Source organism: Nonomuraea sp. NPDC049655 (assembly GCF_044465465.1).
GTDB lineage: Bacteria > Actinomycetota > Actinomycetes > Streptosporangiales > Streptosporangiaceae > Nonomuraea.
Genome location: NZ_JBITLS010000006.1, coordinates 110507 through 165665 on the forward strand (window position 1 = coordinate 110507; position 55159 = coordinate 165665).

Annotated in this window: 53 protein-coding genes and 1 pseudogene (2 of these 54 cut by a window edge); 27 read left to right on the top strand and 27 right to left on the bottom strand. The window is 70.9% G+C overall.

The window, feature by feature from the left end; all coding sequences use genetic code 11:
* From ACIBQ6_RS20350 to ACIBQ6_RS20375, 6 genes are all read left to right on the top strand, one after another.
* Positions 1-997 carry the 3' portion of a TadA family conjugal transfer-associated ATPase gene (locus ACIBQ6_RS20350; RefSeq protein WP_397213590.1) on the top strand. 167 nt of this gene lie to the left of the window's left edge, so only the last 997 of its 1164 coding nucleotides appear in the window; its start codon lies beyond the left edge, outside the window; it ends in the stop codon at positions 995-997.
* 13 nt (positions 998-1010) lie between these two features.
* Positions 1011-1724: a type II secretion system F family protein gene (locus ACIBQ6_RS20355; RefSeq protein ID WP_397213592.1), complete on the top strand. Its 714-nt coding sequence runs from the start codon at positions 1011-1013 to the stop codon at positions 1722-1724.
* Between the two features lie 245 nt (positions 1725-1969).
* Positions 1970-2758, top strand: a complete 789-nt coding sequence (locus ACIBQ6_RS20360) for a type II secretion system F family protein (protein WP_397213594.1) — start codon at positions 1970-1972, stop codon at positions 2756-2758.
* 409 nt (positions 2759-3167) lie between these two features.
* Positions 3168-3305 (top strand): DUF4244 domain-containing protein, encoded by a 138-nt coding sequence (locus tag ACIBQ6_RS20365; protein ID WP_387651699.1) that lies wholly within the window; start codon positions 3168-3170, stop codon positions 3303-3305.
* On the top strand, positions 3302-3682 hold the full coding sequence (locus tag ACIBQ6_RS20370) for a TadE family type IV pilus minor pilin (protein WP_397213596.1): 381 nt from the start codon (positions 3302-3304) through the stop codon (positions 3680-3682). The genes ACIBQ6_RS20365 and ACIBQ6_RS20370 overlap by 4 nt, the downstream gene beginning before the upstream one ends.
* Positions 3683-3910: 228 nt before the next feature.
* Positions 3911-4273 carry an Rv3654c family TadE-like protein gene (locus tag ACIBQ6_RS20375; protein ID WP_358290439.1) on the top strand — a complete coding sequence of 121 codons (363 nt, stop codon included), beginning with the start codon at positions 3911-3913 and terminating at the stop codon, positions 4271-4273.
* A gap of 277 nt (positions 4274-4550) precedes the next feature.
* Here ACIBQ6_RS20375 and ACIBQ6_RS20380 read toward each other — a convergent pair whose 3' ends face one another.
* Together ACIBQ6_RS20380 and ACIBQ6_RS20385 are read right to left on the bottom strand one after the other, a co-directional pair.
* Positions 4551-5414, bottom strand: a complete 864-nt coding sequence (locus ACIBQ6_RS20380; RefSeq protein ID WP_397213599.1) for an NAD(P)H-binding protein — start codon at positions 5412-5414, stop codon at positions 4551-4553.
* The gene (locus tag ACIBQ6_RS20385) at positions 5401-5769 is read right to left on the bottom strand and encodes a VOC family protein (RefSeq protein ID WP_397213601.1); all 369 of its coding nucleotides are present in this window, start codon (positions 5767-5769) and stop codon (positions 5401-5403) included. Before ACIBQ6_RS20385 ends, ACIBQ6_RS20380 begins: the two co-directional genes overlap by 14 nt.
* Positions 5770-5832: 63 nt before the next feature.
* Between ACIBQ6_RS20385 and ACIBQ6_RS20390 the strand changes: the two genes are divergently transcribed.
* Entirely contained in the window at positions 5833-6291 is a 459-nt protein-coding gene (locus ACIBQ6_RS20390) for a MarR family transcriptional regulator (protein WP_358290429.1), read from the top strand.
* A 605-nt stretch (positions 6292-6896) separates the two neighbouring features.
* On the opposite strand, the gene ACIBQ6_RS20395 is transcribed toward ACIBQ6_RS20390, so the two are convergent.
* Positions 6897-9251, bottom strand: a complete 2355-nt coding sequence (locus ACIBQ6_RS20395; RefSeq protein ID WP_397213603.1) for a DEAD/DEAH box helicase — start codon at positions 9249-9251, stop codon at positions 6897-6899.
* A 409-nt stretch (positions 9252-9660) separates the two neighbouring features.
* Here ACIBQ6_RS20395 and ACIBQ6_RS20400 point away from each other — a divergent pair, with 409 nt between their 5' ends.
* The 5 genes from ACIBQ6_RS20400 (at position 9661) to ACIBQ6_RS20420 (ending at position 17539) form a co-directional block, all read left to right on the top strand.
* Positions 9661-10011, top strand: coding sequence for an STAS domain-containing protein (locus ACIBQ6_RS20400; RefSeq protein ID WP_043629845.1), 351 nt, complete (start codon positions 9661-9663; stop codon positions 10009-10011).
* A gap of 1 nt (position 10012) precedes the next feature.
* A complete protein-coding gene (locus tag ACIBQ6_RS20405; RefSeq protein WP_358290423.1) occupies positions 10013-10438 on the top strand; it encodes an ATP-binding protein in 426 nt (141 codons plus the stop codon).
* Between the two features lie 1887 nt (positions 10439-12325).
* Complete coding sequence (locus ACIBQ6_RS20410) at positions 12326-14638, top strand: sodium-translocating pyrophosphatase (RefSeq protein ID WP_397154688.1); 2313 nt, start codon at positions 12326-12328, stop codon at positions 14636-14638.
* Positions 14639-14902: 264 nt separating this feature from the next.
* Positions 14903-15370 carry a histidine phosphatase family protein gene (locus ACIBQ6_RS20415; RefSeq protein WP_358290417.1) on the top strand — a complete coding sequence of 156 codons (468 nt, stop codon included), beginning with the start codon at positions 14903-14905 and terminating at the stop codon, positions 15368-15370.
* Between the two features lie 15 nt (positions 15371-15385).
* Positions 15386-17539: an FUSC family protein gene (locus ACIBQ6_RS20420; protein WP_397213605.1), complete on the top strand. Its 2154-nt coding sequence runs from the start codon at positions 15386-15388 to the stop codon at positions 17537-17539.
* On the opposite strand, the gene serB is transcribed toward ACIBQ6_RS20420, so the two are convergent.
* From serB to ACIBQ6_RS20440, 4 genes are all read right to left on the bottom strand, one after another.
* Positions 17529-18746: a phosphoserine phosphatase SerB gene (gene serB, locus ACIBQ6_RS20425; protein ID WP_352357394.1), complete on the bottom strand. Its 1218-nt coding sequence runs from the start codon at positions 18744-18746 to the stop codon at positions 17529-17531. The genes ACIBQ6_RS20420 and serB overlap by 11 nt on opposite strands.
* 79 nt (positions 18747-18825) lie before the next feature.
* Positions 18826-19410 carry a hypothetical protein gene (locus ACIBQ6_RS20430; protein WP_358290411.1) on the bottom strand — a complete coding sequence of 195 codons (585 nt, stop codon included), beginning with the start codon at positions 19408-19410 and terminating at the stop codon, positions 18826-18828.
* A 96-nt stretch (positions 19411-19506) separates the two neighbouring features.
* Positions 19507-20517 (bottom strand): S-adenosylmethionine:tRNA ribosyltransferase-isomerase, encoded by a 1011-nt coding sequence (locus tag ACIBQ6_RS20435; protein WP_397213607.1) that lies wholly within the window; start codon positions 20515-20517, stop codon positions 19507-19509.
* Complete coding sequence (locus ACIBQ6_RS20440) at positions 20514-21170, bottom strand: SDR family NAD(P)-dependent oxidoreductase (RefSeq protein WP_387677940.1); 657 nt, start codon at positions 21168-21170, stop codon at positions 20514-20516. Before ACIBQ6_RS20440 ends, ACIBQ6_RS20435 begins: the two co-directional genes overlap by 4 nt.
* Before the next feature lie 112 nt (positions 21171-21282).
* On the opposite strand from ACIBQ6_RS20440, the gene ACIBQ6_RS20445 reads away from it, so the two are divergent.
* Together ACIBQ6_RS20445 and ACIBQ6_RS20450 are read left to right on the top strand one after the other, a co-directional pair.
* The gene (locus tag ACIBQ6_RS20445; protein WP_397213609.1) at positions 21283-22401 is read left to right on the top strand and encodes a GAF domain-containing protein; all 1119 of its coding nucleotides are present in this window, start codon (positions 21283-21285) and stop codon (positions 22399-22401) included.
* The gene (locus ACIBQ6_RS20450) at positions 22398-23021 is read left to right on the top strand and encodes a response regulator (protein ID WP_397213611.1); all 624 of its coding nucleotides are present in this window, start codon (positions 22398-22400) and stop codon (positions 23019-23021) included. The genes ACIBQ6_RS20445 and ACIBQ6_RS20450 overlap by 4 nt, the downstream gene beginning before the upstream one ends.
* Before the next feature lie 8 nt (positions 23022-23029).
* Here ACIBQ6_RS20450 and ACIBQ6_RS20455 read toward each other — a convergent pair whose 3' ends face one another.
* Positions 23030-23686 carry a hypothetical protein gene (locus tag ACIBQ6_RS20455; protein ID WP_397213613.1) on the bottom strand — a complete coding sequence of 219 codons (657 nt, stop codon included), beginning with the start codon at positions 23684-23686 and terminating at the stop codon, positions 23030-23032.
* 169 nt (positions 23687-23855) lie between these two features.
* On the opposite strand from ACIBQ6_RS20455, the gene ACIBQ6_RS20460 reads away from it, so the two are divergent.
* On the top strand, positions 23856-26558 hold the full coding sequence (locus ACIBQ6_RS20460) for a protein kinase (protein ID WP_397213615.1): 2703 nt from the start codon (positions 23856-23858) through the stop codon (positions 26556-26558).
* A gap of 5 nt (positions 26559-26563) precedes the next feature.
* Here ACIBQ6_RS20460 and ACIBQ6_RS20465 read toward each other — a convergent pair whose 3' ends face one another.
* Complete coding sequence (locus tag ACIBQ6_RS20465; RefSeq protein WP_397213617.1) at positions 26564-27280, bottom strand: hypothetical protein; 717 nt, start codon at positions 27278-27280, stop codon at positions 26564-26566.
* Between the two features lie 89 nt (positions 27281-27369).
* Between ACIBQ6_RS20465 and ACIBQ6_RS20470 the strand changes: the two genes are divergently transcribed.
* The 3 genes from ACIBQ6_RS20470 (at position 27370) to ACIBQ6_RS20480 (ending at position 29462) form a co-directional block, all read left to right on the top strand.
* Complete coding sequence (locus ACIBQ6_RS20470; protein ID WP_397213619.1) at positions 27370-28158, top strand: ABC transporter ATP-binding protein; 789 nt, start codon at positions 27370-27372, stop codon at positions 28156-28158.
* Positions 28159-28253: 95 nt separating this feature from the next.
* Positions 28254-29180, top strand: coding sequence for an SPFH domain-containing protein (locus ACIBQ6_RS20475; protein ID WP_397213621.1), 927 nt, complete (start codon positions 28254-28256; stop codon positions 29178-29180).
* Between the two features lie 51 nt (positions 29181-29231).
* The gene (locus tag ACIBQ6_RS20480) at positions 29232-29462 is read left to right on the top strand and encodes a hypothetical protein (protein ID WP_352319104.1); all 231 of its coding nucleotides are present in this window, start codon (positions 29232-29234) and stop codon (positions 29460-29462) included.
* On the opposite strand, the gene ACIBQ6_RS20485 is transcribed toward ACIBQ6_RS20480, so the two are convergent.
* From ACIBQ6_RS20485 to ACIBQ6_RS20510, 6 genes are all read right to left on the bottom strand, one after another.
* The gene (locus ACIBQ6_RS20485) at positions 29459-30298 is read right to left on the bottom strand and encodes an NmrA family NAD(P)-binding protein (protein WP_397213623.1); all 840 of its coding nucleotides are present in this window, start codon (positions 30296-30298) and stop codon (positions 29459-29461) included. The genes ACIBQ6_RS20480 and ACIBQ6_RS20485 overlap by 4 nt on opposite strands.
* Before the next feature lie 29 nt (positions 30299-30327).
* Positions 30328-31149, bottom strand: coding sequence for a Rieske 2Fe-2S domain-containing protein (locus ACIBQ6_RS20490; RefSeq protein WP_358290383.1), 822 nt, complete (start codon positions 31147-31149; stop codon positions 30328-30330).
* 120 nt (positions 31150-31269) lie between these two features.
* Complete coding sequence (locus tag ACIBQ6_RS20495; protein WP_358290380.1) at positions 31270-31881, bottom strand: HD domain-containing protein; 612 nt, start codon at positions 31879-31881, stop codon at positions 31270-31272.
* A gap of 1 nt (position 31882) precedes the next feature.
* On the bottom strand, positions 31883-34099 hold the full coding sequence (locus tag ACIBQ6_RS20500; protein WP_397213625.1) for a molybdopterin-dependent oxidoreductase: 2217 nt from the start codon (positions 34097-34099) through the stop codon (positions 31883-31885).
* Between the two features lie 119 nt (positions 34100-34218).
* On the bottom strand, positions 34219-34869 hold the full coding sequence (locus ACIBQ6_RS20505) for a hypothetical protein (RefSeq protein WP_397213627.1): 651 nt from the start codon (positions 34867-34869) through the stop codon (positions 34219-34221).
* 1 nt (position 34870) lies between these two features.
* Entirely contained in the window at positions 34871-35086 is a 216-nt protein-coding gene (locus ACIBQ6_RS20510) for a hypothetical protein (protein ID WP_358290371.1), read from the bottom strand.
* A gap of 667 nt (positions 35087-35753) precedes the next feature.
* Here ACIBQ6_RS20510 and ACIBQ6_RS20515 point away from each other — a divergent pair.
* Both ACIBQ6_RS20515 and ACIBQ6_RS20520 read left to right on the top strand, forming a co-directional pair.
* On the top strand, positions 35754-36617 hold the full coding sequence (locus tag ACIBQ6_RS20515; protein ID WP_352319091.1) for a helix-turn-helix transcriptional regulator: 864 nt from the start codon (positions 35754-35756) through the stop codon (positions 36615-36617).
* Between the two features lie 55 nt (positions 36618-36672).
* Positions 36673-36894 (top strand): DUF397 domain-containing protein, encoded by a 222-nt coding sequence (locus tag ACIBQ6_RS20520; protein WP_358290369.1) that lies wholly within the window; start codon positions 36673-36675, stop codon positions 36892-36894.
* Between the two features lie 254 nt (positions 36895-37148).
* Here ACIBQ6_RS20520 and ACIBQ6_RS20525 read toward each other — a convergent pair whose 3' ends face one another.
* A complete protein-coding gene (locus ACIBQ6_RS20525) occupies positions 37149-38558 on the bottom strand; it encodes an MFS transporter (protein ID WP_397213630.1) in 1410 nt (469 codons plus the stop codon).
* Between the two features lie 109 nt (positions 38559-38667).
* Here ACIBQ6_RS20525 and ACIBQ6_RS20530 point away from each other — a divergent pair, with 109 nt between their 5' ends.
* The 4 genes from ACIBQ6_RS20530 to ACIBQ6_RS20545 all read left to right on the top strand — a co-directional run bounded on the left by ACIBQ6_RS20530 (position 38668) and on the right by ACIBQ6_RS20545 (position 41832).
* Positions 38668-39495: a helix-turn-helix transcriptional regulator gene (locus ACIBQ6_RS20530; protein ID WP_358290363.1), complete on the top strand. Its 828-nt coding sequence runs from the start codon at positions 38668-38670 to the stop codon at positions 39493-39495.
* Positions 39496-39554: 59 nt separating this feature from the next.
* Complete coding sequence (locus ACIBQ6_RS20535; protein ID WP_397213632.1) at positions 39555-40628, top strand: CapA family protein; 1074 nt, start codon at positions 39555-39557, stop codon at positions 40626-40628.
* A gap of 41 nt (positions 40629-40669) precedes the next feature.
* On the top strand, positions 40670-40825 hold the full coding sequence (locus ACIBQ6_RS20540) for a hypothetical protein (protein WP_397213634.1): 156 nt from the start codon (positions 40670-40672) through the stop codon (positions 40823-40825).
* Positions 40826-41241: 416 nt separating this feature from the next.
* Complete coding sequence (locus ACIBQ6_RS20545) at positions 41242-41832, top strand: TetR/AcrR family transcriptional regulator (RefSeq protein WP_387678343.1); 591 nt, start codon at positions 41242-41244, stop codon at positions 41830-41832.
* A gap of 190 nt (positions 41833-42022) precedes the next feature.
* Here the strand turns inward: ACIBQ6_RS20545 and ACIBQ6_RS20550 are convergent, their stop codons facing one another.
* Positions 42023-42316 carry a hypothetical protein gene (locus ACIBQ6_RS20550; protein ID WP_358290353.1) on the bottom strand — a complete coding sequence of 98 codons (294 nt, stop codon included), beginning with the start codon at positions 42314-42316 and terminating at the stop codon, positions 42023-42025.
* 173 nt (positions 42317-42489) lie between these two features.
* On the opposite strand from ACIBQ6_RS20550, the gene ACIBQ6_RS20555 reads away from it, so the two are divergent.
* Complete coding sequence (locus ACIBQ6_RS20555; protein WP_352357346.1) at positions 42490-43020, top strand: tetratricopeptide repeat protein; 531 nt, start codon at positions 42490-42492, stop codon at positions 43018-43020.
* A gap of 153 nt (positions 43021-43173) precedes the next feature.
* Here ACIBQ6_RS20555 and ACIBQ6_RS20560 read toward each other — a convergent pair whose 3' ends face one another.
* The 7 genes and pseudogenes from ACIBQ6_RS20560 to ACIBQ6_RS20590 all read right to left on the bottom strand — a co-directional run bounded on the left by ACIBQ6_RS20560 (position 43174) and on the right by ACIBQ6_RS20590 (position 51450).
* Positions 43174-43827, bottom strand: a complete 654-nt coding sequence (locus tag ACIBQ6_RS20560) for a hypothetical protein (RefSeq protein WP_358290350.1) — start codon at positions 43825-43827, stop codon at positions 43174-43176.
* A 218-nt stretch (positions 43828-44045) separates the two neighbouring features.
* The gene (clpB, locus tag ACIBQ6_RS20565) at positions 44046-46616 is read right to left on the bottom strand and encodes an ATP-dependent chaperone ClpB (protein WP_358290347.1); all 2571 of its coding nucleotides are present in this window, start codon (positions 46614-46616) and stop codon (positions 44046-44048) included.
* A gap of 30 nt (positions 46617-46646) precedes the next feature.
* Positions 46647-46970 (bottom strand): annotated as a pseudogene (locus ACIBQ6_RS20570) (heat shock protein transcriptional repressor HspR); the annotation flags it as partial.
* Between the two features lie 3 nt (positions 46971-46973).
* On the bottom strand, positions 46974-48155 hold the full coding sequence (gene dnaJ / locus ACIBQ6_RS20575) for a molecular chaperone DnaJ (RefSeq protein WP_358290344.1): 1182 nt from the start codon (positions 48153-48155) through the stop codon (positions 46974-46976).
* 21 nt (positions 48156-48176) lie between these two features.
* On the bottom strand, positions 48177-48776 hold the full coding sequence (grpE, locus tag ACIBQ6_RS20580; protein ID WP_357966251.1) for a nucleotide exchange factor GrpE: 600 nt from the start codon (positions 48774-48776) through the stop codon (positions 48177-48179).
* Positions 48776-50647, bottom strand: coding sequence for a molecular chaperone DnaK (dnaK, locus tag ACIBQ6_RS20585; protein WP_358290341.1), 1872 nt, complete (start codon positions 50645-50647; stop codon positions 48776-48778). Before dnaK ends, grpE begins: the two co-directional genes overlap by 1 nt.
* A gap of 359 nt (positions 50648-51006) precedes the next feature.
* Positions 51007-51450 carry a hypothetical protein gene (locus ACIBQ6_RS20590; RefSeq protein ID WP_358290338.1) on the bottom strand — a complete coding sequence of 148 codons (444 nt, stop codon included), beginning with the start codon at positions 51448-51450 and terminating at the stop codon, positions 51007-51009.
* An 81-nt stretch (positions 51451-51531) separates the two neighbouring features.
* On the opposite strand from ACIBQ6_RS20590, the gene ACIBQ6_RS20595 reads away from it, so the two are divergent.
* Positions 51532-52413: a proline dehydrogenase family protein gene (locus tag ACIBQ6_RS20595; protein WP_358290335.1), complete on the top strand. Its 882-nt coding sequence runs from the start codon at positions 51532-51534 to the stop codon at positions 52411-52413.
* A gap of 39 nt (positions 52414-52452) precedes the next feature.
* Entirely contained in the window at positions 52453-53247 is a 795-nt protein-coding gene (gene proC, locus ACIBQ6_RS20600) for a pyrroline-5-carboxylate reductase (RefSeq protein WP_397213638.1), read from the top strand.
* A gap of 34 nt (positions 53248-53281) precedes the next feature.
* On the opposite strand, the gene ACIBQ6_RS20605 is transcribed toward proC, so the two are convergent.
* The 3 genes from ACIBQ6_RS20605 to ACIBQ6_RS20615 form a co-directional block, all read right to left on the bottom strand.
* Entirely contained in the window at positions 53282-54025 is a 744-nt protein-coding gene (locus ACIBQ6_RS20605) for an ABC transporter permease (protein WP_358290332.1), read from the bottom strand.
* On the bottom strand, positions 54022-54912 hold the full coding sequence (locus ACIBQ6_RS20610) for an ABC transporter ATP-binding protein (RefSeq protein ID WP_364327378.1): 891 nt from the start codon (positions 54910-54912) through the stop codon (positions 54022-54024). The genes ACIBQ6_RS20605 and ACIBQ6_RS20610 overlap by 4 nt, the downstream gene beginning before the upstream one ends.
* An 82-nt stretch (positions 54913-54994) precedes the next feature.
* Positions 54995-55159 carry the final stretch of a response regulator gene (locus ACIBQ6_RS20615; protein WP_397213641.1) on the bottom strand. It continues 495 nt past the right edge of the window, so only the last 165 of its 660 coding nucleotides appear in the window; its start codon lies beyond the right edge, outside the window; the stop codon is at positions 54995-54997.

Consider the following 55159-nt stretch of genomic DNA (forward strand, 5'->3'; position numbering starts at 1 on the left):
CGACCTGATCGGCGCCGGCCCGCTGGAGCCGCTCCTGGCCCGTCCCGACGTCACGGACGTCCTGGTCAACGGCCCACGCGAGGTGTGGATCGACGACGGCGGCGGCCTGCGCCGCACCTCCGTCACCTTCACCGACGACGGAGCGGTCCGCAGGCTGGCCCAGCGCCTCGCGGCCGCCGCCGGTCGCCGGCTCGACGACGCATCGCCTTATGTGGACGCGCGGCTGGCCGGCGGCGTCCGGCTGCACGCCGTCCTGCCGCCGATCGCGTCCGGTGGCACCTGCGTGTCGCTGCGCCTGCCGCCGCGCCGCACCTTCACCCTGTCCGACCTGGTGTCGGCCGGCACGATCGCCCCGGCGGCCGTCACGGTGCTGACGGCGATGGTCGACGCCCGGCTGGCCTTCCTCGTCACGGGCGGCACCGGCACGGGCAAGACCACGCTCCTGTCGGCCCTCCTGTCCCAGGCCGACCCGGCCGAACGCCTCCTGCTGGTGGAGGACTCCGCCGAGCTACGCCCTCTGCACCCCCACGTGGTCCGCCTGGAGACCCGCCCGGCCAACCTCGAAGGAGCGGGCGGGGTGGGGCTGCGCGATTTGGTGCGCCAGGCGCTGCGCATGCGTCCCGACCGGCTCGTGGTGGGCGAGGTCAGGGGAGCGGAGGTCGTCGACCTGCTCGCCGCCCTGAACACCGGCCACGAGGGCGGCTGCGGCACGCTGCACGCCAACGCCGCCGCCGACGTGCCACCCCGCCTGGAAGCCCTCGGCTGCGCGGCGGGCCTGACCAGGGAGGCCGTGCACAGCCAGCTGGCCGCGGCCCTCGACGTGGTCGTCCACCTGACCCGCACCCGCAGCGACGGCCGAAGGCGCGTCGCCGAGATCTGCCTGCTCTCCAGAACCCCGGCCGGCCTCGTCGAGTCGCTCCCCGCCCTCACCTTCGCCCCGAACGGCTCCGTCCACACCGGCCCCGGCTACGAATCCCTGTTGCGCAGGACATCATGAAGGCCCTCGGACGATGACCGCCGCGATCGTCTCAGCGCTGTCCACAGCCTGTGCCATCTGGCTGTGGACCGGCCCCGCCACGCCCGCCCTCCGCCTGCACGCGCTCCTGACCGCTCGCCATGGCCGTCTCCCATGGCAGCACCTGCTGCGGGCCACCCTCACCCGCCCCGGCCCTGCCCGCCGCGCCGACTCCTGGCGCCGGGCCTCCATAGAGCTGTGCCAGTCGCTCTCGGCCGAGCTCGCCGCGGGCCGCACCCCCGGCGAAGCCCTGACCCGAGCCATCGCGGCAGTCGACTTCCCCGACCCGGAAGCCCTGCGCCCCGCCCTGGCCGCCGCACGAGACGGCGGCGACGTCTCCGCGGCCCTCACGGCGGCGGCGCCGGCTCAGGGCGGCGAGGGCCTCCGCCGGCTCGCTGCCTGCTGGGACGTCAGCCTCACCGTGGGCGCCGGCATGTCCGCACTGGTCGAACGAGTCGGCGGCACGCTCCGCGCCGCCCAGGCCCACCGCCAGGACGTCGCCGCCCAACTGGCCGGCCCCCGCACCACAGCCCGGATGCTCGCGGCCCTGCCGGTCCTCGGCCTGGTCATGGCGGGAGCGCTCAACATGCACCCGCTGAGCTTCCTGTTCGGCACCTTGCCGGGCCTGCTCTGCCTCCTGTCCGGCGTCGCCCTCGACGTCTGCGGGCTGTGGTGGACCCACCGCATGGCCACCAAGGCCCAACCTTGACCCGCCACGTCCCCGAACACCTGCAGGCCAGGGCTCCGGCGAGTCCTGTGGCTCCGCGCTCATGCGAGTCCTGTAGGCCAGCACTCCAGGGAAGCCTGTAGGCCCTTTTCCGGCGAGTCGTCCTCCCTGAGTCGTGCTCATCCTCGCCCGTCCGAGTCGTCCTCGTCCCCGCCCGTCGGAGTCGTCCTCGTCCCCGCCGCCGAGTCGTCTTCATCCACGTCCGCCCGAACCACTGGATCCGCCCGATGCTCCCTTTGCTGTCCGCCTTCTGCGCAGCCCTCGCCACCTTCTTGTGGTCGGCCCCACGCACCCCGGTAGACCGCCTCACCCGCCTCCTGCCCTCACCCGATCCGCCGTCGAGCCCCGCCATCTCTTCGACGGACACCCCCGCCCAGCCCGACTGGCTCGACAAGAAGGACCCCCACCACCGCCGCCCGACCCGCAGAACCGTCACCACCGCCGCCATCACCGGCGTGATCACCGCCCTCCTGGTCGGCGGCCTCCCAGGAATCGCGGTGGCCCTGCTGCTGACCCCGGTGACCGCCCTGATCCTGCACAGGAAGGAACCTCCGCGGTCCCGCCAGGAACGCGAGCAGATCACCGCCGATCTCCCCTTCGCCGCCGACCTGATGACCGCCTGCCTTCTCGCCGGACAGCCGGTGACCGCCGCCACCGACCTGGCCGCGACCACGATCGGCGGCCCTCTCGGTCAGCGTCTGGCATGGGTGGGCAGCCAACTCCGCCTGGGCGCCGACCCCGAGCCGACCTGGGCAACCCTGGCGAAGGACCCGGCCCTGAGCCAGCTGTCGAGAGCGATGAGCCGGGCCGCGCAGACCGGCGCCCCGCTGGCAGACGTCCTGACCCGCCTGGCCGACGACGCGAGAGACACAGCCAGAGCCGCCTCACTCGCCGCCGCCCGGACCGTGGGCGTGAAAGCGGTCGCCCCGCTGGGCCTGTGCTTCCTGCCGGCCTTCGTCCTGCTGGGCATCATCCCGGTGATCGCCGGCCTCGCCTCCACGATCGTCCTGCCGTGACGTCCCGACGGCGGCGTTGTCCACAGCCTGAGGGCCGACCCCGCTGGACAATCCCCAGAACGCCATTCGGCCTGACGGCAGCTGTGCCTTCTCGGCGAATCTTGGACTCCCGCCGGACAAGACCCGGCTCCGACCATCTGGAGGCACGATGCAAGGTCCCGCCACCATGCCAGGCACCCTCAGCCCCACTCCAGCTCACGCGTACGCCACTTCACCCCGGCCCGCCGCCTGCACCGAGCCGGCCACCGCCGCGCCGCCCCTCGAAGCCGACGACTCCTCCAACGTCGAGACGGAAGCCGCCCGCGCTTCCTCGACCACCTCCGGTCCTCCCGGTGGGCCCACTGGGCAGAGCTCACGCTGGTACCCGGGCAAGTGGATCACCTGCGCTGTCGCGAACAGAGAGCGCGGCATGTCCACAGCCGAATACGCAGTCGGCACCATCGCGGCCTGCGCCTTCGCCGCGCTCCTGTTCAAGGTGGTCAGCAGCCCAGAGGTTCAGGAGATGCTGAAGTCCCTCATAGACCGAGCGCTCAAGATGACCGGATGACCCTCCACCAGACGCGGAACGCCGCCACCAGGCAACGGTCGGCATCACGCGGCTCGGTGACGGCCGAGACCGCCGCCATGCTGCCCGCGCTCATGATCGTCCTGGCAGCCGCGCTCTGGGCCATACAAGCGGTGAACGTCCAACTGGAATGTGTAGACGCAGCCCGAGCGGCAGTGCGCGCCGCAGCCCGAGGTGAGCCGCTGGACCAGGTCCGCGAGCTCGCCCGCTCGGCCACTCGCCCAGACGCACACGTAGAGATCACCCGCGACGCAGAGTTCACCCACGTAGAGATCGCAGTAGATGTACGACCAGCTTGGGGCGTTTCGCTACCGGCCGTCCCCGTGTCGGCCTCGGCGACAGCCGCCACAGAACCATGACGTCACACACGTACTCGCCGAAATGAGATCTGCCAGGAGGACATGAGCCCTCGTGTCCTCCTGGCAGTCGGGGGGCGAAATCTCCAACCCCTACGGCGTCTTCTACCCACAAGAAGAGACAACAACTCCGCGACGCGGCACGGAGATCGTCCGCGCGGGAGGCGCAGAAGCGTCTCAAGGGCGGGCGAATCGACGACCTTTCACCGACCAATCACTCCGAGGACAAGGATGATCAAGCACAAGGAACGAGGGTCGGCGACCTTATGGGGAGTGGCCCTCATGGGGCTCCTGATGGCGGTTGCCGGAGGGTTGGCCTCCGTGGGGGCGGTTCGTGTGGCTCGCCATCGGGTCGACAGCGCGGCCGATCTGAGCGCTCTGGCCGCGGCCAGAGCGGCGATCATCGATCCGGAGGGCGCTTGCGGCAGGGCGGCCGCGTTGGCCAGAAGGAACGGCGTCCGGCTGGCGGCTTGTGAGATCACGGGAGAGATCGCGGATGTCCGGACCTCTCTGTCGATCACCTTGCCGATCGCCGGAGCACACACTCTTATGGGCAGGTCTCGCGCGGGGCCGGTCACGATGTCACCTGGGTAGCAACTGTTTGCAGCAGCCGGCCGTCAGGCCACCGTCCTGGGCCTTGGGGGCGCGTGACCGACCGCGACACGTGCAAGCCTGGGGGCGTGTCGCGCGAGTCCGGCGACCGGCTCCTCAGGCTGAGAAACGCGTGCCGGCGCCGTGGCCCACATGCGTGCAGCCTCCGTGGCGGCCCGCTTCGACGTGATCCAAACTGACGGCGTTGCTCCAGACGAGCTGATCGGGAGAAGGGGCGGCGCGAGCCGAGATGTCGACTCGCCTGCGCCAGCCCCGGTGTTCACTGTGCTGTCAGTCCCTCGACCAGGCCGGTAGTCGGCCTGCCGAGGAGTCGAGGAAGATCGTCACCGACCCGAGCGAAGACCCCGGCGGCGATGGTTTCATCGAGACGTGCCAAGAAGCCGGCCAGCTTGCTGTCCATCCCCGAGTTGATGAGCGCTGCCTGCAATTCTTCGGGAGTGACAGGCCGGTAGGTGACCTCGCGCTTCAGGACGACCGACATTGCGTCGGCTATGTCGGCGTAGGTGAAGTTCGTGTCGCCGGAGAGGCTGTAAGTCACCTTGTCGTGCCCGTCTGTGGTGACGACGGTGGCCAACGCCTCAGCCAGGTCCTTCCGGCTGGCCGGTGCAACGACGGCGTTGCCGGTCGCGGCGGCCAGGACGCCGGAGAAGCGGGGGCCTGCCAGCGCCTGGATGTAGTTCTCGATGTACCAGGTGTTCCGCAGGATCGTGTACGTCACGCCGGAAGCGGTGAGAGCGTCCTCTGTCGCTCTGTGGTCCGCGTTGATCTCGAACCGGTCGTCGTCGGCCCGGACTCCGCTGGTGTAGTAGACGTGTCGGACCTTGGCGTTCTTCGCCGCCTTGACGATCGACTCGTGCTGAGCAAGGCGGTTCGGGTCTCTGCCCGAGATCAACACGATCTCGGAGTGCCTGGCAACCAGCGCTGCGACGCTGGCCGAATCCGACAGGTCGACGGCGGCGGTGTTGAATCCGGTGGAAGCAAGTTCCCCGAGGCGCGCTTGGTTCCGACCGGCCGCGGTGATCGTTCCTGGGCTGGTTCCCCGAGCGACCAGCGCGTTCAGGACGTGGCGACCGAGTGCCCCGGTGGCCCCGAAGACGAGGGTGCTCGCCTCAGGCGCGGTCATGGAGGGTGATCTGGTAGCCGTCGGGGTCGGCGAAGGTGAAGGTGCGGCCGAAGGGGCCGTCGATCGGTGCGGAGACGATGGTGTGACCGTCGGCGACGAGGGCGTCGTGGATGGCCTGGACGTCGGTGGCGTGGAGCCAGATCGCGGTACCGATGCCGGGCTGGGCAGCGGAGGCGAGATCGGTGCCGGGAACGACCTCGCGGAGTGCGAACGCGATCGGCTTCGTCTCGAAGACGACGGCGTGCGGAGGCCCGGCCTGCGAGCGGACGAGGCCGAGGTACTGCTCGTAGAACGCCTGCGAAGCGTCGAGGTCGCGCGCTTGCAGCGAGATGAAGTCGGGGCCGGTGACGGGCATGGTGATGCTCCTTGTCCTCATGTCAGTTAGCTGACACGTCGCAATGTATGTCAGAATACTGACATGAGTCAAAACGGTGCCGGCGTCGACCTGGACAAATCGCTGGGCTACCTGCTGAAAGAGGCTTCGAGCGCCTTGCGCGCAGCCATGGAGGAGGTGCTGCGGCCACTCGGGATGACCGTGACGCACTACTCCTGCCTGGAGTTGCTGGCTCAACGGCCGGGCTTGTCGAACTCCGAGCTGGCGCGTGGCGCGTTCGTGACCAGGCAGTCGATGAACGTGCTGCTCCAGACCCTGGAACGAGACGGCTACGTGACCAGGCCAGCGGAGGCGCCCGTCGGAAAGGCTCTTCCGGCGCGGCTCACGCCTCGCGGACGACGGAGTCTGGAGAAGGCGAGCGCGGCGGTCCGGTCCGTCGAGGTCAGAATGCTGGCCGGCATGACCGACGCCGAGCAGTCGGACGCGTTCCGGATTTTGCAGAGCATGATTCATTCGCTGCGCGATGGTGACGGCGGTGCCTAGTCGTTTCTCGGTGCACGATTCGCCGCGTCGGGTCAGGGGCGCGGGCGGGTGTGGAAATCTGTGCGAGTGACCTCGAAAACCGGCACCTTGTTCTGCGATTGAGCCGATAGATCGTCAGGCGAGCGAATCAGTGTAGGCCCGTGTGGCGCAAGCTGTAGGGGCGAGGCGAAGCCCAGGGGGGCGAAGGTGCCGGGTGGGGCGTCGGGGCAGGCGCCGGTTGTTCTGCCGATCCATCTGAGCGTGCAGGACTTACGAGCGGCCCAGGAAGTGCAGGAGTCAGCCCGTCATGGGGCTCGGCCGGAAGCGGGCCGGGAAACGGCGGGGGAGACAGGGCGCGATGCGCGGCAGGAGCAGCCGCGCATCGCATCGCCGAGCCCGGCTGTCACGGACGTTCCCGAGCCCGGCCCGCTGTCCCACCCGCCACCCCTGGAGCAGCGATGGGACGACTACCTGCCCCCGTCGCCCAGGTGCATGGAGGGCAGCGGCTTCTGGGAGCGTCCGCTGCCCGGCGCCGGCGACTTCTGGGCCGCCGACGATGACGATGACGCCTACGACGACGAAGCAGAGCGGGCGTGTGCGGGACGCCGGCCGGAGAAGGGTGACAGTCAGGACAGAGGGCCGGGGGTGAGGAGGATGTCCAGGAGCTGGAGCGCGCCGCGTTTGTGCAGGGGCTCGTTGCCGTTGCCGCACTTCGGGGACTGGATGCAGGACGGGCACCCGCGCTCGCACTCGCAGGACGCGATCGCCTCACGCGTGGCCGTCAGCCAGTCGGTGGCCCGCGCGTAGCCGCGTTCGGCGAAGCCCGCGCCGCCTTCGTGACCGTCGTACACGAAGACGGTGAGCAGGCCGGTGTCGGCGTGCAGTTCGGTGGAGACGCCGCCGATGTCCCATCGGTCGCAGGTGGCGAACAGGGGGAGCAGGCCGATCGAGGCGTGCTCGGCGGCGTGTGCGGCGCCGCCGAGGTCGATGTCCGCCGCCGCGAGCGGCGCGACCGCCGTGGCGGGCAGGGTCCACCAGACCGCGCGGGTGCGGAGGGTGCGGGGCGGCAGGTCGAGGGGTTCGTCGCCGAGCATCTCGCCTGACTGCAGGCGTCTTTTCAGGTACGAGACCACCTGCCTGGTCACCTCGACCTCGCCGAAGTGCAGCGTTCCCGGGCCGAGGGAGCGGGAGCGCTGGGTGGCCAGGATGGAGATGTCGGTGATGTCGCGGGCGAACGTGGAGTAGTCGGGATTGGCGGCCTCGACCAGGGCGACTCCGGAGTCCAGGTCGAGGCTCTCCACAAGGAAGGTCTCGCCCTGGTGGATGTAGACCGCGCCGGTGTGGACCGTGGTGTGGGCGGACGGCTCGTCCACGCTGCCGAGCAGGCGGCCGGTCGAGGACTCGACCACCTGGATCGGGGCGCCTCCGCCGCCTCTGATGTCGGCGAGGTCGGTGGCGCGTTCGCGACGGGTCCAGAACCAGCCCGCGGGACGGCGTCTCAGGAGGTTCCGGGCGACCAGGTCTTCCAGGACGTCGGGGGTGGTGGTCCCGAAGACGGGCAGGTCGTCGTCCGTCAGCGGGATCTCGGCGGCGGCGGCGCACAGGTGGGGGCCCAGGACGTACGGGTTGTCCGGGTCCAGGACGATCGCCTCCACCGGCCGTCCGAACAGGGCCTGCGGGTGGTGGACGAGGTAGGTGTCCAGGGGATCGTCCCTGGCGATGAGCACGGCGAGGGCGTCCTGGCCGTCGCGTCCCGCCCGGCCGGCCTGCTGCCAGAGGGAGGCGCGGGTGCCCGGCCAGCCGGCGATCAGTACGGCGTCCAGGCCCGAGACGTCCACGCCGAGTTCGAGGGCGTTCGTGGTGGCCAGGCCCATGAGGGTGCCGGCGCGCAGGGCCTTCTCCAGGAGACGGCGGTCCTCGGCGAGGTAGCCGGCGCGGTAGGCGGCGACCTTGTCGGGGAGGGCGGCCAGGTCCTGGACGTCGTCGGGGATGGCCCAGGTGAGCGGGCTCGCGGGGGCGGGGTGGCGCGGGTCCTGGACGTCTGAGGTGGCGCTTCCAAGGGGTGAAGCGGAGTCCTCAGGGGTGGAGGGGGAGGCGAGCGGCGGGGGCTCGGCGCTGGGGGAGAAATCCGCGGGCGCGGCTTCGGGGGTGGTATGCGAAGGCCAGGGAGCGGTTTCGGGGGTGGTGTGCGCAGGCCAGGCCGCGGTTTCGGGGGTGGCTTGGGGAGGCCAAGGCGCGGTGACGGAGAAGGCGACGTCGGCGAGTTTGGCGCGGGCGGACAGGGCGACCGTCTCGGCGCCGCGTCGCGAACGCACGAATGCGAGCGTCCGTACGTTCGCCAGAACCAGGTCCGCGAGGAGGTCAGCGGTCTCCGCGGTGGCCGTGCGGCGCACAGGAGCCCCTCCCTCGCCCCGCAGATCCGTCAGGGGCGGTTCCCAGAGCGCGATGGTCGTGGAACCCTTCGGCGAGGCATCGGTGGTCACCTCGTCCATCTCAAGCCCCGTCAGCCTCATGGCGAACACGCCGGGCTCGCTCGCCGTGGCCGAGGCGAGCACGAACGTGGGGCGCGAGCCGTACCGGGCGCAGACCCGGCGCAGGCGGCGCAGGATCTGGGCCACGTGCGAGCCGAAGACGCCGCGGTATCCATGGCACTCGTCCACGACGACCATGCGGAGGCGGCGGAAGAACGAGGACCACTGCGCGTGCCGGGGCAGGACGCCGCGGTGGAGCATGTCCGGATTGGTCAGGACGTAGTTGGCGTGCTGGCGGACCCACGTACGTTCCTCGAAGGGGGTGTCGCCGTCGAAGCAGGCGGCACGCACCTGTGTGATGCGCAGTTCGCGCAGGCCGCGGAGCTGGTCGGCGGCCAGGGCCTTGGTCGGCGTCAGGTACAGGACGGTGCCGCCGTCGAGGCAGGAGGCGACCGCCGGCGTGAGGTACGCCAGGGACTTGCCCGAGGCCGTTCCCGTACTGATGATCACGTTTCGGCCACGGAAAGCCAGGTCGGCGGCTTCGTACTGGTGGGGCCAGAGTCCTGTAACTCCACGGTTCGCCAAGCGCGTAACCAGGACTTCCGGAGCCCAGTCCGGCCAACGGGCTTGACCCGCCTGACGTGCTGGAACATGCTCCACATGGGTGACACGCTCATGACGTGCGGGAACTCCGAGCAGGTGGGCGAGGAGTGGACCTGCCTGTTGTGGGGAGGATGCCGAGGAAGTCACTGTTTCCAGTCTTGCATCGATGGGCAAAGTCGCCGGGAATCGTGATTTCGTATAGACACAAGCCAGACGCGTGGTTGAATGCCGCGCGTCAGGGTCGGACAGTCTGGGGCCACGCTCCAGATTGCCAGGCCCGCAAGAGTACTTTCGCAGGCGAGGCGCTGGAGGATCTGTGGATCTGAAGTTGGATCACCGCACCGAAGACCGACTCACCATCGTGGAGGTCGAGGGTGAGATCGATGTCTACACGGCGCCGAGATTGCGTGAGCTCCTCATCGACCTGGTGAACAAGGGCAACTTCCACCTTCTGGTGAACATGGAGAAGGTCGACTTCCTCGACTCCACAGGGCTGGGAGTGCTCGTCGGAGGGCTCAAGAGGGTCCGGGCGCACGACGGCTCGCTTGAGCTGGTGTGCACCCAGGAGCGCATCCTCAAGATCTTCCGCATCACCGGTCTGACCAAGGTCTTCGGGATTTACGCTTCCGTCGACGAGGCCAAGGAAGCTCACGGCAAAGACAAGTAGCATGGCTACCGTCGAGCTGACGTTCAGCGCTCTCCCCGCGCACGTGCGGACCGCCCGGCTGGTGGCCACGGCGATCGCCCGTCGTACCGGCGTGGAGGAATCGCTGCTGGACGAAGTCAGGCTCGCCGTGGGTGAGGCATGCTCCCGGGCGGTCGAGGCGCATCGACTTCACTGCCCGGGCGAGCCCATCCGCATCGAGCTACGTGACGACTCCGGGCGTTTCGAGGTCACGGTCAGCGATCTGGCCCCCAGTGACGAGATCAAGCAGGAGCAACCGCTCGATCTGGGCATGCTCTCTGACTCGTTCATGTCAGGCTTCGGCATCGCCGTCATCTCGGGTCTGGCCGATGACGTCGAGGTCTTCCCCAGCCCCAAGGGGACGAACATCCGGATGAGCTGGCCCGCCTCCAACGGGGTGGGTTCCTGACCTGACATCGCTTGGATCGGTCCCTTGTCTCCCTAGGGGCGTGTTCGAGCTGGTCGGGTGTGGTTTTAGGGGCGATAGACGGGGATGAGGGGATGTCCGGTTGTGGCATGCCTTCATCCCCGTCGAGTCGCACCACGTTTCCGCATGTCCTGACGAGGTCGCTGAGTGCCTCGTTCTGTCGGCATGCCCGGACGGCCTGCGCCGCTCTGCGACAAGCCGCTCTGCGACAAGCGGCAGCGCGTGTGCGCGCGGACGTCGGACGGCCCGGCCGCCGGATTGGGCCACGCCTGGTGCGAAGCTCGGCGAGGTCTGGTGCAGGGGTTCGGCTGGAGCGGTTCAGCGAGGTCCGGTGCAGGGGTTCGGTGCCGCAGGGACTTCGGCGTGCACCGGCCGAAGCGGCTCAGGGCGATCCGGCGCGGGGCCTGGCATGGCGTCGCAGCAGTGTGAGGGGCGCACGCCTCTACGCCTGACGCTTCTGCGCCTGACGCTTCTGCGCCGCACGCTTACGGAGCTTTGGCCTCGGAGCAGGCCAGAGCCCGGCTTTGCACGTTCAACCGCTGTGTCGTGTGGCGAGACGCCCAGGTTCCGATCGGGCGGTTGCTCAGGGGGCGGACTGCGGGCCGGCCGTGCAGGCGGCTCCACAGGGCGCGGGTCAATGGCTGCTCAGTCTCTGCGAAAGGCTCCGCATGGCGTGGTCGCGGCCGAGGGTCGAAGGCCAGGGCGGCAAATACGGCTTGGGCCTGCTTGGGGTGTTCTGGTGGAGCGATGCGACTGCCCCATAGGATCTTGCTCCCCCCAGTGGTGTCTGTGGAAGGCGATGAGAGTTATCCACAGGCTGTGGATGGGCGGGGGATAGTCGGCCGGGTCGTCAGAAGGTCTCGCGGCGGGGCGGCAGGGGCACGGGGTGAGGTGGGTGACTGGCGGCGAGTGGAAGGAAGGCATGGCAGCTGTGCATGGGGCTGTCAGGACCGACATCCGGAGGGCCGCGTGGGAGCTCCAGGCCGAGATTGAGGCATCGGGTTTGGTTATTGGCTGGCGTAGCTTCTCGGCCGCCGCAGGGGCTCTTGAGGCGGTGTAGAGCCTTTCGGGTCGACGCGCGAGCTGTGGGCTGTCGTGGAGGTGGCCTGGAGGGGCGGGGCGGTGTCGGCCAGGGGCCGAGTGGTGCCCGGCCGGAGGTCAGGGACGGCGTACGGCTCCAGGAAGGCGGTGGGTGGCCGGGTCGCCGGGCCCGCGTCGGTTGGCCGCGTCCGGTGGGCCGCGTCGCGGGAGGCGCGACGGCCGGGCAGCTCCGGCGGGCCATGTCATCGGGCCGCGTTGGCCAGGGTGCGTTCGGCGGGCTGTGTTGCTGGGGCGCGTCCGTCGGTCGTGGTGCCCCGCCGCATCTCGCGGAGGTAGCAGGGAGGTGGCGCGCGAAGGTAGCGGCCGGCGGTCGCGTCTGGAGGTCGCGCCTGGAGGTGCTGCCAAGCGGGGGGTGTCAAGCGGTGCTGCCAAGCGGTGGTGCCGGGTCGGTGGTGAAGCTCGGATGGCCGCTGGGGGTGTCGGTGCGGGTGGGTGGTGGGTGGGTCGGCGTGTCGTGGGGATTAAATCTGGGTTTCGGGCGGTCCGATTTGTGGGGTTGTCATGCCCGTAAACCTGAGGAAATTTCGCCTGTCAGATCTCAAACCGGCCCGCTGTCAGGGGATTACTGAACGCCCGCGCAAATAGCCGCCCCGAGAGCCTTCATATCCGTTCAGTGCCTGCGTAGACTCCCGGCACCGGCCAAGGTGATCCGGCGGAACCGCGGATTCAACCGGAAGCGGCACCCACAACCCGGATGGTGCCGCACCCGCCCGCCGAGAAATCCGCAGCACCGTTCGGGCAGGACGACCGGTCTTGCCGAGGAGAACGATGAGCAGGCACATGCTGGCATTGGCGCCAGCGCCCAATCTGTCCCTGAGCGGTAACAATCTCACCATCGTGATCGTGGTCGCCGCGGTCGCGCTGATCGCGCTAGCCGTCGCCGGCGGCCTCGTACGCGAGGTGCTGTCCGCCGGCCAGGGCACCGAACGCATGCAGAACATCGCGCGAGCCGTGCAGGAAGGCGCGGCTGCCTATCTCACGCGCCAATTCCGCACACTGGCGGTCTTCGTGATCGTCATTCCCTTCCTGTTGCTCTTGCTGCCGGGCGAAATGGACGTACGCGTCGGTCGCTCGATCTTCTTCGTGGTCGGTGCGGTGTTCTCCGCATTGACCGGATTCATGGGCATGTGGTTGGCGGTGCGCGGAAACGTGCGTGTCGCCGCCGCGGCCAACGAGTCGGGCGAAAAGCGCGCCATGCGCGTCGCCTTCCGCACCGGCGGCGTCGCCGGCATGTTCACCGTCGGCCTCGGGCTGCTCGGTGCGGCCGTGGTCGTCTTCATCTACCAGGGCGAGGCGCCCCACGTTCTCGAAGGCTTCGGGTTCGGGGCGGCGCTGCTGGCGATGTTCATGCGAGTCGGCGGCGGCATCTTCACCAAGGCCGCCGACGTCGGCGCCGACCTGGTGGGCAAGGTCGAGCAGGGCATCCCCGAGGACGACCCGCGCAACGCCGCGACGATCGCCGACAACGTCGGTGACAACGTCGGCGACTGCGCGGGCATGGCGGCCGACCTGTTCGAGTCGTACGCGGTCATGCTGGTCGCCAGCCTCATCCTGGGCAAGGTGGCCTTCGGCGAGCAGGGCCTGATCTTCCCGCTGATCGTGCCCATGATCGGCGTGCTGACGGCGATCATCGGCATCTTCGTCACGGGGCTGCGCGACCGCGACCGCAGCGGCATGGCGGCGATCAACCGCAGCTTCTTCATCTCGGCCGGGATCTCGGCGGTGCTGGTCGCCGCGGCGGCCTTCTGGTATCTGCCCAGCAGCTTCGGCGCCCTGTCGGGCTCGACCGTCACCTCCGACGCCGACCCGCGCCTGATCGCGGTGGGCGCGGTGCTGATCGGCCTGGTCCTGGCCAGCGCGATCCAGCTGCTGACCGGCTACTTCACCGAGACCAACCGCCGTCCGGTGCGCGAGATCGGCGAGAGCTCGGCCACCGGGCCGGCCACCGTCATCCTCGCCGGCATCAGCGTCGGCCTGGAGTCGGCCGTCTACTCGGCGCTGATCATCGGCGGCGCGGTCTACGGGGCGTTCCTGCTCGGGTTCGGGAACGTCACGATCGCGCTGTTCGCGGTGGCCCTGGCCGGCACCGGCCTGCTTACCACGGTCGGCGTCATCGTCTCCATGGACACCTTCGGCCCGGTCTCCGACAACGCCCAGGGCATCGCCGAGATGTCCGGCGACGTCGAGGGCGAGGGCGCGCGGGTGCTCACCAGCCTCGACGCCGTCGGCAACACCACCAAGGCCATCACCAAGGGCATCGCCATCGCCACGGCCGTGCTGGCGGCGACGGCGTTGTTCGGCGCGTTCCGCACGGCGGTGGAGGACCAGCTCTCCAAGGCCGGCCAGGACATCAAGGCGGCGCTGGGCGCCTTCTCCACCTTCAGCCTCAGCATCGACCAGCCGAACGTGCTGGTGGGGCTGATCGTCGGCGCCGCGGTGGTGTTCCTGTTCTCCGGCCTGGCGATCTCTGCGGTCGGCCGCGCGGCCATGCGGGTGGTCTTCGAGGTACGCGACCAGTTCCGCAACAAGCCGGGCATCATGGACGGCACCGAGAAGCCCGAGTACGGCCGCGTCGTGGACATCTGCACCCGTGACTCGCTCCGCGAGCTGGCCACGCCAGGCCTGCTGGCGGTGATGACCCCGATCGCGGTCGGGTTCGCGCTCGGCTACGCGCCGCTCGGCGCCTTCCTGGCCGGCGCGATCGCCTGCGGCACCCTGATGGCCGTCTTCCTGGCCAACTCCGGTGGCGCCTGGGACAACGCCAAGAAGCTGGTCGAGGACGGGCACCACGGCGGCAAGGGCTCCGAGGCCCACGCCGCCACGGTCATCGGCGACACGGTCGGCGACCCGTTCAAGGACACCGCGGGCCCGGCCATCAACCCGCTGATCAAGGTGATGAACCTGGTGGCGCTGCTGGTCGCGCCGGCCGTCGTCCTGTACGCGGGCAACGCCGCGCTGCGGATCGGCATCACGGTGGTGGCGGTGGCGGTGGTCGTGGCGGCCATCGTCGTCTCCAAGCGCAGGTCGGTGACGAGCGAGCCGGCCAACAACGACCGCGAGCACGAGCCCGTGGCCTCGTAACGACCGATCGACGAGACGCCCGTCCCGGCCAGGGGCGGGCGTCTTCGCATGCGGGTGGGTGGCGCGGGGACGGCGGGGGCGCGGTGGGAAACTGGGCGGGTGGAAGAGGACAACCGGCCCTCGGGCGGGAAGACGCTGGGCCTGATCCTGCTGGCGATGCTGGTCATCCTGGGCGTGATCATCGGGCTCGGGATCTGGGCGTCGAAGGGCTGACGTGCCAGATGATGACGTGTCGAGAGGATGACGTGCCGAGGTGATGACGTGATGCGGACCCTGATACTGCTCCGCCATGCCAAGGCCGCGCAGGTGCCCGGTCTGGCCGACCGCGAACGTCCGCTGACCGAGCGCGGCGAACGGGACGCCGGCCGGGCTGGCGACGAGATCAGGGCGGCCGGGCTGAGCCCCGACGCGGTGCTCTGCTCACCGGCGCTGCGGACCAGGCGCACCGCCGAGCTGGCCTTCCCCGGCATGGAGATCAGCTACGAACGCGACATCTACCAGGCCTATCCCGAAGAACTGCTCGAACTGCTCCGCAGGACCGACCCTGAGCTGGGCACGGTCGTGTTGTGCGGGCACAATCCCGCGGTGCACGAGCTGGCCCTGCAACTGGGCGGCGGCGACTACGGCTTCCGGCCGGGGGCGTTCGCGGTGATCCAGGTGCAGGCGGCGTGGGTAGACCTGTGGCCGGGGGAGGGACGCCTGGTCACGCACTGGGATCCCAAGGAGCACTGACCGGGGACGACGCCTATGCGGGGGGCCGCCAGAGCGCTGCGTGACGGCTTCTCGCTGCCCGCGCGCCCGCCCTGGGGGTACGGGTTGCTGTGCGGGCTCGCGGTGGCCGGGCCGCTGCTGGCCGGGGTGCTGGCGGGCCGGCCGCAGTCGGGGGCGTTCCTGGCCCTGGGGGCGTATCTGACGGCGTTCGGGGACATGTACGGGCAGCCGTACGCGGCGCGGGCGCGGTCCATGGCCATCAAGATCGTGCTGATCGCGGGCGGGTGCTGGCTGGGCCTGTACCTGGCGGATCGGCCCTGGTGGGCGGTGCTGGCGCTCGGAGCGGTCGCCGCGGCGGGCGGCCGGTGGCGCACGGTCGGGACGCCGCCCGCGTTCGCCCTGGTCACCGGGTTCTACCTGGCGGTGCCCGCGGGTTTCGGGCCGCCCGAGCTGATGGTGCTCGGCGGCCTCCTGTACGCCGTGCCCGCCCTGGCCCTGTGGCCGTTGCGCCGGTTCGACCCATTGGCGACGGCGCTGGGCGAGGCCGTCCGCGGCGTGGCCGGGCTGCTCGACGGGCTCGCGGGCGACGACTGGGACGACCGCAGGGAACGCGCGTCCAAGGCCCTGGAGACGGCGGCCACGGCGTCGGCGTCGTTCGAGAGCATGGACGCGGCCGGCCGGTCCGCCGACGCGTACGTCGAGGCGCTGGTCCGGATCTTCCACGAGACGGTGGCGCTGCGCGCCCTGCGCGCTGCCGCCCCGGACGAACAGGGCGGGATCGACGACGTGGCCACGACGTTGGCCGCGGACCTGCGGGAGGCCGCGGACGGGCGGCGGGCCGGGGTGGTGGAGGCGCTGGCCGTCACCGCCGACTACGCCGAGCGCCTGGGCGCGCGCGACCCGGGCGCCGACCCGGCGGCGCTGCGCAGCGGCGCGGTGCTCGGGCAGGCCCGGCGCTGCCTGGACCGGATCGCGGTGGGGGTGCGCACGGTCGGCCTCCTGGCCGCCCGGCACGTGCCCCCGGCCGGCCGCGGGCTGCTGCCCGGGTTGCCGGGAAGGCCTGCGGCGGGGCGCGGGCTGCTGGCGGGGTTGCCGGAAGAGCCTGCGGCGGGCCGCGGGCTGCTGCCCGGGAAGCCTGCGGCGGGGCGCCGGCTGTTCGCGCGGCTGCCGTGGAAGCCGCCGCCGGGCGGTTCGGGGCCTGAGCACGCCGGGCGGCTGGGGCTCACCGCCGCCGTGGCGATGGCGCTGATGCTGGGGGTGCACGAGCAGTACGGCAAATGGTTCGTGTTCACCGTGCTGCTGGCGGTGCGGCCCACCTACGGGGACACCGTCGAGCGGGTGGTGCTGCGGGTGGCCGGCACCGTGGCGGGGGCCGCGGCGGCGGCGCTGATCCTGGCGGCGGTGCCGGGGCCGTACACGATCGTGGGGACGGTGCTGGTGTTCGGCACGCTCGGGTTCGCCCTGCGCGAGGTCAGCTACGGCTACTGGTCGATCTTCGCGACGCCGCTGGCCATGATGCTCACCGACTTCTCGACCCGGCTCGACTGGGAGGCGGCGGGGATCAGGCTGGTGCTCACCGCGGGCGGCGGCGTGCTGGCGCTGGCGGCGGCCCGGCTGCTGTGGCCGCGCGGCCAGGCGGGACGGCTGCGCGGTCTGGCCGCCGAGCTGCTGCGCGAGCACGCCTGCCTCGTCCGCGCGCTGGCCGAAGGCGACCTGGACCGGCTTCCCGACCGTACGGAATCGGCCGGGACGGCGGCCGACCGGCTGCGCGAGTCGCTGGACAAGCTGGACAAGGAGCCGGGCGGCAGGGCCCCGGCCGAGCTGCGGGCCGCGCTGACGCTGGCCAGGAAGCTCAGGGACGACGCGATCCTGCTCGGCGCCGTGCTGCGCGGGGCCGAGCCCGGCTCGGACGCCACCGCCGGCGTGCTCGACGCGGTGGCCGACCGGCTGGACGCTGTGGGGCAGGCCGTACGGGAGCGCGAGCCGCCGCCCGCCGCCGACGCGTTCGAGGCGCAGCTCGACGAGGTGGCGCGGGAGGTCAGCTCGCTGATGGAGGAGGCGGCGGCGGGCGAGGGCACGGCCGTGCGCAGGCGGCTGCGGCACGCGGTGACCGCCCACCCGGCGCTCAGGTCGCTCTGCAAGGACGCGCTCGACCTGGCCGCCGAGGTCACCGCCCGGTTCAGGACGTGAGCACGCCGTCCTCGGCGTCGGCGGCCTCGACCTCGTCCCTGGAGATGCCCAGGAGGTAGAGGATCGAGTCGAGGTAGGGCGTGTTGACCGCGGTGTCGGCCGCCTGCCGGACGACGGGCTTGGCGTTGAAGGCGATGCCCAGCCCGGCCGCGGCGATCATGTCGAGGTCGTTGGCGCCGTCGCCGATGGCCACCGTCTGGGAGATGGGCAGCCTGGCCTCCCTGGCGAACCGCTCCAGCGCGCGGGCCTTGCCCGGCCGGTCGACGATCTCGCCGACGACCCGCCCGGTGAGCTTGCCGTCGATGACCTCCAGGACGTTCGCCGCCGAGTAGTCGATGCCCAACTCCTCGACCAGGGCGTCGGTGATCTGGGTGAAGCCGCCGCTGACGATGGCGAAGCGGTAGTCGAGGCGCTTGAGCGTACGGACGAGGGTGCGGGCGCCGGGGGTGAGCACGACCTCCTGGCGCACCTGCTCGAACACCTCGGCCGGCAGCCCTTCGAGCAGCGCGACGCGGCGGCGCAGCGACTCGGCGAAGTCGAGCTCGCCGCGCATGGCCTGCTCGGTGACCCGGGCGACCTCGTCCAGGCAGCCGGCGTGCGCGGCCAGCAGCTCGATGACCTCGCCCTGGATGAGGGTGGAGTCGACGTCCATGACGATGAGCCGCTTGGCCCGGCGGGACAGGCCGGTGCGCTGGACGGCGACGTCGACCTCCTGGGCGGCGGCCTCGGCGGCCAGCTCGACGCGCAGGGCGGTCGGGTTGGCGCCGGAGACCGACAGCTCGATGCAGGTGACGGGCCACTGGGCGAGGCGTTCGATGCGGTCGATGTTGGCGCCGGCGGCGGCGATGCGGCCGGCGATGCCCGCGATGGCGGCGGGCTGGAGGGTGGCGCCCAGCACGCTGACCGACAGGCGGCCGCGGCGGCGCTGTTCCTTGGCCTGGGAGCCGGTGGAGAGCTCGACCTCCATCCCGAGGTCTTCGGCCACCCGTTCGACGGCGGTCCACATCGCGCCGAGGGTGGTGCCCGTGCCGGTGGACGGGCCGCCGGCGTACGCGACGAGCACGCCGAGCGTGAGTCTGCCGCGGATGACGACCTGTTCGATGTCCGCGACCGTCACCGGGAACCCGGACAGCACGGAGAAGAGCCTGGAGGTGACACCGGGCCGGTCGGGGCCGGTCAGGGTGATCAGGAGGGTGCGCTGGTCCACATCCAGCCACGGTACTGCGCCCGGTCCGGTGCCCGCGCAGCAGGCTCGCCATTCGGACACGGGCGCAGCGGCCGCGGGACTAGCGGACGATCTTCGTCTTGGCGGTCTTGGCGTAGCCGTGCTCAGGGATGCCGAGGCGCTCGAGCTCTTCCTGGGCCAGGGACCACGTGCCCTTCTCCTGGTCCCACATGCCCTGCTGGACGTCGTAGGTGACCACGCCGAGGGTCGCCTTCTGCGTGCCCGTGGCGCTCTTCTTCAGCTTGGCGTAGAAGTCGAGGCGAACCCAGTCGTCCTTCTCCAGGACGTAGGGGACGCTGCAGTACAGGGCGCGGCCGTCGAGGGCGCAGACGGTGCCCTTGGGGGCGCGGTAGCTGATCTTCCGGAGGTCCACGCCCTTCGGGAACTGGCCGCCGACGAACCAGGCGTCGGCCGAGTACGGGCCGGTGTTGGTCGCCTGGAGGCTGTACTTGATCAGGCCGCCGGCCTTGGCCGTCTTGGACGCCTTCAACTTGATGTCGAAGACCGCGAAGGGGGCGTCGGCGGCCTTGGCGGCCGTGGCGGTGTGGGCGGCGGTGGTCGTCGTGGCGGACGCGGGCACCGCCGGGACAATCAGCGCACCGGCCAGCAAAGCCAGCGAGGCGACCTTAGTGAGGGAGTTGCGCATCAACGTCTCCGGAGAGGAAGTGGCACGGGGACGCGCTTGAACAAGCCCCCGTAAATGTCGGCTGTTCCTATCACAAGGGCAAAATGTGTGTAAAGCTTATTTATCCAGAATCAGGTGCGTGTCGCCGAACTCGTGCCACAGATATCCCTTCCGCAGCGCCTCTTCGTACGCGCGGGCCAGCGCCCTCTCGCCGGCGATCGCCGTCAGCATGAGCAGGTGGCTGGAGCGAGGTTCGTGCAGGCCGGTGATGAGCCCGGTGACCGCCCGTACCCCGGTGGCCGGGGTGACGACGTGGCCGGTCCAGCCGGAGGCGGCGCCCACCAGGCCGTCCGGGGCCACGGCGGTCTCCAGGGCGCGCACGACGGTCGTCCCCGCGGCGATCACCCGGCCGCCGTTCCGCCGGGTCAGGTTGACCAGCCGGGCGGTGGCGGCGGGCACCTCGTACCGCTCGGCGTAGGGCCGCTCGTCCTTCTCCGGCGAGGCCACGCCGGTGTGCAGCGTGACGGGCGCGATCGTCACGCCCCGCGAGACCAGCGCGGTGACCAGCTCGGAGGTGAACGGCCGGGCCGCGCTCGGCATCTCCGCGCTGCCCGGCACGGTGGCGAACACCGTCTGGTAGGCGTCGATGGGCCAGTCGGCCGGCACGTACGAGTAGCGGATCGGCCGGCCGTGCTCGCGCAGGTACGGCAGCACGTCCCGGTCCAGCCGCGCCCGCCACAGCCGCGGCGTCTCCCGTTCGATCAACCGCAGCGTGGCCCGGCCCGGCAGCGGCAGCCACTCGCCCGGCTCGCCGCCCCCGTACGGCTCGGACGCCTTGGCCGTCCTGCGGCGCAGCTCGACCAGCCAGGTGCCGTCCTCGCGGGCGGTGGAGAAGTGCACCGCGAGCCGGTCGAGCCGGACCGCCGCGGGCAGCGTCGCCGAGTTGTTGACCACGATCAGGTCGCCGGGGTCGAGCAGTCCGGGCAGGTCGCCGAACCGGTGGTGGGCGGGCTCGGCCTCGCCGCGCGAGACCATCAGGCGCACCGCGTCCCTGGCCAGCCCGCGCGCCTCGGGCGGCTCGTGGGCCGACAGGTCGTCGGGCAGCGCGAAGTCCAGCAGCGCCGTCATTGCAGGCTCACCTTCCCGCCGGCCGGCCGGGACGTGACCAGGTCGCGCAGCGCCGCGGCCACCTTGGCGGGGTCGGTGGCCGACGACGCCTCCTCCGCCCCGACGGCGTCGGCGAGCATGCGGGTGTTCATCTCGCCGGGATCGGCCCACCAGACCCGCAGGCCGGGCTCCTCGGCGGCCAGCACGTTCGACAGCTGCTCCAGGGCGGCCTTGGTCGCGCCGTAGCCGCCCCAGCCCGCGTAGGCGCCGGTGGCGGCGTCGGAGGTGATGTTGACCACGGCTCCGCCGGCCGCGCGCAGGGCGGGCAGCGTGGCCTGGATGAGCGCGAGCGGCGCGGTCACGTTCGTCTCCAGCAGGACCCGGAACGCCTCCAGCGGGTAGCCCGCCAGCGGCGGCAGCGGGGTCACCCCGAGGTCACTGGCGTTGTTGACCAGGAGGTCCAGCTCGGGCACGGCCCGTCCCAGCCGCGCGATGTGCTCGGGGTCGGTCACGTCGCCGGGGATCGCGGTGGCGCCCAGCTCGTCGGCGATCCGGCGCAGCTCGTCGGCGCCGCGGGCGGTGAGCACGAGGTTCCAGCCCGCCTCCGACAGGGACCTCGCCAGGGCGAGGCCGAGGCCGCGGGAGGCGCCGGTGATGAGAGCGGTGTTCGTCATGACATCGACGCTAGGATCGGCGCGCCGCGCCGGCATCGGGCGCAGGGCCCGCTCCCGCCTGGGCACATCGTCCTAGGACTTCGCCCCTGGAGCGGCACCCTAGAGTGGGTCCGTGAGCTCATCGGACCGGGACGAGATCCTGCAGGCGGTGAGTTCCGCCGTGCTCGCGGTCACCCGCCATCTGTCGGTCCGCGAGGTGCTCCAGGTCATCGTACGGTCGGCGCAGCGCCTCCTCGACGCCCGCTACGCCGCGCTCGGCGTGCCCGACGACGACGGCTCGTTCGCCGAGTTCGTCGCCGAGGGCCTCACCGACAAGCAGTGGGAGGCCATCGGCCCGCTGCCCAGGCAGCACGGCATGCTCGGCGCGATGCTCCGCGAAGGCACCCCGGCCCGGCTGCCCGACCTGCGGGAGGACCCGCGGTTCGAGTGGTGGCCGAAGGCGCATCCGGTGATGAAGGACTTCCTCGGCGTGCCCATCCGCGACGCCGACCAGGTGATCGGCATCATCTTCCTGGCCAACAAGCGCACGCCCGGCGGGTTCACGCAGGCGGACCAGGAGCTGCTGACGCTGTTCGCGGCGCACGCCGCCATCGCGCTCACCAACGCCCGGCTCTACGAGCGCGGGCGCGAGCTGGCCATGCTGGAGGAGCGCAACCGGGTGGCCCGCGAGCTGCACGACGCGGTCACCCAGAAGCTGTTCTCGCTCCGCCTGACCGCCCAGGCCGCCGCCACCATGCTGGACAAGGCCCCCGAGAAGGCGCACGCCGAGCTCGAACGCGTCCAGCGGCTGGCCGGGGAGGCGCTGTCGGAGCTGCGCGCGGTGATCGTCGAGCTGCGCCCGGCCGAGCTCGACCGCCACGGGCTCGCCGAGACGTTGCGCAAGCACGTGCGCATGCTCGACCGGCTCCACCCCTCGCTGGTCACCTTCGAGTGCGACGAGCTGCCGCCGCTCGACTCGGCGGTGGAGGTGGCCGTGCTGCGGGTGGCCCAGGAGGCGCTGCACAACGCGCTCAGGCACTCCGGGGCCTCGCGGGTGTCCGTGCGTCTGGTCCTCGACGGGGGGACGCTGGCGCTGACCGTCCACGACGACGGTGACGGCTTCGAGCAGGGGGACTCGCACGGCCTCGGCCTGGTGTCGATGCGCGACCGGGCGGAGTCGGTCGGCGGGGCGATGACGGTCTCCTCGGCCCCCGGCCAGGGGACCACCGTACGCGTGGAGGTGGGCGTGTGATCCGGGTGCTGATCGCCGACGATCATCCGGTGGTCCGGCAGGGGCTGCGGACGTTCCTCGACCTGCAGGACGACATCACCGTCGTCGGCGAGGCGGCCGACGGCGCGCGGGCCGTCGAGCTGGTCGGCGAGCTGACGCCCGACGTGCTGCTGCTCGACCTGAAGATGCCGGTGCTCGACGGGCTGGGCGCGCTGGAGCGGCTGGCCGGCTCGGCCACGCGGGTGGTGGTGCTGACGTCCGTGAGCGACCGGTCCGACGTGGGCCCGGCGATGCGGGCGGGGGCCGCGGGCTTCCTCTACAAGGACGTCGATCCGTCCGCGCTGGTCCAGGCCGTGCGGGCGGTGCACAACGGTCAGGTGCTGCTCGCGCCGGAGGCGGCCGAGGCGATGTTGTCCGCCCCGGCGCCGGTGGCCGCCGTGCCGGGGCCGGCGCCGCTGACCGAGCGCGAGCGCGAGGTGCTCGCCCTGATCGCGGCCGGGCGGTCCAACAGGGAGATCGCGCGCAGCCTCGCCGTCGCGGAGAAGACGGTCAAGACCCACGTGTCGAACGTGCTGATGAAGCTGGGCGTCCAGGACCGGACCCAGGCCGCGCTGTACGCCGTGCGGCACGGCCTGGCCTGATCAGCCGGTCAGGTGTCCTTCTTCTGGTTGGACTCCTCGTGGCTGGCCGGCGGGTTGTACTCCTTGACGGGCGGCGGCGGCGTCCAGTGCTTGGTGGGCTTGCGCGGCGGGACCACGATCTTGGTCTTGGCCGTCCTGAGCCAGGAGTAGCCCTTGATGCCGAGGCGCTTGAGCTCTTCCTTGTCGATGTTCTCCATGCCCTGGTCGACGTCGTACGCGATGACGCCGAGCTTGGCGACGGCCACGCCCCTGGTGCCCTTCTTCAGGGTGACCTGGAAGTTCAGCCAGTCCGTCTTGCCCTTCGGCAGGACGAATTTGCCCCAGCACCAGAACCAGCGGCCCTCCCAGGTGCACTTCGTGCCCTTCGACGCCCCCCAGCGCAGCGTGGGCACCACGCCCTTGGGCACCTGTCCGCCGATCCAGTAATAGTCGGCGTAGTACGGCCCCAGATTCTTCGCTTTGAGGTAGTAAGTTATCTTTCCGCCGCTTCTGGTGCGGTTGTTGTACTTAACGGAGATCTTGAAGTTCGAGAACGGCTTGGCCCCGGCGGCGACGGCCGGCGTCGTCGTGGTTGTCGCGGTAGTCGTGGCCTCCGCCTGGGCCGGGGCCACCAACGGCACGGCGGCCAGGCCGCTGACTAAGAACAGGCTGAAGCTCTTGCGCATGTGACGGCTCCCCGTACGGTGCTGGAAATCCCCGATCTTCTCCGTGATTATTGCGTAGGGCAAATTTTTCGCAAAGAGCGATGATCTTTCGTGACTTGGGATGGCTTGCGGGCTTTTCGCATGGTTCATCACGCTTCGATCGGGGGTCTCAGCGCAAGGGGAGGACCAGGTGCCGGAGACGCACCCATTACAGCCCGGCGATCCGCGATCTCTGGGCGCCTACCGGCTGCTGGAGCGCCTCGGCAAGGGGGCTCAGGGGGTCGTCTTCAAGGCGGCGGGGCCCGACGGGCGGCTTGTCGCGATCAAGCTGCTGAACACGCTGCTCGACCGGCCCGGACTCGACGGGGAGCGGTTCCTGCGTGAGGTAGCCGCCGCGCGCCGGGTCGCCCAGTTCTGCACCGCGCAGGTGCTGGGGGCCAACCTGGACGGCGAGCAGCCGTACATCGTGAGCGAGCTGGTCGACGGGGTGTCGCTCCAGGTCGTGGTGCAGCGGGAGGGGCCGCGCCAGGGCGGGGCGCTGTACCGGCTGGCCGTCGGCACCGTCACCGCGCTGGCCGCCATCCACCGGGCCGGGATCGTCCACAGGGACTTCAAGCCGAGCAACGTGCTGCTGGGGCCCGACGGGCCGCGCGTGATCGACTTCGGCATCGCCAGGGCGCTGGACTCGGCGATGACGATCAGCAGCGGGGTGGTCGGGACGCCGGCGTACATGTCGCCCGAGCAGATCTCGGGCGAGCGGGTGGGGCCCGCCGGCGACATGTTCAGCTGGGCGCTCACCATGCTGTACGCCGCCACCGGGCGGCCCGCGTTCGGCCAGGACAGCCTGCCCGCGGTCATCTACCGGGTGATGAACGAGGAGCCGGACCTGTCGGCGCTGCCCGGCGAGCTGCGGCCGTTGGTGCAGGCGTGCCTGAGCAAGCGCGCCGAGGACCGGCCCACGGCGGCGGACGCGCTGTTCGCCCTGCTGGAGAACCAGGGGGCGGCGGCCCAGCGGGACGCCGAGGTCGCCCTCAACACCGGCTCCCAGCTCGCCGCCGACCACCCCCGACCCGCCGCCGACGGTCCCGGCCCTTCGGTCCCGCCGCTTTCGGGTCCTCTCCCTTCGGGTTCCCGGCCCTCGGGCGCCGGGCCGTCCGGGCCCGCGCCCGCCGGCGGGGTGAGGGATCCGGGGCCGGTAGGGGCTCGGGGGCCGCAGGGGGCGCCCGCGCCGACCGGGTGGGCCAATCCGTCCGGGGCGTCCTACACCCCGCCGCCGCCCGCCGCCCGCCCGGCGATCCAGGGCCCACCTGCGGCGGGCGGGGCCGGGCGAGGACCGGCCGGTCCGGGGGCACCGTCCAGAGGGCCTGGGGCGGGTGGGGCCGGGGGAGGGCCGCCCGGTCCGGGGGCGCCGTTCGGAGGGGCTGGGGGAGGGCCGGCTGGTCCCGGGGTGTCGTTCGGAGGGGCTGGGGCGGGCGGCGGGCAGGAGGGGGTCACGCGATACGTCCGGCAGGCGCCCGCAGGACCCTACGGGCAGCCGCCGAGGCTTCCGCCGCCGTACCCCATGGGGTCGCGGCAGGCGCCGGCCGGGAGCGGCAACGACGCGTTCTTCCGGCACGCCCCCGCCGTCGAACCGCCCGGTGAGGTCAGGGCCAGGCGCAGGCGCGCGATCTTGGTTTCCAGCGCGCTCGCCGTGGCGCTCGCGCTGGCCGGCGGGGTGCTGTTCCTGGGGCCGAGGATGTTCGGCCCGGAAAACCCGCCGAGCCCGGGCGCGGCGGCCGAGGCCACCACGTCTCTGGCCCCGAGCCCCGGTCTGCCCACCGCCCGGCCCACGGCGACGCTGCCCGCCACCGCCACCCCGCCGTCCACGCCGGTCCCGAGTCCCACCGTCACCCCCGTGCCCACACAGACGGTCCCGCCGCCGCAGGCCGTCGCCGCCATCGGCAAGCAGGACGGCAAGTCGCTCAAGGGCCACACCAAGGGCGTCCAGACGGTCTCCGCCCTGTCCCTGGGCGACGGCAGGACCTGGCTGGTGTCCGGTGGCCAGGACGGCCGCGTCCGCCTGTGGGACCTGGGCAGGCACAAGCCGCTGGCCACCATGAGGGGCCACAGCGAGGAGGTGTACGCCGTGGCCGCCGTCATGATGGGCAAGACCCCCATGGCGGTGTCCGGGGGCTACGACGGCAGCGTTCGCCTGTGGAACCTCAAGACGCACAGGGGCAAGGTCCTCGGCTGGCACGGTGACGCCGTCTACTCGGTCGCGCTGACCAAGGCGGGCGGCAAGTGGATCGCCGTGACCGGGGACGCCAACGGCTGGCTGCGCTTCTGGGACCTGAAGAGGCGCAAGGCCACCGGCAGGGCCGTCAAGGCCCACCGCACGTCCGTGAACTGGCTCAACGCCACCCACCTCGGCGACCGCGCGATCGTCGTCTCGGCAGGCGAGGACGCGACCCTGCGCCTGTGGGACGTGGCCCGCCACAAGCCGTACGGAAAGGCGTACAAGGGGCACTCGAAGGGCGTGTACGCGGTGGCCACCGGCAGGCTCGGAGACAGGACGGTGGTCGCGTCCGGCGGCAAGGACCGGAAGATCCGGATCTGGGACCCGAAGACCGGCAAGACCATCGGCTCGCCCCTGTCGGGTCACAAGAAGATCATCTACTCCTTGTCCTTCGGCACGCTGGGCGGCCGCACGGTCCTGCTGTCCGGCTCGACCGACGGGACCCTCCGGCTCTGGGACCCCGACACGCACAAGCCTCTGGGCAAACCGGTCAAGGCCCACAAGCGCGGCGTGTACGCGGTCGGGATCGTCCCCTCGGACGGCGGCCCGGTCGTCGTGTCGGCCGGCAAGGACAAGGTCATCCGCGTCTGGAAGCCGAAGGAGGAGGCCGGGTCCTGAGCCGCCTACGAGTGGCGTACCGGCTCGAAGATGGCGTGATGGGCGGCCACCAGGGCGCGGCGGACGGCCCGGTCGAGCTCCCGCAGGGCCGTGGCCCTGGCCGCGACCTGCGTCGAGGTGAGCCCGCGGTCGTCGGCCAGGACGAGGACGGCGGCCAGCCGGGTGGCCAGCGTGGAGACGCGGTGGGCGCGGGCCGGGTAGCCGGGGGCCAGCTCGCCGCCGCGCCCGGGCCGGTCGGGCCGGGCCTGGGCCGGGCCTTCGACGCCGGTCAGCGCCTCGGTGGCGGCGCGCATGGCCGACGACAGCTCGTGCTCGGCCTCGGCCAGCGAGGGCAGGTCCTGGCGTACGGGCCCGGCGTCGTACACCTCCAGGCGGGTCCCCACGTACGAGGAGCCGCGCCGGTCGGGGACGGGCACCAGGCCGAGCCGCCGGTCGCGCAGCACGGCGACCGCGGCCTGCCCGGCGTCGACGGCGGAGGAGTTGAACGCCGCCGGCCCGGACAGCCCGAGCGGGTCGCCGGGCGCGGGAAGGGCGAGCCGGAACTCGTGCAGGCCGTCGGACCGCAGGTTTGCGAGGTATTTACGCAGCGGCACGTCACCGGCGACGACGGGCCCCGCGACGGCTTCCACGTGGTCAGCCGCCTCGTCGAGGCCGACGTGACCGGAGAGCCACGCGTTGCCCCAGGCGACGAGCGAGGGACAGACAGGTGATTCAGGGTGCACCGATCCACGATAAGCGCTCGCCCTGCAATAGGTTTGTCCCCAGGGTGACTCCAGAGGTCCCCAGGGTGACTCCAAGGGAGGGAACGGGGATGGGTGGTCAGGTGCTGCGGCTCCAGGACGTCGCCGTCAGGCGCGACGGAGCGGCCCTGCTGCGCGGCATCGACTGGACGGTCAACGAGGACGAACGCTGGGTCGTCATCGGTCCCAACGGCGCGGGCAAGACCACGTTGTTGCAGGTCGCCGCGACGTTGCTCTATCCGACCGAGGGCGTGGTCGAGGTGCTGGGGGAGCGGCTGGGGCAGACCGACGTGTTCGACCTGCGGCCGCGCATCGGGCTGGCGAGCGCCGCGCTGGCCGAGCGCATCCCGCCGGAGGAGAAGGTCATCGACCTCGTCCTGACCGCCTCGTACGCCATCGTGGGCCGCTGGACGGAGGAGTACGACTCCAACGACGTGACCAGGGCCGTCGAGCTGATCGACATGATGGGCGCGGCCCACCTGATCAGGCGGCGGTTCGGCACCCTGTCGGAGGGCGAGCGCAAGCGGGTGCAGATCGCCCGCGCGCTCATGCCCGACCCCGAGATCCTCCTGCTCGACGAGCCGGCCGCCGGCCTCGACCTGGGCGGCCGGGAAGACCTGGTGCGCCGGCTGTCGGCGCTGGCCGGCGACTACCGCTCGCCGACGCTGGTGCTGGTGACGCATCACGTCGAGGAGGTGCCGAGCGGGTTCACGCACGGCCTGCTGCTGCGGCACGGGTCCGTGGTGGCGCAGGGGCCGCTCGACCACGTGATGACGGCCGACAACCTGTCCCGCACGTTCGGGGTGCCGCTGACGCTCGACCGGAGTGCCGAGGGCCGCTGGTACGCCCGGGCATACTGACCTCACTGGATCACCATTTATGCGGATATCGGTCGCCTAAAGGTGAAACGAAATATCATGCACCGAGTCGGTCCCCTCGACTCCGGAGCTTCGCCATGTCGACCGAGCAGCTCGTCGTCGCCCTCGTCGTGGTCGCGGCGATGGGCTTCGTGGTGGCCCGCAGCATCCGCATCATCCCGCAGGCCACGGCCGCCATCATCGAACGGCTGGGCCGCTACCACCGCACGCTGACGCCCGGCCTCAACATGGTGGTCCCGTTCGTCGACCGCATCAAGGACCTGATCGACCTGCGGGAACAGGTGGTCTCGTTCCCGCCGCAGCCGGTGATCACGTCCGACAACCTGGTGGTGTCGATCGACACGGTGATCTACTTCCAGGTCACCAACCCCAAGGCGGCCACGTACGAGATCGCGAACTTCCTGATCGGCGTCGAGCAGCTCACCGTCACCACGCTGCGCAACGTGGTCGGCGGCATGGACCTGGAACGCACGCTGACCTCGCGCGAGGAGATCAACACCGAGCTGCGCGGCAGCCTCGACGAGGCCACCGGCAAGTGGGGCATCCGGGTCAACAGGGTCGAGCTGAAGGCCATCGACCCGCCCGTCTCCATCCAGGACTCGATGGAGAAGCAGATGCGCGCCGACCGGGACAAGCGCGCCGCCGTGCTGGCCGCCGAGGGGCAGCGCCAGGCGGCGATCCTGGCCGCCGAGGGCGACAAGCAGGCCGCCGTGCTGCGCGCCAGGGGCGAGGCGGAGGCCGCCGTGCTGCGGGCGCAGGCGGACGCCGAGGCCCAGGCCATGCGCGCCAAGGGCCAGGCGGACGCGATCGGCATGGTCTTCAAGGCCATCCACGACGGGAAGCCCGACCAGCGACTGCTGGCCTACCAGTACCTCCAGACCCTGCCCGAGATCGCCAAGGGCGACGCCAACAAGGTCTGGATCGTGCCCTCGGAGATGGGCAAGGTGCTGGAAGGGCTGGGCGGGCTGTTCGCCCCGCCCGCGCCGAAGAACCCCGAGGAATAACTCAAACACATGTACGGATAAATACCGGCCTAAGTGGGTATAAATCAGTACATGAAGGGTGATCGGGTGGAGATCGTCATCGACGCGGGCGGCTCCCCGCGAACCTACGAGGTCACGGCCACCCGCGCGGGCCGGCGCGTCGAGGTGGCCAACCGGCGCGGGCTGGTGGAGGTGAGCGAGGTCACCCGGAGCGGCACGCCGGTGCGCACGGCCCGCTTCATGTCCAGCCGGATCCTCGCCCTCGTGGAGCATCCGGCCGACGAAGCCGCAGGCGACGACTAGCGGAAGTCCGCCACGTGGTCCTCGGCCCACTGGCGGAAGGTCAGCGCGGGCCGGCCGAGCAGCCGCTCCACCGTGTCGGTCACCCGCTCGGGGTTGTGCACCGCCGCCCCCCAGCCCTTCAGCGCGGCCTCCACGAACCCGGGATCGCCCCAGGCGGCCGTCAGGTGCGCGCGGGCCTCGTCCAGCGGCTGCTCCTCCCAGCGCACCTCGTGCCCGGCCACCTCGCCGATGATCCGCACCTGCTCGGCCTGGGTGAGCTGTTCGGGGCCGGAGAGCACGTACTTGCCGCCCGTGTGGCCGGCCGAGGTGAGCACGTGCGCGGCCACCGCGGCGATGTCCTTCTCGTGGATCAGCGCCCTGACCGCCTGCCCGAACGGCCAGCGCACGACGCCCTGCCGGATCTGGGCGGCCCAGCCCAGCGTGTTGGCGGCGAAGCCGCCGGGCCGCAGGAACGTCCAGGCCAGGCCGGCATGCCGGATCAGCCGCTCGACACTCTGGTGGAACAGCGTCGGCTCCTCGCCGTCGGCCAGGTCCTCGACGTCGGCGGACAGGTAGACCACGCGGCGGGCGTGCCTGGCGAGGGCCGTCACCGCGCCCGCGGTCGCCGCCTCGGAGTAGCCGGGCCACAGCAGGAAGACGCTCTCGACGTCCCGCAACGCCGGTTCAAGGGTCTCGGGCACGGTCAGGTCGCCGCGCACCGCCTCCACGCCCTCGGGGAGCCGGGCCTTGTCGGGGTTCCTGACCAGCGCCCGCACGTCCAGGCCCGCCTCCGCGAGCTGGGAGACCACATGTTTGCCCACATTGCCGGTCGCGCCGGTCACCAGAATTTTGCTCATGGCCCCGACGGTAGGACCTCAAGTTAAGTTCAGGTCAATCCCGGCCGGACCTGGATCGTGCCGTCGCGGCGGACGCGGGTCTCGAACATGGGCGCGGGCGCGGTCGCGGGACCGTGCTTCACCGAGCCGTCGGCCAGCCGGAACGTGCTGCTGTGCCACGGGCAGACCACGCACGCCTCGCCGTCCTCCATGACCAGCCGGCCCTGGTGCAGCGGGCCGGCCAGGTGCGGGCAGCGGTCGGCCAGCACGGTCACCCCGTCGCCCTGGCGCAGCACGAAGAGCTGGATGTAGCCGAGCCGGCGCGCGACCGGCCTGCCGTCGGGCAGGTCCTTGAGCGGGCACAGGTCGTGCCAGCCCAGCGGTACGAGATGGGCGACCTGCGGCGCGTGGTTGGCCCCCGCGGCCTGCCGGTAGGCCATGTGGCCGCCGAGGTAGCCGCCCAGCCCGCCCAGCCCGAGCCCGACGTAGGACAACACGCGCCCGGCCCGCTCGGCGCCGCGCAGCCGGGCCACCAGCGAGGCCGACATCAGGCCCAGGGCGGTCATGTTGGCGGCCATGTGCACGAAGCCCACGCGCTGCTGCTCGCGGTGGAGCGAGGACCAGTCGGTCAGCCCGGCCGCCGCCGTGGGCAGCGCGTTGACGATGCCCGTGGCCAGGAGCAGCCTGCTCGCCCTGGGGTCGGCGTGGGCCAGGTCGAGCACGGCGGCCGACAGCCAGCAGCCGAGCGTGACCGTGGCCAGCGGCGGGTGCAGCGGTTTCCCCGTGGGCACGCCGTGCAGCAGGTCGCGCAGAGTGCCCTGACGCAGGCGCTCGCGGACGACTTTGGCCAGCCCCCGGATCGGTTTGTCCATCGCCTTCGACTTCTCAAGTCGATCGGCGAGGTCAACCGGACCGACGAAACCCCGCAATTGCCGACGTCTCGCTCGCACTGTCTCTTTCACGACAAGTCCCCTACCCCGGCCTTGACGGGATCACTCGGAGAGGTGTCCTCTGGCCACGGAGAGTTCTACCAGCTCCAGCGCGTACGCGCCGAGAGAGGCCGATCCCTCCTGGATGATCCGCACCTTCTCCCTGACCTCGCCGGCCGTCACCTTGAACAGCGGCCACGTGCCGCCCTCGGTGTGGTGGTTGGCCAGGATCGGCGCGAACCGGTCGAGCGCCTTGGCGAACCTGGCCTCCGGCGTCCGCCTGGCCTCGAACTCGTCCCAGAGCTCCCGCAGCCGGGCGCCCTGCTCCGCGGGGAGCAGGCCGAAGATGCGGTCGGCCGCGGCGGTCTCGGCGGCGGCCTGGGCGGCGACCGCCACGTGGTCGTAGACGAAGGTGTCGCCGGCGTCGATCTCGACCAGGTCGTGCACGAGTAACATCGCCACCACCCGCTGCAGGTCCGTTCCGGGCGGGGCGTGCTCGCCGAGGACCATCGCCAGCGTGCCCACGTACCAGGAGTGCTCGGCGGAGTTCTCCCGCCGCGACCCGTCGATCAGATGGTTGCGGCGGATGATCCGCTTCAACTTGTCGATCTCGACGGCGAACGCGATCTGGGCGTACAGGCGGTCCTCTTCTGGCGCGATAGTCACGCGCGACACCCTAATGTGCGGTGATCACCCCGGTTGGTGAAATCGTGACCGGAACTCCGTTGAACACTGCGTTACCACTTGGGATATCCAGGGCGGATTCGTCCGTCAGCACGTTCGTGTTGACACCGGCGTGTTGGGCCGCCACCTGCTGCGTGCTGCCCGCGTGCCCCCAGCCGTGCGGCAGGCTCACCACGCCCGGCATGATCGTGTCGGTGGGCTCCAGCGTCACCGTGAGACTTCCGGTGGCCGAGGTGACCACGGCCTGGCCGGCCAGGCCCAGCCTGGCCACGTCGGCGGGGTTGATCTGCAGCGTGCAGGTGTTGGTGCCGCCGACCAGCGGGCCCACGTTGTGCAGCCAGCTGTTGTTGGAGCGCAGGTGCCGCCGCCCGATCAGCACGATGTCCGGCGGCTCCGCCGCCAGCCCGCCGCGCAGGCGCTCGACGTCGTCGAGGAGCTGCGGCGGGGCCAGCTCGATCACGCCGGAGGCGGTCTTCAGCACCTCGGGCAGCCGGGGCTCCAGCGCGCCGAGGTCCAGGCCGTGCGGGTGGTCGAGCAGCTTGCGCAGCGACAGGTCGCCCTTGCCGGCCCATTCGCCGTACGGGCCGAGCCGGAGCATGAGGTCCAGCCTGCGTTCGGCGCCCGTCTCGCCCTCCAGCGCGGCCCGCAGCGCGGCCACGTCGTGTCCCTCGACGCCGGAGCCGGGCGTCTGCACGGCCTTGCGCAGCATCTCGCCGATCAGGAACTCGTCCAGGTCCGCTGCCGGGCCGTCCGGCCCTGCCGGCCCGTCCAGGCCGGACGCGATCACGGCCAGTCCGGCCAGGATCCGGGCCTCGCTGGGCCGTCCGTCCAGCGGCAGCGCGGGGCGCGAGTAACGGGCGTAGTTGCGTACGGCGAATCCGAGCAGCGCGAAGTCGTAGTGGCCCGACTGCAGCACGCGCGGCGGCGGCAGGATCACGTGCGCGTGCCGGGTGGTCTCGTTCAGGTACGGATCGACGCTCACCATGAAGTCGAGCCCGGCGAAGGCCGCCTCCAGCCGGTCGCCGTGCGGCGCGGACAACACCGGGTTGCCCGCGATCGTGACCAGCATTCTGACCTGGCCCTCGCCCGGCGTCTCGATCTCGTCGGCCAGCGTGGCCACGGGCAGCTCGCCGTTGGCCTCGGGCAGCCCCCGCACCCGGCTGCGCCACCGGCCCACCGCGTACGGCCGCCGCCGCGCCCCGAACTCGGTCGCCGGCTTGGGGAACATGGCCCCGCCGGGCCGGTCGAGGTTGCCGGTGAGCACGTTGAGCACGTCCACGAGCCACTGGGCCAGCGTGCCGAACTCGGTCGTGCACGTGCCCATCCGGGCGTACACGGCGGCCGTCCGCGCGCCGGCCAGCTCCCTGGCCAGCCGGACGATCGTCGCGGCCGGCACGCCGGTACGCCGGGAGACCGCCTCCGGCGGGAAGTGCTTGGCCGCCTCGCGCACCTCGGCCAGCCCGTTGACCTCGTGCCACGGCCTGGCCAGGTCCTCGGCGAACAGCGTGTGCACGATCCCGAACAGCAGGTACGCGTCCGAGCCCGGCCGGACGAAGACGTGCTCGTCGGCCAGCGCCGCCGTCCTGGTCCGGCGCGGGTCCACCACGACGAGCCTGCCGCCGCGCCGGCGCAGGGCCTTCAGCCGGCCGGGGAAGTCGGGGGCGGTGCACAGCGAGCCGTTCGACTCCAGCGGGTTGGCGCCCAGCATCAGCAGGAAGTCGGTCCGGTCCAGGTCGGGGACCGGGACGGCCAGCGGGTGGCCGAACATCAGGCCGCTGGCGACGTGCTTGGGCATCTGGTCGGCGGTGGCGGCGGTGAAGACGTTCCGGGTGCCGAGCGCCTTGATCAGCGGCCCGGCGTAGAGGCCGCCGGCCATCGTGTGGGCGTTGGGGTTGCCCAGGTAGACCGCCACCGACCGGCGTCCGTGCCGCTCGGTGACGCGGGCCAGGCCCTGCCGGACGGCCTCGAACGCCTCCTCCCAGCTCGCCTCGCGCCACTGGTCGCCCTCGCGGATCAGCGGCTCGCGCAGGCGGTCGGGGTCCTCGTCGAGGCGGCCCAGGCTCGCGCCCTTGGGGCAGATGAACCCCTTGCTGAACGGGTCGTCCCGGTCGCCGCGGACGCCGGTGACGTGGCCGCCGTCGTCGAGGGTGAGCGTCAGGCCGCAGACGGCCTCGCAGAGGGGACAGGTGCGGTGGACGGTCGAGGTCATCGCGACTCCTGAGTTCGCCAGGTGAACTCATCTTGGCCCGTCCCGTCCGCATGGGGAAGCCCCGGGAGCCCCCGCGGTCCCCGGGGCCGTTCCTAGGGAGATGTCCCGCTTTCCCTAGGTCATCGGACGACCTGCGGCAACGCCGGCGACGTGCGCAGATCGTGCGGCTCCTCAAGGCCGGACCGCAGCGGCGTCCAGGAGCGGCGGCCGTACAGGCGGTCCAGGCCGGGAGCGGTCACGCCGGGCGGCTCGTCCCGCCGGACGATCTCCACCAGCAGCAGGTGTGCCCGGTCGCGGTGCCTGTGGACGGTCGCGCTCCTGGCCCAGCAGGCCGCCGCGATCTCCTCGGCGTACGCGTCGAACTCCTCGGCCGAGATGCCCGCCCGCGTCATGACCAGCGCCTTCTCACCCCTGGCCGACGGCGTGATCCAGAGCACCAGCGGGATCCGTCCCGACCGGGTGTGCATGGTCGTCTCCAGGCAGACCCGCTGCAGGCGGTGGCGGGAGACCACGCACCAGAAGTGGGCCAGGGCCCGGTTGCGGCCGGCCCTGGTGGCGGCGGGCACGGAGACGGCGCTGCTCAGCAGGACGAACGGCACCCAGTGGCCGCCCCGCGCGGCGGCCGACAGTGCCAGGGCCAACAGCCCCAGCCCGCCGAGCGCCATGAGCTCGCTGCGGACGCGCCAGATCCGCGTCAGCGGGCCCCCGCCGCCCGCGCCCGGGAGGTCCTCGACGGCCGGGTAGATCTGGTTGCGCGGGTTCCTCGACACGTCAGGACACCTCCTCGGGCACCCGTGACGCCACCGTGAGCTGGTCGAAGCGCGGGTCGCGGTAGGCGCGGGCGCCGAAGCCCGTCCTGGTGACCGTCCAGCCCCGGTAGATGGCGAACTCGTCCGGCTCCATGCAGATCTCGCGGTCCGTCCATGCGATCAGATCCCGGATCCGGGACTTGATTCGGCCGAGCCCCTTGGTACCTTGTGAGTACATAGAAGACCCCTTTCGCGGCATTTCCAGAGGTGGCTTCTTCGCCGGGTCGCAGGTCGGGTCCCGTCCCGCCGCAGGGTGGCAGCCCATATGCGGCGAACGCGGATCCGGTCTCGGCCCGGCAATTTCTTCGTGCTCCGATGAGCGACACGCTTTTCAGGCGATGGGACGGTCCTTCCGGCAAGCGGCCTCCCTTGGGTGGACATTCGTATCCGGGACGGCTCCGTTGCCGGTGAGGCGGCCCTCGCGCGGGCGCCCGATCGTGAGCGGAGAGCCCGGCGTGCGGGGCCGTTTCGTCATCCCGGCCTCCCCTCGTCGGACGAGAACCCTCCTGGCTCGATCGTCCTCCGCGTTCGGTGATGCTGCAATACATCGAGCAAGGGAAGAATTAAGTTTCTTCGCAGATTGCTGTTCTAGTTGCCGTGCAACTTGCACGCGTTCTGTCGAGGGCACACGAGACCTCCGGGACGGCCGTAAATCCTCCCCCTGACCTCTATACCTACGTGAAGCCTTGTCTTGCTACCACGCTCTCTCCGTGAAAGCCTTCGGGCAACCCCATGCGGCAGAGTTCGTGCAAGTTGCAGTGTAAGATTGAGTGAACGGCCCACAAACCGGGTTGCCAAACGATCCGTTCCCGCCACACCTTCATTCCCGACAAGGAGAGTGGACGGTGCCATCGCAGCAGGGCAGTCCGACAGTGCGCAGGCTCCGCCTAGGCCAGGAGTTGCGCCTCCTTCGCGAACGACGGAAGTTCACCGGGGCCCGGGCGGCGCGCGAGCTCGGCTGGTCGGCCAGCAAGGTCAGCCGCATCGAAGCCGCGAAGACCATGCCCAGCGCCGCCGACATCAAGGCGTTGGGCGAGCTCTACAGCCTCGACGGCGACAGACTTGACGAACTCTTCGGCCTCCTGCGAGATGCGGAGCAGCGCGGGTGGTGGGAAGATTATGAAGACTCCCTTCCCGAGGAGTACATCAGGCTTCTCGGGCTGGAGGCGGAGGCGACGGTTCAGCGCAACTGGGAACCCCAGTTGGTGTCCGGTCTCCTCCAGACCGAGGACTACGCGCGAGAGGTCATCCTCTCCGCGCGCGGAATCGTCCGGATCACGCACAGCGGCGTGCGCAGTCGCGTCGAGGCCCGCCTCGACCGGCAGCAACGGGTTCTGCACCGGCCCGATCCCTGCCGCCTCAACGTGGTGCTCGACGAAGCGGTGCTGATGCGGCGCTTCGGGGAGCCCTCGGTCATGCGGGAGCAGATGGAACACCTCATCGAGGTCTCCCTGTTGCCGCACGTCAACGTCCGGGTGTTGCCGCTGGACTCGCTCCATCCGGTCAATACCGGGGCGTTCATTCACCTGAAGTTCACCGGTTTCGACGATGTCGTCTATTTGGAGCACTTGTACACTGCTCACTTCGTGGAGGACCTCGAACGAGTCGCCGGTTATGAGAACGCTTTTGACCACATGTGGGCAGAGGCACTCGACGAGGACGAATCCCGCGTACTCATCCAACGCAAAGCCATGTTGTGGCGGCGCTAGAGCGCGGTCTCAGTAGGCGGGCAATGGGGCCCGCTTATATCCTTTTGGGGAGAAAATGCACACCAGTACGATCCCGAGCTGGCGAAAGAGCACCTTCTGTAATGGTGCGACCGCTTGTGTCGAGGTTGCTCCGCTGGCAGACGGCAACGTCGCCCTGCGGGACAGCAAGGTGGAGGACGGCCCCGTGCTCGTCTTCACGCCGTCCGAGTGGGCCGCCTTCACGGCCGGCGTGCGCGACGGTGAGTTCGACCTGGACTCCCTGGCCGCCAGCGCGTGAAAAGCGGCCCTGGCGCGTTGGTGGCACAACCTCTAGCCCAGGGCCGCTCCGGACGAGGCCGAGACGGCCACGACCGTACTTCGGTCGCCCAGCTTGTGAGCAGTGAAGACGCCTGCATCATCGCATGAGGATCACCCGGGTGATCAAGGTCTGCGCCCGCCCGAGGTGACGAACGGCCCTGGCCCTTGCGCCGCCGAGCCCCAGGGCCCCTCCCTCCCCGAAGCATCGCGTACGCCCGTGCACCGGACCGACGGTCAGCGCGTGGCCCGGCGGCGGATCAGGAAGAGGCTGCTCAGGCCCGCCAGGACGGCCAGGCCCGCCATCGCGACGGCGGCCATGAGGGAGGCCGAGACGGTGCCGTGGCCCTGGCTCAGCGAGATGAACAGGGTGCCCACGGTCGAGACGCCGATGACCTGGCCGAGCTGCATCACGGTGAGCAGCGCGCCGCTCGCGTCCGCCGCGTACGCGCCGTCCACCTGCTCGGTCGCCATGTTGGTCACCGCCACCTGCACGCCGAGCCCGGCGCCGATGAGGGCGCTCATGACGGCGTACAGGACGCCGCCGTCGGCGGCGAGGCCGAGGCCGAGGTAGGCGGGCGCGGCCACCACGTAGCCGACCGGGACGAGCGGGCGCTGCAGCCCCGCCGGCAGCCGCGGCCACAGCAGGCCGACGATGCCGAAGGCGAGCGCGCACGGCACCAGCATCATGCCCGAGCCGAGCGGGGACAGGTGCAGGTCGCCCTGGAGGTGCAGGGCCGAGGTGAACAGGAACGCGCCCCACGTCGCCGGGCCGAACAGCAGGATCGCCAGGCCGGGACGCATGCCCGGCGCGGCCAGCACCTTGGCGTCCACCAGCGGACGCCCGCCCCGGCCGGTCACCCAGCGCTCGACCCGGACGAAGGCCACGAACATCACGGCACTGAGCCCCATCGACACCCAGCCCCAGACGGGCCAGCCCAGGTCACGTCCGAGCACCAGCGGCACCACGAACAGCAGCACGGCCGCCGACAGGGTCACCAGGCCCCACGGGTCGAGCCCGGTCCTGCCGCCGCCCTCGTCGGCGGGCAGGGCGCGGAACCCGATGCCGAGCAGCACCGCCCCGACCGGCACGAGCACCAGGAACACCACCCGCCAGCCGGCGCCGAAGCCGAGCAGGATGCCGCCGAGCGCCTGGCCCACGACGATGCCGCCGCTGATCACCAGTGACCAGAGCCCGATCGCCCGTCCGCGGGCCGCGCCCTGGTAGTTGCGCTGGATCAGGGTCAGCACCTGCGGCATCATCATGGCCGCGCCGGCGCCCTGGGCGAGGCGGAAGCCGATCAGCCAGCCCGTCGAGGGCGCGAGACCGGCGCCGAGCGTGGTGACGGTGAACACGGCCAGACCGCCGAGGAAGGCGTTGCGATAACCGAAGAGGTCGCCGATCCGGGCGCCGGTGATCAAGAGGACGGCATAGACAATGGTGTAACCGGCGACGATCATCTGCAGCCCCGCGCCGGAGGAGTGCAGGTCCGCCTCGATGGTCGGGGTGGCCACGTTGACGATGTTGACGTTGAGGATGGCCAGGAACTGCCCGACGAGGATCACTGCGAGGAGCAGACCGCTGGCCTTGGCCCTGTCCGGTGGGGTGACCTGGACAGGAGTGGTGACAGTGGCGGATTCGGTCATGTGTTTCATTATTGTGCGAATCCGATACCAGTAACGAGAGTCCCTTTATACTGGTATTGGCGGCACCTGGATAAGTGTGCGCGGATGCCCCCATAGTGGAGGTGTGACCGTGACCGAGGCAAGACGTACGGATCTGGCGGCGTTCCTCCGGACCCGCCGGGAGCGCATCACCCCCGAGATGGTGAACCTCGCGCCGGGCCCCCGCAGGCGTACGCCGGGGCTGCGCCGCGAGGAGGTCGCCCAGCTCGCCGGGGTGGGCGTCACCTGGTACACGTGGCTGGAGCAGGGCCGGCCGATCAACGTCAGCGGCCAGGTGATCGACGCCGTCGCCCGTACGCTCATGCTGGACAACGCCGAGCGTCAGCACCTCTACCGGCTCACCGGCCAGGCCGAGCCCCCCGCCGTCGCCGACGCCAGCCGCATGCCGCCCGAGATGCAGGGCATCCTCGACCAGCTCGGCGACATGCCCGCGTCCGTCACCAACAGCCGTTCTGACCTGCTGGCCTGGAACGCCGCCTACGCCACCCTGTTTCCGCACGTCGTCGAGGCCCCGGACGGCGAGCGGAACTCGTTGTGGCAGACGTTCGTCAACACGCACGCCGCGACCACCCTCGTGAACCGCGAGTCGGAGCTGCCGCGCGCGGTCGCGGTCTTCAGGGGCGCCTACAGCCGGCACGCCGACGACCCCTGCTGGCAGGACTTCGTGCGGCGGCTGAGCGCGGAGAGCGCCGAGTTCGCCCGCATGTGGGCCCGGCAGGACGTGGCCGAGCCGGGCCCCCGCGTGAAGGTCTTCAAGCACGAGGTCGCCGGCGACCTCCGCTTCAGCACGACCAGCCTGAACGTCTCCGCCACCCCGGAGACGCGGCTGATCGTCTACAGCCCCAAGGACGACGCCACCAGGTCCGCTTTGACCTGGTTGATGGGTACCAAGTCCTAATCCGCCGCCCATAGAATGCTCGATCCGTAAAAGTCTGGATCGAGCGGAAATGGCGGTAGATGAGACTCCCCCGTGTCCTACCGGTGCTGGTCGTCGCCGCCTCCCTCGCGGCATGTTCGTCGGCACCTGACAAAGAGCCGCAGAGCAAGCAGGTCGAGCAGCAGGCGGCCGGGTCGCCGAGCTCGAAGCCGAAGCCCGCGCGCCGGCCGTTCACCATCTCCTTCGGCGGCGACGTGCACTTCGAGGGCGTCCTGCGCGGCAGGCTCGCCAACCCGGGCACCGCCCTCGGACCCATCGCAAACGTGCTGCGCAAGGCCGACCTGACGATGGTCAACCTGGAGACCGCCATCACCACGGCCGGGACGCCCGCGCCCGGCAAGCAGTTCACCTTCCGCGCGCCGGCGACCGCGTTCAACGCGCTCAAGGCGGCCGGGGTGGACGTCGCGTCCATGGCCAACAACCACGGCATGGACTACATGGAGAGCGGCCTGGCCGACTCGCTGGCGGCCATCAAGCGCAGCAAGTTCCCCATCGTGGGCATCGGGGCGAACGCCGCGCAGGCCTACAAACCCTTCCGCAAGACGGTGAACGGCAACCGGGTGTCGATCATCGGCGCGACGCAGGTGCTCGACGCCGAGTTCATCCAGTCGTGGACGGCCACGGCCGACAAGGGCGGACTGGCCTCGGCCAAGGACGAGGCGAGCCTGCTGAAGGCGGTACGCCAGGCGCGCAAGAACTCCGACACCGTCATCGTGCACCTGCACTGGGGCACCGAGATGCAGAAGTGCCCCAACGAGGCCCAGCGCTCGCTCGCCCCCAAGCTGGTCGCGGCGGGCGCCGACGTCGTGGTCGGCGGGCACGCGCACATCCTGCTCGGCGCCGGATACCTGGACAACGCCTACGTCAGCTACGGCATGGGCAACTTCGTCTTCTACAACTCCACCCCGGGCACCACGGGCAGGACGGGCGTGCTGACCTTGACGATCAACGGCCGCAAGGTGCTCAAGGACCAGTGGACCCCGGCCACGATCCAGGGCGGCATCCCGATCCCGATGACGGGCACGGCCAGGACCCAGGCCGTGAGCGACTGGAAGGCGCTGCGCACGTGCTCGGGACTGGCCGCGCGGCCATGATCGATCCATCCTCTGGACAGCCCGTCCAATAGGAGGTCGCCATGCGGCAGGTCGAGTCCGGCGGGGTGCGGCCGGCGGCGACCGCCCGGCGGGCCGGTCGGCCGTGGCGCCGCACGGCCGAGGCCGGTCGCTGGACGCAGCGCAGCCACCCGCGCGACGACGGCGCGGCCCGGCGTCGCCGATATCGCTCGAATTGAAGATTATTCGCGAAATATCGTCTCGCAATATAGTGTGCCGGGATTGTGTCGAACAATATGACGGTCCCCGTCGGGGAACGTTTATCGAACATATCATCGGCGGGGTGTTATCCGGGGCCTCGTCTCGCAGGAGTCGCGCCGGGCCACCAGGCGTCCGCGCTGGGCCGCGGGTCGCGCGGCGGGCCGGATTCGGCGCGCCGACCAGTACGGAAATTCGGTTATGCCGGCCCGTGGATTTCGCCACGGGCGACCCGGCGGGCAGTCATCCGAGAAATCCCGCAAATGAGTAGGTAACGATCGTGCAGACGAGAGAAGATGAATCCGTGTCTTCGCCGCAAATGGATGATGACTGCGTCCACCCCAAAGCTCTCCGGCGGCAGCCGGCCCAACGCCGCAGCGCCCGGCGCGTCGAGCGCATGCTCGACGCCTGCGCCGAACTCCTCGACGAGACCGGCTACGAGGCCCTGTCCACCACCCGCATAGCCGAGCGGGCAGGCGTCGCGATCGGTTCGGTCTACCAGTTCTTCCCCGACAAGCGGGCCATCACCCAGGAGCTCACCCGGCGCAACGTCGAGCAGTTCGTGGCGCGGGTGGGGCTGCGGTTCATGGAGGAGGAGTACCGCGGCTGGTGGGAGGCCGTCGACGCGATCATCGACGAGTACGTCGACATGCACCGCACGGTCCCCGGCTTCCGGAGCCTGCACTTCGGCGACGTCGTCGACCTCAACCTGCTCGACTCCGACTCCGAGAACAACACGGTCATCGCGGGCAGGCTGCGCGGCCTGCTGCTCAAGGAGTTCGGCCTGGCCGACAGCGAGACGCTCGACCTGGCCGTGCTGGTCGCGGTCGAGGCCGGCGACGCGGTGCTCAAGCTGGCCTTCCGGCGCGACCCCGCCGGCGCGCCCGACATCATCGACGCCGCCAAGCACCTGATGCGGGGGTTCCTGTCGCGTCAGCTCAAGTCGTGGTCGCCGCACGTGCTGACCGAGGGCGAGGGGGGACGCTGACCGAGATCTGGGCATGACAGCGACGAACGATCGTCACTGTCCGTCACGGGTCTTCTGGAGGTGAAGATGTACGATCTTCCGCCGTCCGCCTTCAAGCGCAGTGCCCCCTACGACCCCCGCCACAGGCGTGGGCCGGTCCGCGTCGCGCTCGGGCTCGCCCGGGCCGTGCGGTCCGTGGTCGCCGGCCGGATCACCGGGCCGTACCGGCGATGACCGGCCGCCGGGCGCCGGGCGCGGCCCGCTGCCGCGCCTCGGGCACCTGCTGGATGCGCGGCGTCACCGGCGTACGCAGGCAGGGCAGGGGGAACGACACCGGCCGGACGTCCCGGGCCTGCCGGACGTCGAGCCTGGCCTGCAGCGCGTGCAGGTTGCGTTCGGCCGTGCGGATCGCCTCCAGACGGGCCGACAGGTACCCCGCCACGCCGGGCCCGAGGGCCGAGAGAACGACGGCGCAAGCCAGCGTGAAGGTCATCTGCCTGGACATGCCCATTACAGCCCCCTCCGCCCGCGTACCGCAAAGCATGCCGTATATGCCCGCTGACCTGCGCATACACGCGCAGCGTGACCAGCCTTGGACGAGACGTTGCCGAATTTGCATGTGACCGGCGATGCGCATTGACCGGGCAAACCGCCTGGCGGCTCGGTAGTCTCGCGGGTGTGGCGCATGTGACCCGAGAGCACCTTGATCGTCTGCTGGAGCAGGCCCTGCTGGCCGACGACCACAGTTCCTTGGCCAGTCGGCTGTACGACGTCGCGCTCGGTTATTCGTCCGGCGACGTCTCCAGGGCGTCCATCCTCGTCCTGGCCGCTGAGGAGTGGCGAGCGGCGGGACAGCCCGCACGCGCGATGGAGTGTTTCCAGCGCGCCGTGGAGGACGGCGGCGACGCGGGCTTCGACCCGCGCGCGGGAATCGCCGACACCCTCTTCGAGCTCGAACGGCCCGACGAGGCCCGGGAGCTCATCGAGACCATCCGCGCGGAGGGCGACGTCTCCACGGCGACGGCCCACACCATCGCGGAGACCCTGGTCGCCTACGGCGATCTGCGGGGCGGCCTCGAATGGGCCACCCAGGCCGTGCTGGGCTGCGAGGAGGGCGACCCCGAGCAGGTGGCGCTGCTGCGGACGCGATACCGGATCAGGGTCGACCTCGGCCTTCCGGAGGACGAGCTCGACGAGCTCGTCTCCTAGTCGCGGGGGCCGGCCGGCGGGCCCCCGCGCGGGGCCCGGCTTGTCGCGTGCCCGCGAAGCCGGGCCGGAGGGGCCGCGACAGTGCGCGGCCACGGCCCCTCCGGTTGAGGAAGCCGGGCGCGGCAGGCACGACCCGCGCCCGGACACATTGGCTCAGTGCAGGTCGAGACCGGGCAGCAGGCGGCTGAAGCCGTCGATCGCGGGGTAGCCGCCGGGCAGCGTCGAGGCGCCCTCGATGCTCTCCACGGCCCTGGGCAACAGGTTCGAGATCAGATCGCCGCCGACCTCCCGCACCGGCTGCCGCGCCCGGCCCGGCGACTTCGCGGCGCGGGCCGAGGCCGGGGCGGTCGGCCTCTCGCCGAGCGTCGTCTCGGCCGGCACCCGGGCCGCGACGGGCGCCTGCGGCAGCGCGGGGAGGGCGGGCAGCGCGGGCACCTGCAGCGTCGTGGCCAGATCACGCATCCCGCTGTTGCCGGAGGCCGCGGGGAACAGCGCGGGCGAGGCGCTGTTCAGCGAGGGCATGCCCCACGTCGCCCCGACGCCGCCGAGGTCGGCCAGCGGGCCCATGGCGGACCTGGCGGCCGCCAGACCCGTCAGGCCGAGCCGCCTGGCCATGTCGCCGGCGGCCATGGCCAGCTTGCCGACCTCCTCGGTGACGACCCGGTGGCCGTTCGTCCTGCCCTCGTTGAGCTGGAGCTTGGCGTGGCCGTCGCAGTACGAGGCGACCGCCTCGGATCGCGGCCGGCAGGTGTCGGCCACCGAAGGACCGGCGACCGGCCAGGTGACGCCCACGGTCAGAACGGCCACCGTGAGGATGCTTCGGATCTTACGAGATGACACCGCACGTCCCTCTGATCGGAATCGGTGATCTGACGAACGCCGAAGCTAGCCACCTGTCCGGCCGGTCGCGTGCGGCTTGTCCGAAGGGTGGCGGGAACCTTACCCCGCGGCGACGGGATATGACCCTGGCATGACATGCCGGAGCCCGGAGATCCGCGCGGATCTCCGGGCTCGACGGCGCCGCCTCAGCCGCGCTGGATGAGCAACTCGTCGTCGCCGAGCTCCACCCTGACCTTGTCGCCGTCGGCGATCTCGCCGGACAGCACGGCCTTGGCCAGCTTGTCGCCGATGGCCGACTGGACCAGGCGGCGCAGCGGACGGGCGCCGTACAGGGGGTCGTAGCCGGTCAGCGAGAGCCACTCGCGGGCGGCCGGGCTGACCTCCAGCGTCAGGCGTCGGTCGGCCAGCCGCTGGGCCAGGCGGTCGACCTGGAGGTCGACGATCTGGGCCAGCTCCTCGGAGCCGAGCGCGTCGAAGAGGATGACGTCGTCGAGCCGGTTGAGGAACTCCGGCTTGAACGAGCCGCGCACCGCCCCCATGACGGCCTCGCGCTTGGCGTCGTTCTCCAGCTTCGGATCGACCAGGAACTGCGAGCCGATGTTGGAGGTCAGGATCAGGATCGTGTTGCGGAAGTCGACCGTGCGGCCCTGGCCGTCGGTCAGCCGTCCGTCGTCGAGCACCTGGAGGAGGATGTCGAACACCTCCGGGTGCGCCTTCTCCACCTCGTCCAGCAGCACCACCGTGTACGGCCGCCGCCGGACGGCCTCGGTGAGCTGGCCGCCCTCCTCGTAGCCGACGTAGCCGGGAGGCGCGCCGACGAGCCTGGCCACGCTGTGCTTCTCGGAGTATTCGCTCATGTCGATGCGGGTCATCGCCCGCTCGTCGTCGAACAGGAACTCCGCCAGCGCCTTGGCCAGTTCGGTCTTGCCCACACCGGTGGGCCCGAGGAACAGGAACGAGCCCGTGGGACGGTCGGGGTCGGCGATGCCGGCCCTGCTGCGGCGCACGGCGTCGGAGACGGCCTGTACGGCCTGCTGCTGGCCGATGAGCCGCCGGCCCAGCTCCTCCTCCATCCGCAGCAGTTTGGCCGTCTCGGCCTCCAGCAGGCGGCCGGCGGGGATGCCCGTCCAGGAGGAGATGACCTCGGCGATGTCGTCGGCGCCGACCTCCTCCTTGACCATGGCGTTGTCCGGCGGCGCGGCGTCGGAGGCGGCCTGGAGGGCCTGCTCCAGCCGGGGCACCTCGGCGTACATGAGCCGGGAGGCGGCCTCGAAGTCGCCGTCGCGCTGGGCCCGCTCGGCCGCGCCCCTGGCCTCGTCGAGCTGCTTCTTCAGCTCGCCGACCTTGTTGAGCCCGGCCTTCTCGTGCTCCCAGCGGCCGACGAGGGCGTTGAGCTCCTCCTGGCGGTCGGCCAGCTCCTGGCGCAGGCGGTCGAGCCGCTGGACCGACGCCTCGTCGGTCTCCTTCGTCAGGGCCAGCTCCTCCATCTTCATGCGGTCGACGCTCCGCTGGAGCTGGTCGATCTCCACGGGACGGGAGTCGATCTCCATGCGCAGCCGCGAGGCGGCCTCGTCGACCAGGTCGATGGCCTTGTCGGGGAGGAAGCGGTTGGTGATGTAGCGGTCGGACAGGGCGGCGGCGGCGACCAGCGCGCCGTCGGCGATCTGCACCTGGTGGTGCGCCTCGTAGCGGCCCTTGAGCCCGCGCAGGATCGCGATCGTGTCCTCGACCGTGGGCTCGCCCACATAGACCTGCTGGAAGCGGCGTTCCAGCGCGGGGTCCTTCTCGATGCGCTCGCGGTATTCGTCGAGCGTGGTCGCGCCGATCATGCGCAACTCGCCGCGGGCCAGCATGGGCTTGAGCATGTTGCCGGCGTCCATGGCGCCCTCGGCGGCCCCCGCGCCGACGACGGTGTGCAGCTCGTCGATGAACGTCACGATCTGCCCGTTGCTCTCCTTGATCTCGGAGAGGACGGCCTTGAGACGCTCCTCGAACTCGCCGCGGTACTTCGCGCCGGCCACCATCGCGCCCAGGTCGAGCGAGATCAGCCGCTTGTTGCGTAGCGACTCGGGCACGTCGCCGGCCACGATGCGCTGGGCCAGGCCCTCGACGACGGCGGTCTTGCCGACGCCGGGCTCGCCGATCAGCACCGGGTTGTTCTTGGTGCGGCGGCTGAGCACCTGGACCACGCGGCGGATCTCCGAGTCGCGGCCGATCACCGGGTCGAGGCCGCCGCCGCGGGCCCGCTCGGTCAGGTCGACGCCGTACTTCTCCAGCGCCTGGTAGGTGTCCTCGGGCGTCTCGCTGGTGACGCGGGCGTGGCCGCGTACCTTCTCGAAGGCGTCGAGCAGCGCCTGCGGGGTCGCGCCCTGCGCCTTGAGCAGCTCGGCCATCGGGCCGCCGTCGGCCGCCAGGCCGACGAGCAGGTGCTCGGTCGAGACATAGAGGTCTTCGAGGCGGTTGGCGTGCTGGGCGGCGGTGTTCATGACGGTGAGCAGCTGCCGCGAGCTCGACGGCGCGCCCACTGTCGCGCCCTGAGCCTTCGGCAGCGCCGCGAGCTGCTCCTCGACGCGCGCCCGCAGCGTGCGCCAGTCGGCGCCGACCGCTTCGAGCAGCGGCACGGCCGTGCCGCCCGTCTGGGAGAGCAGCGTGGAGAGCAGATGGGCCGGAGAGATCTCCGGGTTGCCCTCGGCGGCGGCGCGCCGCATGGCACCCGAGAGAGCTTCCTGGCTCTTCTGGGTGAGCTTGTAGTCCATAACCTAGGCCCCCGGTGGCAGCTCGTAGCGGATCAGCGCCCTGACCATCCGCATCTCGGCGCGCAGGCGGTGAACCTCCTCACGCAGCCGCAGAGCTTCGTTCTCGAGCTCGAGGATCCGCTTGATGCCCGCGAGGTTGATGCCCTCCTCCTGGGAGAGCCGCTGGACCTCGCGGAGCTGGATGATGTCTCTTGTGGAGTAGAGGCGGCCGCGCCCGGCGGTGCGGCCCGGGCTGACCAGGCCGAGCCGGTCGTACTGGCGCAGCGTCTGCGGATGGAGCCCGGAGAGCTGCGCGGCCACCGAAATCACATAAACAGGCGTGTCGTCGGACAGGTCGAAGTAGTTGGCGTCCATCGGCTACTCGCTTCTGGCTCGCTGAATGAGATCGGCGCGCGGGTCGTCGCCCGCGGTCGCGGTGTTGAACTCGGTGAGGAGCTCGCGCGACTTGTCGTCGAGCGTCTTCGGCACGAGCACCTCGACGCTGGCGAGCAGGTCACCCTTGGTGCCGTCCTTGCGGGTGACGCCTCTGCCCCGCACGCGGAACGTGCGGCCGTTGGGCGTGCCCGCCGGGACGCGCAGGGTCACCGGCATGCCCTTGAGGGTCGGCACCTTGATCTCGGCGCCCAGCGCGGCCTCCGAGAACGTCACGGGAACCGTGATCGTGAGGTTGTCGCCCGTCCGGCCGAACACGTGGTGCGGCTTGACGTGCGTCAGGATGTAGAGGTCGCCGGCCGGGCCGCCGTTCTCGCCCGGCGCGCCCTTGCCCTTGAGCTTGACCCGCTGCCCGTCGGCCACGCCGGCGGGGATCCTGGCCTGGATCGTGCGGGTGCTCTTGGCCCGGCCGTTGCCCTCGCACACGGGGCAGGGGTCGTCCACGAGCAGCCCGCGGCCCTTGCAGTCGCGGCAGGGCTCGGAGAAGGCGAAGTTGCCCAGGTTGCGGCTGGCCGCGCCAGTGCCCTCGCAGGTGGGACAGACCCGGGGGGTCGTGCCCGCCTTGGCGCCGGTGCCGCTGCACGCGGTGCAGGCGGCCGAGCTGGTCAGCCTGAGCGAGACCGTGGTGCCCTCGACGGCCTCGGTGAACGAGAGCGTGACCTCGGACTCGACGTCCTGGCCGCGGCGCGGTCTGGTCGCGCTCGTCGTGCGGGTGGAGCCCCCCGCCCCACCGCGGTTGAACAGCCCGCCGAACAGGTCGCCGAGCCGCTCACCGGCGCCCCCGCCCTGCTGGCCGGCGGTGCCGCCGAACAGGTCGCCGAAGTCGAACGGGAAACCGCCACCGCCGGGGCGCTGTCCGCCCACCCCGGACCCGAACAGCGTGCGCGCCTCGTCGTACTCCTTGCGGCGCTTGCTGTCGGACAGGATGTCGTACGCCTCCGAGACCTCCTTGAACTTGGTCTCCTTGGCGGCGTCGCCCTGGTTGGTGTCCGGGTGGTACTGCCTGGCCAGCTTCCGGTACGCCTTCTTGATCTCGTCGGCGGTGGCGGTCTTGGGCACACCAAGGACGGCGTAGTAGTCCTTTTCCAGGTAGTCCTTGGTGCTCATCTACGGCCCTTCGTCCTTTTGTCAGTTTGCTTCGTCGTCATTGGACGCGGGAGGAGCGTCCTCGGGCTCGGCCACCGCCACCCGCGCCGGGCGCAGCACCCGCTCACCCATCCGGTAACCGGGCTGCAGCACCTCGATCGCGGTGGGCTCGGTCACGTCGGGCGAGTAGCTGTGCATCAGCGCCTCGTGGACCGTCGGGTCGAACGGGTCGCCCTTCTGGCCGTAGGCGCTGAGGCCCAGCTTGGTGAGCACCGACTCCAGCGACTCCGCCACCTTCGCGAAGCCACCGGTCAGCTCGCCGTGGTCACGGGCCCGTCCGATGTCGTCGAGCACAGGGAGGAGCTCGGTCAGCGCGCCGGCGACGGCCTGCTCGCGGACCGCGACCCTGTCGCGCTCGACCCTTCTGCGGTAGTTCGTGTACTCCGCCTGGAGGCGCTGGAGGTCGGCGGTCCGCTCGGCGAGCTGGGCCGCCAGCTCACCGTCGTGGGCCGCCGCCGGCGCCTGCTCGGCGGGCGCCTCGGGCTGCTCGCCCGAGGTCTCCCGAACCTCGCCCGTCTCCGGGTCGATCTTGCGCTTGTCGCGGATCACCGGCTCCTCGTGCCCGTTGTCGCGCGCCGGCATCACTGGTCCTTCTTCGGCTGGTCTTCGTCGACGATCTCGGCCTCGACCACGTCGTCGTCGGCCTTGGCGCCCTGACCGGCCGAGGCGTCCTGCGGAGCGCCCTCGGGGCCGGCCTGCTGGCCCTGGCTGGCGGCGTAGATGGCCGAGCCCATCTTCTGGCTGACCGTGGCGAGCTTCTCCGCGGAGGTGCGGATGACGTCGGTGTCGGTGCCCTCAAGAGCCTTCTTCAGCTCCGACAGGGCGTCGTTGACCTCGGTCTTGATGTCGCCGGGGACCTTGTCGTCGTTCTCGCGGAGGAACTTCTCCGTCTGGTAGGCCAGACCGTCCGCGTTGTTGCGGACCTCGGCCTCCTCGCGGCGCTTCTTGTCCTCCTCGGCGTACGACTCGGCCTCGCGCATCATGCGCTCGATGTCGTCCTTCGGCAGCGCGGAGCCGCCGGTGATGGTCATCGTCTGCTCCTTGCCCGTGCCCAGGTCCTTGGCGGAGACGTTGACGATGCCGTTGGCGTCGATGTCGAAGGTGACCTCGATCTGCGGGATGCCGCGCGGCGCCGGGGCGATGCCGGTCAGCTCGAAGGTGGCCAGCTTCTTGTTGTACGAGGCGATCTCGCGCTCGCCCTGGTAGACCTGGATCTGCACCGACGGCTGGTTGTCCTCGGCCGTGGTGAAGACCTCCGAGCGCTTGGTCGGGATCGTCGTGTTGCGCTCGATGATCTTGGTGAAGATGCCGCCCTTGGTCTCGATGCCCAGCGACAGCGGGGTCACGTCGAGCAGGAGGACGTCCTTGACCTCGCCCTTGAGCACGCCGGCCTGGAGAGCGGCGCCGATGGCGACGACCTCGTCGGGGTTGACGCCCTTGTTGGGCTCCTTGCCGCCGGTCAGCTCGCGGACGAGCTCGGTGACGGCGGGCATGCGGGTCGAGCCGCCGACGAGCACCACGTGCGCGATGTCGGAGACCTTGATGCCGGCGTCCTTGATGACCTGGTGGAACGGGCCCTTGGTGCGCTCGAGCAGGTCGGCCGTCAGGCGCTGGAACTCGGCCCTGGTCAGCTTCTCGTCGAGGTGCAGCGGGCCCTCGGAGGAGGCGGTGATGTAGGGCAGGTTGATGTTGGTCTCGGCCTGGCTGGACAGCTCGATCTTGGCCTTCTCCGCGGCCTCACGCAGGCGCTGGAGGGCCATCTTGTCCTTGGCGAGGTCGACGCCGTGGGCGTTCTGGAAGCGCTTGACCAGCTCGTCGACGACGCGCTGGTCCCAGTCGTCGCCACCGAGGTGGTTGTCGCCGGAGGTGGCCTTGACCTCGACGAAGCCGTGGCCGTCCTCCTGGCCGACGTCGAGCAGCGAGACGTCGAAGGTGCCGCCGCCGAGGTCGAAGACCAGGATCGTCTGGTCCTGCTCCTTGTCGAGCCCGTAGGCGAGGGCCGCGGCGGTCGGCTCGTTGATGATGCGCAGAACGTTGAGGCCCGCGACCGTGCCGGCCTCCTTGGTGGCCTGGCGCTGGGCGTCGTTGAAGTAGGCCGGGACGGTGACCACCGCGTCGGTGATCTTCTCGCCCAGGTACGCCTCGGCGTCCTGCTTCAGCTTCTGCAGCACGAAGGCGCTGATCTGCTGGGGGGAGAACTTCTTGCCGTCGATCTCCTGGGACCAGTTGGTGCCCATCTCGCGCTTGACCGAGCGGATCGTCCGGTCAACGTTGGTGACGGCCTGCCGCTTGGCGACCTCGCCCACCAGGACCTCGCCGTTCTTCGCGAAGGCGACCACGGACGGCGTGGTCCGCGAGCCCTGCGCGTTGGCGATGACGGTGGGCTCACCGCCCTCGAGGATCGAGACGACGGAGTTGGTCGTCCCAAGGTCGATACCTACCGCACGTGCCATGAGTACGTCCTTGTAGTCAAAGTTGAGTCGGTTGGACTCAAGCTACGGATTCGTGTCGTCTTTGTCAAACGACTTGAGCCTACCCGACTCAACCCCTGTGAGCGTGCCAGCATTCCCGACAATCGGGCACCAAACCGTGATTCTCCACAACCCGCGTAACGGGGGCGGGCGCTCGGTGGTTCCACCTGATCACCAGGTCGGCCGCAAGGATCAGTGGTTCCCGTGGGACCACGCCGCGGGTCCCTGCTCCGGTGGTCGCAGACGGAGGGCAAGCTGGACTGCCGGGACCATGGCGTTCCCGGAGTCGTCTCGCCACGAGGGCGCTGGAGGACGGCGCGGCGCTGCCGGCGCCTCGGACGCTAGGGCTTCGCGCCGTCGACGAGCTTTCGCTTGCCGAGGGCGTGCTTGAGCTTGACGGTCGTGGTCTTCTCCAGGGCCAGCATGATGCAGGAGACGTCCTTGGCCTTCGGGGACGTGCCCTCGTACAGGGTGATGGTGACCTTCTTGGCGGTCTCCTTGACCTTGACCTTGTCCAGCACGGTGCACGGCTCCACGCCCGACCACCAGGTGAGCCTGACCTGCTTGCCGCGTGAGAGGGCCGTGGCCTTGGTCCAGCGGACCTTGTGCACGTTGATGGCGTCGCCGGTGGGCTTGACCGGCTCGGGGGCCTTGCTGGGGGCGGTGGTGACCGGTGTCACGACGTGCTCGGCGGGCGTCTGCGGCAGCGGACGGGCGGCCGGCGGCGATGTGGCACAACCCGTCGCGAGCACCAGAGAACCGGCGAGAAGAGTCGCTGTCGTCATTGTGCGCATATCCATAAGACGAAAAGGGCAGGTCCGCGGTTCAGCGATATACCCGGGAAGTGGGCGGTTAGTGTGGGTCACGTGCTCCGTCAGGCAATGCTCGCCGTCTCCAAGAGCGAACGCGCCGAACGCGTCATCACCACATCGCCGCTGACCAGGGACGTGGTCAAGCGATACGTCGCCGACGACGTCGGCGCGGTCATCCGCGGGCTGTCCCACGAGGGCCTGCTCGTGACCGTCGACCACCTGGGCGAAGAGGTGACCGACAGGAGACAGGCCGAGGCGGCGGTGCGCGAGTACCTGTCGCTGCTCGACCGGCTGCCGCCGGGCGGCGACGCCTCGGTCAAGCTGACCGCGCTCGGGCTGCGGCTGTCGGAGCAGGTCGCGCTCGACAACGCGGCCACCATCTGCGAGGCGGCGGCCGCCCGCGGCATCACGGTCACGCTCGACGCCGAGGAGCACGACACGATCGGCGGCCTGCACTTCGTGCACGCCACCCTGCGCAAGGAGCACCCCGACGTCGGGATCGTGGTCCAGGCGTACCTGCCCGACGCGCTCGAACGCTGCGAGAAGCTGGCCGGCGCCCGCGTACGGCTCTGCAAGGGCGCCTACACCGCCCCCGGCGCCTACAGCAGGCCGGCCGACGTCGACCGCTCGTTCGTCCGCTGCCTCAAGATCCTCATGGCGGGCACCGGCTACCCCATGATCGCCACGCACGACCCCAGGATGATCCAGATCGCCTCCACCCTGGCCGTGCTCGACGGCCGTGACGTCAACGGCTTCGAGTACCAGATGTTGTACGGCGTGCGCCCCGGCGAGCAGCGCCGTCTGGCCGGGCTGGGCGGCCAGGTGCGCGTGTACGTCCCGTACGGCGCCGACTGGTACGCCTACCTCATGCGCCGCCTGGCCGAACGCCCTCGCAACCTGGCGTTCTTCCTCAGATCGCTGCTGTCGCGGGGCTAGTAGGCTGGGCCGGCGTCCGTTCCCCTTCGAGAGGTCGAGATGATCGCGATTCTGGGCACCGGCAAGATGGGCGAGGCCCTGCTGTCCGGGCTGCTGCGCGCCGGGTTCAAGCCGGGCGACATCATGGCGACCAGCCGCCGTCCGGAGCGGGCGCAGGCGCTGCGCGAGACGTACGGCGTGCGCACGGTCGACAACGCCGAGGCGGCCAAGTCGGCCGACACCCTGATCCTGGCCGTCAAGCCTCAAGACATGGCGACCCTGCTGGCGGAGATCGCCCCCTACGTCCCGGCCGACCGCCTGGTCATCACGGCGGCGGCCGGCATCACCACCGCGTTCGTCGAGCAGCGGCTCGGCGTCGAGGTGCCGGTGGTCCGGGTCATGTCCAACACGCCGATCAGGTTCGACGAGGCGATGAGCGTGATCTCGGCGGGCGCGCACGCCGGCGAGGAGCACCTCAAGCTCACCGAGGGCCTGCTCAAGCCGGTCGGCAAGGTGCTGCGCATCCCCGAGTCCCAGCAGGACGCCGCGACCGCGCTGTCCGGCAGCGGCCCCGCCTACTTCTTCTACCTGGTCGAGGCCATGGTCGACGCGGGCATCCTGCTCGGCATGCCGCGGGCCGCCGCGCTCGACATGGTCACCCAGTCGATCGTCGGCGCGGCCGTGATGCTGCGCGACTCCGGGGAGCACCCGGTGATCCTGCGGGAGGCCGTCACCTCGCCGGGCGGCACCACGATCGCGGCCATCGCCGAGCTGGAGCGCCACAGCGTGCGCGCCGCCTTCCTGGCCGCCATCGAGGCCGCCCGCGACCGGGGGCGCCAGCTCGCCTCGGGCTGACCGGCGGCGGGGGAGCCCGGCCGCCGGGTGCGGCTCAGGCGTCCCGCCGCTGCAGGAGCACGGCGCCCGCGGCCACCGCGACGGCGACCCACAGCGCGTAGACGCCGAGCCCGCTCCACGGCCCCAGCGGGTTCCCGGGCTGGTCCAGCACGATCTCCATACCGGCGTTGGTGGTGAAGTGGTCGGAGACGGCCTTGCCCCACTCGCCGGGCAGCGCGTTGGTGAGCTGCGGCAGCACCATCATCAGCGCGATGGCCGAGACGATCGCGCCCGGCGTGTGCCGGATCACCGTGCCGAGCCCCAGCCCGAACAGGCCGCAGGCGGTGAGGTAGAGCCCGGCCCCGAACACCGACTGCGCCGCGGCGCCCACGTCGACCGAGTCAGGCCGGAGGATCGCCACGCCGACGGCCACCGCGGCGGCCGCCGCGACCGTGGAGACGACCAGCGCCGTCACGGTGAACACCACGATCTTGCCGGTGAGCAGCTTCAGCCGCCTCGGCACGGCCAGCAGCGACGTGCGGATGCCGCCGGTCCGGTATTCGCTGGAGATCACCAGCACGCCCAGCGTGGCCATGGACAGCGCGGCGAACATGATGCCGGTCAGGCTCGTCATGACGGCCTGGTCACCGGTGATGGGCTGCCCGTCGGCCGTGGCCTTGGACGCGACCGACAGCAGCCCGCCCAGGCCGATCAGGAGCACGGCGGTGACGGCGAGCGTCCACACCGTCGAGCGCACCGAACGGATCTTGGTCCATTCGGACCTCAGGATGTCGGTCATGACGAGTACTCCACACTGTCCTTGGTGAGCTCCATGTACGCCGCTTCGAGCGAGGGCTGCACGAACGTCAGCTCCTCCAGGGGGATCCCGGCCCGAGCGGTCAGGGTGCCGATCTCCAGCGTGCTCATCGCGGTGACGCGCAGGTGGTCGGGGTACAGGTCGCCCACCTTGACCAGGTCGGCGACCTCGGCCAGGCGCGGGGAGCGCACCCGTACGTAGCCCTGCGAGCTGCGCCCGATGAACTCCTGCACGCTCGTGTCGGCGATCAGCCGGCCCCGGCCGATCACGATCAGGTGGTCGGCCGTCTGGGCCATCTCGCTCATGAGGTGGCTGGAGACGAACACCGTGCGCCCTTCGGCGGCCAGCTTGCGCATGAACGTGCGGATCCACAGGATGCCCTCGGGGTCGAGCCCGTTGACCGGCTCGTCGAAGAGCAGGATCTCGGGGTCGCCGAGCAGCGCGGCCGCGATGCCGAGGCGCTGCGACATGCCGAGCGAGAACCCGCCGATCCGCCGCCGCGCCACCTCGCGCAGGCCGACGGCCTCCAGCACCTCGTTCACCCGGCCCGCCGGGATGCCGTTGCTCTGGGCGATGGCCAGCAGGTGGTTGCGGGCGCTGCGGCCGCCGTGCACGGCCTTGGCGTCCAGCAGCGCGCCCACCTTGCGCAGCGGGTGCCGATGCTCCTGGTACGGCCGCCCGTCCACCAGCACGGACCCGCCCGACGGCCGGTCGAGGCCGAGGATCATCCGCATGGTCGTGGACTTGCCGGCGCCGTTGGGCCCGAGGAACCCGGTCACCTGGCCGGGCTCGACGTCGAACGACAGGTCCGCGACGGCATGGGTGGCGCCGTAGCGTTTGCTCAGATTGGTTGCGCGAATCGCCGTCATGTCACCAAGCGTGCCGCCCGGGGCCTGCCGTTCTCTTCGGCCGTGAGGACGTTCTTGCCGGGCGCGGCCTGGGAGCCTGGTCCTAGTCTCCAGGTTTGATCAGCGCCGCCTCGTAGGCGACGATCACGGCCTGCGCCCGGTCCCTGACCCCGATCTTGGCGAACAGGCTGGTCACGTGGTTCTTGACGGTCGAGGGGGAGACGGCCAGCTGCCCGGCGATCTCGGTGTTCGACCGGCCTCTGGCGAT

What these genes read in the sequence shown, in the direction of transcription:
- ACIBQ6_RS20440 (WP_387677940.1), bottom strand. Translation starts at nt 21,170, where the DNA reads ATGACGAACACCGCTCTCATCACCGGCGCCTCCCGCGGCCTCGGCCTC.
- ACIBQ6_RS20380 (WP_397213599.1), bottom strand. Translation starts at nt 5,414, where the DNA reads ATGACCGCGCCTGAGGCGAGCACCCTCGTCTTCGGGGCCACCGGGGCA.
- ACIBQ6_RS20390 (WP_358290429.1), top strand. Translation starts at nt 5,833, where the DNA reads ATGAGTCAAAACGGTGCCGGCGTCGACCTGGACAAATCGCTGGGCTAC.
- ACIBQ6_RS20475 (WP_397213621.1), top strand. Translation starts at nt 28,254, where the DNA reads ATGTCGACCGAGCAGCTCGTCGTCGCCCTCGTCGTGGTCGCGGCGATG.
- grpE (WP_357966251.1), bottom strand. Translation starts at nt 48,776, where the DNA reads ATGCCGGCGCGCGACAACGGGCACGAGGAGCCGGTGATCCGCGACAAG.
- ACIBQ6_RS20385 (WP_397213601.1), bottom strand. Translation starts at nt 5,769, where the DNA reads ATGCCCGTCACCGGCCCCGACTTCATCTCGCTGCAAGCGCGCGACCTC.
- ACIBQ6_RS20535 (WP_397213632.1), top strand. Translation starts at nt 39,555, where the DNA reads ATGAGACTCCCCCGTGTCCTACCGGTGCTGGTCGTCGCCGCCTCCCTC.
- ACIBQ6_RS20500 (WP_397213625.1), bottom strand. Translation starts at nt 34,099, where the DNA reads ATGACCTCGACCGTCCACCGCACCTGTCCCCTCTGCGAGGCCGTCTGC.
- ACIBQ6_RS20470 (WP_397213619.1), top strand. Translation starts at nt 27,370, where the DNA reads ATGGGTGGTCAGGTGCTGCGGCTCCAGGACGTCGCCGTCAGGCGCGAC.
- ACIBQ6_RS20435 (WP_397213607.1), bottom strand. Translation starts at nt 20,517, where the DNA reads ATGACGGCGCTGCTGGACTTCGCGCTGCCCGACGACCTGTCGGCCCAC.
- ACIBQ6_RS20520 (WP_358290369.1), top strand. Translation starts at nt 36,673, where the DNA reads ATGCACACCAGTACGATCCCGAGCTGGCGAAAGAGCACCTTCTGTAAT.
- ACIBQ6_RS20370 (WP_397213596.1), top strand. Translation starts at nt 3,302, where the DNA reads ATGACCCTCCACCAGACGCGGAACGCCGCCACCAGGCAACGGTCGGCA.
- ACIBQ6_RS20455 (WP_397213613.1), bottom strand. Translation starts at nt 23,686, where the DNA reads ATGCGCAAGAGCTTCAGCCTGTTCTTAGTCAGCGGCCTGGCCGCCGTG.
- ACIBQ6_RS20490 (WP_358290383.1), bottom strand. Translation starts at nt 31,149, where the DNA reads ATGGACAAACCGATCCGGGGGCTGGCCAAAGTCGTCCGCGAGCGCCTG.
- dnaJ (WP_358290344.1), bottom strand. Translation starts at nt 48,155, where the DNA reads ATGAGCACCAAGGACTACCTGGAAAAGGACTACTACGCCGTCCTTGGT.
- ACIBQ6_RS20430 (WP_358290411.1), bottom strand. Translation starts at nt 19,410, where the DNA reads ATGCGCAACTCCCTCACTAAGGTCGCCTCGCTGGCTTTGCTGGCCGGT.
- ACIBQ6_RS20420 (WP_397213605.1), top strand. Translation starts at nt 15,386, where the DNA reads ATGCGGGGGGCCGCCAGAGCGCTGCGTGACGGCTTCTCGCTGCCCGCG.
- ACIBQ6_RS20545 (WP_387678343.1), top strand. Translation starts at nt 41,242, where the DNA reads ATGCTCGACGCCTGCGCCGAACTCCTCGACGAGACCGGCTACGAGGCC.
- ACIBQ6_RS20525 (WP_397213630.1), bottom strand. Translation starts at nt 38,558, where the DNA reads ATGACCGAATCCGCCACTGTCACCACTCCTGTCCAGGTCACCCCACCG.
- proC (WP_397213638.1), top strand. Translation starts at nt 52,453, where the DNA reads ATGATCGCGATTCTGGGCACCGGCAAGATGGGCGAGGCCCTGCTGTCC.
- clpB (WP_358290347.1), bottom strand. Translation starts at nt 46,616, where the DNA reads ATGGACTACAAGCTCACCCAGAAGAGCCAGGAAGCTCTCTCGGGTGCC.
- ACIBQ6_RS20405 (WP_358290423.1), top strand. Translation starts at nt 10,013, where the DNA reads ATGGCTACCGTCGAGCTGACGTTCAGCGCTCTCCCCGCGCACGTGCGG.
- ACIBQ6_RS20375 (WP_358290439.1), top strand. Translation starts at nt 3,911, where the DNA reads ATGATCAAGCACAAGGAACGAGGGTCGGCGACCTTATGGGGAGTGGCC.
- ACIBQ6_RS20365 (WP_387651699.1), top strand. Translation starts at nt 3,168, where the DNA reads ATGTCCACAGCCGAATACGCAGTCGGCACCATCGCGGCCTGCGCCTTC.
- ACIBQ6_RS20415 (WP_358290417.1), top strand. Translation starts at nt 14,903, where the DNA reads ATGCGGACCCTGATACTGCTCCGCCATGCCAAGGCCGCGCAGGTGCCC.
- dnaK (WP_358290341.1), bottom strand. Translation starts at nt 50,647, where the DNA reads ATGGCACGTGCGGTAGGTATCGACCTTGGGACGACCAACTCCGTCGTC.
- ACIBQ6_RS20510 (WP_358290371.1), bottom strand. Translation starts at nt 35,086, where the DNA reads ATGTACTCACAAGGTACCAAGGGGCTCGGCCGAATCAAGTCCCGGATC.
- ACIBQ6_RS20610 (WP_364327378.1), bottom strand. Translation starts at nt 54,912, where the DNA reads ATGACGGCGATTCGCGCAACCAATCTGAGCAAACGCTACGGCGCCACC.
- ACIBQ6_RS20540 (WP_397213634.1), top strand. Translation starts at nt 40,670, where the DNA reads ATGCGGCAGGTCGAGTCCGGCGGGGTGCGGCCGGCGGCGACCGCCCGG.
- ACIBQ6_RS20605 (WP_358290332.1), bottom strand. Translation starts at nt 54,025, where the DNA reads ATGACCGACATCCTGAGGTCCGAATGGACCAAGATCCGTTCGGTGCGC.
- ACIBQ6_RS20355 (WP_397213592.1), top strand. Translation starts at nt 1,011, where the DNA reads ATGACCGCCGCGATCGTCTCAGCGCTGTCCACAGCCTGTGCCATCTGG.
- ACIBQ6_RS20590 (WP_358290338.1), bottom strand. Translation starts at nt 51,450, where the DNA reads ATGACGACAGCGACTCTTCTCGCCGGTTCTCTGGTGCTCGCGACGGGT.
- ACIBQ6_RS20360 (WP_397213594.1), top strand. Translation starts at nt 1,970, where the DNA reads ATGCTCCCTTTGCTGTCCGCCTTCTGCGCAGCCCTCGCCACCTTCTTG.
- ACIBQ6_RS20550 (WP_358290353.1), bottom strand. Translation starts at nt 42,316, where the DNA reads ATGTCCAGGCAGATGACCTTCACGCTGGCTTGCGCCGTCGTTCTCTCG.
- ACIBQ6_RS20480 (WP_352319104.1), top strand. Translation starts at nt 29,232, where the DNA reads ATGAAGGGTGATCGGGTGGAGATCGTCATCGACGCGGGCGGCTCCCCG.
- ACIBQ6_RS20485 (WP_397213623.1), bottom strand. Translation starts at nt 30,298, where the DNA reads ATGAGCAAAATTCTGGTGACCGGCGCGACCGGCAATGTGGGCAAACAT.
- ACIBQ6_RS20410 (WP_397154688.1), top strand. Translation starts at nt 12,326, where the DNA reads ATGAGCAGGCACATGCTGGCATTGGCGCCAGCGCCCAATCTGTCCCTG.